Raw genomic sequence first — 51,004 nt, forward strand, 5'->3', positions numbered from 1 at the left:
ATCGGGGTTCATCCACCCAATGCAGTGTTTTCCCGTGGCCAGTCACCTCTGAGGATAAAACCACTTCTGCTGCCAGATCGATCGGGTGGAGCGATCGCGCATGACCTGCCTGGGCAGATTCAATCCATTGGGCTAATCCTTCGACCGTGGGGTTGGCGTAGAACTGAGCGACGGGAACCTCGACTTGAAAGGCATCGGTAATCTGAGTCAGCAACGTGACCGTGAGCAGCGAATTCCCACCCAGTTCAAAGAAATGGTCGCTGACCCCGATCGCCCTCATACCCAAAACCCTTGACCAGAGTTCGACCAGTTGCGCTTCCATGCGAGTACGGGGTGCCCGGTGGACAGCAGTATCAATGCGGTAGTGAGGTTGAGGAAGCTGGCGGCGATCGACTTTACCGGAGGGGGTGAGGGGCAGTTTGTCTAATACAACCAGGGCCGACGGGATCATGTAGTGGGGCAGTTTGGGCTTGAGAAATTCCCGCAGTTTCTGTTCCAAACGGGATGGATTGGAGGCTGCCAGGTGTACTTCAGTCGAATGCAGCACCACATAGGCAATTAACTGTTTGCTGATTCCTTCAGTCACCACAACAACCGCATCCTGAACCGTGGGTTCCTGCATCAAAGCCGCTTCAATTTCAAACAGTTCCACCCGAAAGCCGCGAATTTTGACCTGATGATCCACCCGCCCCACAAATTCTAACTGGCCATCAGACCGTTGCCGCACCCGATCGCCCGTCCGGTAGAACCGATCGCCCGGTGCATCAGGAAGCTGAATAAACCGCTCTGCCGTCAACGCTGGACGATTCATATATCCCCTGGCCACACAAACTCCTCCCAGGTACAATTCCCCGACCTCACCCACGTCTACAGGTTGGAGCAATTCATTGAGCACACGGATTGTCGTTGCTCCGAGGGGATAACCGATCGGTAACTCACCCTGCTTGGTCAGTTCGAGGCTGGATAAATCGCTGACGGTTGCAACCACCGTCGTTTCGGTCGGGCCATAGGTGTTGAACAATTGCACCTGTCCGGCTCGTTGCTGCCAAAGGGCAAACCGTTCTGGCATAGCCCGCTCTCCGCCAATAATCACCAGGCGCAGGGAGTTGGGTAAGACCAGTTTTGCCAGTTCATCGGTCAAACAATGCCAGAAGGCAGTCGGCAAAGACAAAACGGTGATTCCTAAAGCCTCACATTGGGATAAAAACGTTTGAATGGTACTGAGCATGGCATCGGTACGCAATACCAGCGTTGTTCCCCGAATCAACGAACAGAAAATTTCTTCGATCGCCGCATCAAATCCAATGGAGCAAAATTGCAACATTCGATCGGTTTCACAGAGTTGATACTGGGTCGCCGCCGCCTGGGCATAGCTCACCAGCGATCGATGCTCAATCATCACCCCCTTGGGAGTTCCCGTGGAGCCAGAGGTGTAAATTACGTAGGCAAGATGGTGGGCGTTTGTATCGGTAACAGGATTACTTTGGGACTGCGCTGCGATCGTTTCCTGAATTTCGTCCAGACAAACCACTGCATTGACCAGGGAAGCAGAAAATGAAGTGTTTAAATCTTCAGTGCTGTATTCTTCAAATAACCACTGTTGCAGCCCCTGCATGGTCAGAACGACAGTGATTTGAGCATCATTCAAAATACCAACTAATCTTTCTCTGGGATAGGTCGGATCAAGGGGTACATAAGCTCCTCCAGCTTTTAAGACAGCCAAAATCCCGACAATCAGGTCGATCGATCGATCGAGGCAAATGCCCACCAACACCTCCGAACCCACCCCCAGACATTTTAAATAATGGGCGAGCTGGTTGGCGCGGATATTGAGTTCGTCATAAGTCAAAGCCTCTTGCTGATCAGCCACAGCCAGTTTTGCTGGAGTTTTCCGCACCTGGGCTTCAAACAAATGATGAATGCAGACCGCATTGTTGCAGGATCGCTGATGATCCGGGCGGGTCGTCAAAGCGAGGGCTGGTTGAATCTGTTTACTATCGCCGATCGCTGCTTCCGTACTCATAATCAGGCTCCCTCGCTAATATAAATCCTTGGAATTACGGAACGAGTCAGTATTCGTTCCCTGGAATTGCAGTCTGTATCGCAAAAGTAAGTAGTCTTACTTAAGAGAAATCAACAAATCCTAAACCTTGTGCAACAGTAACTTTACTCACCTCGGTACTCCAGCGTAGATTCACTAGAGTTTGCGAATCCGTAAAATTACTGTACTGCGCAGTCAATATTGAATTTATAGAAATCAGCAACCGTAGAACCTCTCAAACTTAGAAGCTCATAGATTTTTTACAATGTTTTATTTTTTACATATACCGAGCCGCTTGATGGTGCAATTTGACCGTAATAATGCTGAGAAGAGCGAAATAGGAAGCAGGGAAAAGGGAAGGGAAAGGGAACCAGCAAACACCATTTGCCGAAATTTTGTATTGGAATGCGCTGATTCTCGACTCTACGCGATATAGATCATGTAGACCCTTCAGGGCAGTTAGCTGCCGAATTGCTGGTATAACAGGTGCGAGGTTGGATCATGAAAAAGAATCGGTTCTTCTCAATGCTGGGGGTGGGGCTAACGATCGCTACCCTCGGATGGGTGCAGGAAGCCAGTGGGATGATGCAGCTCGAATCGGAGTGGCATAACTGCTTGACTCGTGAGGTCTTTACGCCAGAACAGCAAGCCTGGTGCGATCGCCTAAGTGAACTGGCTCAACTGCCAGAACCTGAGCCTGCCAATGACTCATTTCCTCTGAAAGATACTCTGTGGTATCTGACGAGCTACATCAACGAAGCGGGGGAAACGGTCGCCGCTCAAACCTACATCGAGCCTCCTTCCCTGCTGTTTCGGGATGGGCAGGTGGGGGGCAGTAACGGCTGCAACCGTTTCTTTGGTAGCTATGCGCTGGATGAAAATGGGCTGGATGAAAATGGGCTGGATGAAAATGCGCTATCCATTCAAGTCGGCGGTTCAACCTTAATCGCTTGCCCTGAAGAATTTGCCGCCCAGGAAACTGCCTTTTTAACGGGTCTGACTCAGGTGACCCGGTTTACGATCGCCAACGATGAATTACAACTGCTCAATGCCGAGGGAGAGGCTTTGTTGACCTTTAGCCCCGCTGATCAGCCAAGTCTCACGGGCACCCTCTGGCAGTTGATTGGCTACAACAATGGTCAGGGGGGAGTCGTTTCTCTGATTACAGATACTCGGATCACGGCCACCTTTGACGACGAGGGGGGAATCACTGGCTTTGCGGGATGTAATCACTACATTGCTCCCTATCAGGTGACTGAAACCGCGATCGACATTAGTCCTGCCATCAGTACCCGCAAACTCTGTAGCGAACCCGAAGGGGTAATGGCGCAGGAGACAGCCTACCTGCAAGCCCTGGAAACGGCCATTGTTTTCACGATCGAAGGCAATACTCTGACCTTAAGAACTGATACTGGCGCAACCGCAGCCCGCTTTAGAGCTGAAACGGAAGACTAAACCAGGCAGAATGATTAACAGGTCATTGAATTCCCGATCCTCAGTCAACCGCAGCTTCTAATTCCTGATTTCCTCATTCCTCAGCTTCCCCCTCATGGGCGAACCGAAATTCCCGCCCCGATCGATCGGTGTGAAAGACGTATTCCTGGGTCAACGTCGTCAGGGCAATGCGATAGCCCGGAGTAATCACCTGGGCGCAAACTTCATCCTCGGTAGAAACGCCCAGACAGGCATCTGGCCAATCGACCGCTTCCGCCGAAACAAATAGCACTTCATGGCTGGGAATCCCCGTTTTGCTAGAGACCACGGATTTAAGGTCTTCAATCAGTTCAGCCGGAGGACTGTCTTCCGCTGCTTCTGGGGCAAGGCTGCCATTTTCGGGGGGAACCGTTCCCGGAGAGGCGATCGTTTCCGGGACAGGAGGTGCAGCAGAACCATTGGAGCCTGGTCTACCCAATAGGAGAGTCGAACTACAGGCAATCACCAAACACAGCAGGGCGATCGTCAACCCCACAGATACAGATCGATTCATAAGCCAATGCTACGTCCATCATCGTCATAGCTCCACTTTACTCGGACTATTCCATCTCAGAGTGAGCCATTGCCGGGTTCTCGACTACCAACGGTTCTGGCTCAGTCACAAAGCGTCATGAATTTTAAAGATTTAGTGTGATGCTACGAACACGGTATGATTCAACAGGGATGCTTAAACCACCGTAAACCCCTATCGGTTCGCGTTGTTTTGGTGGTTTTGTGCAGCGTCCTGATGGTCTTCAGCGTTTGAATCCCAAATTCCCATGACGATCGAACCTGCACCCTATGCTAAGTCATCGGTTTCCGCCGGACAAAAGAAACTCTGGATGGCTGCAATTAAGCCACCGATGTACAGCGTCGCCATTATGCCGATCGCCCTGGGAACGGCCGTCGCATATTGGGATACGGGAATGGTGGATCTGAATACTTTCTTCACCTTTCTGGTGTCTGCGGTTCTGATTCTAGCCTGGGAAAATCTGAGCAACGATGTATTTGACTCGGAAACCGGAATCGATCGCAACAAACCCCATTCCCTGGTTAACCTGACCCAAAATAAATCGCTGGTATTCTGGTTGGGCAATCTGTGTCTGGCAGCGGGAATTTCCGGCATCTTGTCGATCGCCTGGAATCAGCAGGATTTCATGATTTTGGCTCTGATCGCCCTGTGCTGCCTGCTAGGGTATGCCTATCAGGGACCGCCCTTCCGTCTGGGCTATCAGGGGCTTGGGGAAATTCTCTGCTTCTGGAGTTTGGCCCCCTGGCGGTATCTGCTGCCTACTACAGCCAAACCCAATCGGCATCGCTGACCAACCTGGCTGCATCGGTGATTCTGGGCATCAGCACAAGCCTGGTATTATTTTGCTCCCACTTCCATCAAGTAGCAGATGACATTGCAGCGGGCAAACGATCGCCGATCGTCCGTCTGGGAACCCAGCGAGGGGCTGCTCTTTTACCCTGGACTTGCGGCAGCGTTTTTGGCTTGACAACCCTGTTTGTCCTGCTGGGCATTTTTCCAATTCCAGTGCTATTGGTTCTATTCGGGCTTTCTCCCGCGCTCCAACTCTGTCGCCATGTCCGTGCTTACCACGATCAGCCGGAACAGGTCAGCAATAGTAAATTTATTGCCATATCGTTTCACTTTTGGAGTGGTTTATTGTTGTGTCTGGGTTTTCTAGCTTAATGGCTTGAGATTGGCTTGATGGCTTGATGGCTTGATGGCTTGATGGCTTGATGGCTTGAAAGACGCAGCAAACCGAAAAATTCCTTGGCACAAAGTGAATTCATCAGTACAATTCAATACTATAAGGAGACAGATGTACAAAGTTGCAGGGTGCAGTGCCGACCGCGTTTTAGCTTGCGCTTTGCTATCTTAGAAACTATCCAGCACCCCTGGTAAGTTTTCGGATAGGGTCTTAGTACTTTTTGATGTGCATACTTCGCATGGAATCGAGGATGAGCCAGCGAAAGACCAGTCTAACCGCCTTTAGACGATCGCCCTTAAATCGATCGCTCTTTCTGTGCAGTCGTTTTACCCCCCCTATGCCCATGACGGAGGCTCTTGTCCGTTAGCCCTCACCGACCGAACGTGCCGGAGGCTGAGGGAAATCACCCAGCCCCCTTGATTCTGCTGCCTAACCATCCGCAAACTGGTGCATCGGTTGTGCCCTCCCCTACACCAGGGTACGAGTCCGAACCCCTCTGGATTACAGATGAACTGTTGTTTAACTATCAACGCTGTCGGCGGCGATCGTATCTAGATGCTTATGGTGACCAGCAGCACTGTGCTTCTCCCAGCGACTATCTGATGAAGTTGCGGCAGGATAGTCTGGCCCATCAAATGGAGATTTTTTCAGAATCGCCAGCCCATCGCCCCGAATATCCCCGGCAGGATTGGGCGGCGGGAGCCAGGGCCACCCTGGAACTGATGGCACAAGGGGTCGATCGAATTGTTAAGGGGGTTCTGCATGTATCGCTGGATAATGGCGTGCATTTGGTGAGCTGTCCCGACTTGCTAATTCGCCAGCCTGGATATTCCCTGTTCGGGGATTGGGTCTATGTGCCGATGGACATTCGGTTGGGCAAACGCCCCAAGGTCGATTATCAGGTGGCCGCTGCGTTCCATGCCTACGTGCTGGCTGAGGTACAGGGAGCCTGGGCTGAAACAAGCTGGTTGATGCTGCGTCAACGAGGTGCCTACGCCGTCAATCTGGTGGATATGCTGCCCAGAATGCAGGAGATTTTGCAGGACTGTATTCATACCCTCCGGCAGGATGAAGCCCCGGAGGTTTTTATTGCCCATAATCGCTGTGATTTATGTCAATGGCTGGGGCACTGTTATGGCATTGCCCAATCGGAACAGCACCTCTCCCTGCTGCCGGGTGTGACACCGAGTCGATACGCTCACCTGAAAGAACTCGGCTTGCTCACCCTGGAAGATTTACACCAGGCTAATCCTAAACTGCTGGAACCCTTACCGGGTTTTGGTTGGCAAGTGACCCATCGCTTGATTCGCCAGGCCCGAGCGACGCTCCACAACCAAGCTCTACCGGATATTCTATTTGCTAATTCCCTGACGGAACCCCTCCTATCCGTAGAAGAGTTACCCACTGCGCCGATCGAGCTTTATTTTGATATCGAAGCAGCCCCCGAACAGAATTTAGTGTATCTGCACGGCATACTGGTGGTCGATCGTCAGTCCGGCACTGAAACGTTTCATGCGTTACTGGCAGAAACCCAGGCGGAAGAGCAACTGATCTGGGAACAGTTATTGGAACTGATGTGGCAGTATCCCTATGCTCCGGTTTTTCATTTTTGTCCCTATGAAGTGCAGACGATGAAGCGGTTGGCGGAACAATACAACACCGATTACAGCTTGATAGAACCCTTGCTCGATCGCTTTGTGGACTTGCATGAACGGGTAACACGGGTAGCCATTCTGCCAGTAGAAAGTTACGCCCTGAAGCCGATCGCCCGCTGGATCGGGTTTGACTGGCGCAACCCGGAGGCAAATGGGGCACAATCCATCTGCTGGTATGCTCAGTGGGTCGGGACAGGCGATCGATCGTTCCTGGAGGCGATTTTGCATTACAACGAGGATGACTGCCGGGCAACCTATTGGGTCAAAAATTGGCTGGTGGAATTCTGTCAGGGCCGCAATGGTTGATCAGGACAGTAGGTAAAGCTTGATCGAGGAAAGGGCGGGCAAGAGGCCCACTTCACAAGATAAAGAGCAGGCGAGATGCTCACTTCACAAGAACAAAGAAAGGGCAGGCAAGAGGCCCACCCCACAAGAGCTATAGTGTGTGATGCAAGGAGATCTTTAAGCTAGTTCAGGGACTTTAGGGATCTTCAGTCCGGCATCCGATTGAGAGTAGGTGCCTAGTTCGATCGAAACGGGTTCCACGTTCCAGATTTCGCGGCAGTACTCAGCGATCGTCCGGTCAGAGGAGAATTTGCCCATGCGCGCGACGTTGAGAATTGACATCCGCGTCCAGTTCTCATAATCCCGGAAGGCCTGGCTCACCTGCTCCTGACAGTCTACATAGGACTGATAATCTGCCAGCAGCATATATTCATCGTGGTTGAGCAAGGAATCGATAATCGACATGAACAACGTCGGTTCCTTGGGTGAGAAGAAGCCCGATGCCAGTTGATCGATCACCTGCTTGAGGGCGGGATTGGAGTTGTAGTAGTCGATCGGTCGGTAGCCCTGCATTTTCAGATCTGTGACTTCCTGAGCCGTTAAGCCAAACAGGAAGAAATTCTCTGCTCCGACTTCCTCGCGGATTTCGACGTTTGCTCCATCCAGCGTCCCAATGGTCAAGGCGCCATTCAGGGAGAACTTCATGTTACCCGTGCCAGAGGCTTCCTTTCCAGCCGTCGAAATTTGCTCCGATAGATCGGCAGCTGGGTAGGCAAACTGTCCCAGCGAGACGCTGTAATTGGAGACAAAGACCACCTTCAGCCGACCGCGCATATCCGGGTCGTTGTTCACCACATCCGCCACGGAGGTGATCAGCTTGATGGCCATCTTGGCCATGAAGTAGCCTGGAGCGGCTTTCCCACCGAAGATCACCGTGCGGGGCACTATCTCCAGATCGGGATTCGCCTTGATCCGGTTGTAAAGGGTGATCACATGCAGGGCGTTGAGGATTTGCCGCTTGTATTCGTGAATCCGCTTGATCTGGATATCGAAAATGGAATTGACATCTACCTCAATGCCGTTGTGCCGCTGGATGTACTGGGCAAAGCTGAATTTGCGATCGTGCTTAATTTGCCGCCACCGGGCGCGGAACTGTGGATCATCCACAAAGGCCTCTAGCTTGCGTAACTCATCCAGATCCTTCAGCCAGCGATCGCCAATTTTCTCAGTGATCAGTTCCGCCAGGGGTGGGTTACTCATCAGCAGCCAGCGGCGGGGCGTGATGCCGTTCGTTTTGCTCTGGAACTTCTGGGGCCACAGTTCGTAAAAGTCCCGCATCAGTTCCTTTTTCACCAGTTCCGTATGCAGCGCTGCCACCCCGTTTACCGTATGGCTACCGACACAGGCCAGGTGGGCCATCCGCACCTGCTTCTCTTCCCCTTCTTCAATCAACGACATCCGCATCAGCTTACCCGCATCCGACGGATAGCGTTGCCGCACTTCCATCAAAAACTCATGGTTGATGGCGTAAATAATTTCCAGGTGACGGGGCAACAGGCGACCAAAGAGGCTAACAGGCCAGCGTTCCAGAGCTTCTGACAGTAGGGTGTGGTTGGTGTAGGCAAAGGTACGCCGAGTAATATCCCAGGCATAATCCCATTCAAGCTGATGTTCATCTAACAGCAGGCGCATTAACTCTGCTACGCCGATCGCTGGATGGGTGTCGTTCAACTGAATCGCGGCTTTATCCGGGAAGGCATCAAAGTTATTGTGCTTGCGCAGGTAGAGGCGAATGATGTCCTGAAGGGAGCAGGAAACAAAGAAGTATTGCTGCTGAAGCCGCAGTTCCCGTCCCTGGGGGGTATGGTCGTTTGGATAGAGAACCTTAGAGATGTTCTCCGAGAAAGTCTTGGCGGCAACGGCCTGAGTGTAGTCTCCAGCGTTAAACACATGGAAATCGAAATCCTGACCGGCCCTGGCCGCCCACAGCCGCAGGGTATTCACCGTATTGCAACCGTAACCCGGTATGGGAATGTCGTAGGGCGTGCCGTAAACCGTAATTCGGGGCATCCAGCGAACGCGGTACTGTCCAGACGCATCGGTGTAGGACTCGGTGTGCCCGCCAAACTTGACTTCCACCATGTAGTCTGGGCGAGGAATTTCCCAGGGATTGCCAAACCGTAACCAGTTATCCGGGCGTTCCACCTGCCAGCCATCCCGAATTTCCTGGTCAAAAATCCCAAATTCGTAGCGGATGCCATACCCGATCGCCGGAATTTCCAGCGTCGCCAGGGAATCCAGGAAACAGGCTGCCAACCGTCCTAGACCACCATTTCCCAACCCCGGTTCTTCTTCTCCCTCAATCAGACTATCTAAAGAAAGCCCAGATTCCTGTAGAGCCTGGTTGATCGGTTCGTACAGCCCCAGGTTGATCAAGTTATTAATTAACAGACGACCAATCAAAAATTCCGCCGACAGATAATAGACCACTTTAGTGTCTTTTTCATAGTAAGCCTGGGCAGTCTTAATCCGACGATGCACCAACCGATCGCGCACGGTATAGGCTAGCGCCATGTAGTAATCGTAGAGGTTTGCGAAGCTTTCATCCTTGCCCTGAATGTAGTAAAGATTATCGGCCAGGGCCCGTTTCAACGCTTCAACCGTTGTTCCGGTGCGATCGTCTTCCACATAAACCCGAAGATCATTTGGCTGAGTGTTCATAAGCTCGGCTCGTTAACAACACTATTTATCTACTGTTCGTTTACTGACCCATCTACTCACCTGTTCAAAGCGAGCCTCATGCATTTCAGGAGCATTGATTTCAGGAGCACTTTTAGGGACACTGCTCATGAATGGTTCACTGTCCGCTGGTTCGATTGGTGCAGATCACCCTAAGCAGGTTTTCAGTATAACGACTGAATGGCTTCTCCCTGGCCAAGCTACATCCTTCCTTAAGATTAGGGGTCTTCAGATCAGGGGTTCGCTCTCGCTGAGTGCGCAGGAGAAATCGTTTGCCCCATCTTATCTAAGAGGTTAGGGGAGTTTTTCCAGAACCGCATAGCATGATGCTGGAGTTACTTTTGTTACCTGTCCCCTTACTGAACCCGTTACTGCTCCCACGGGTGAATGAACGCTTACCTCTAGACGAATCATTACCTGAGATGGTTGCCTCACAGCCATTCTGACCGCAATCTGTTCTGGCACCAATCACGAAGCCGGGGCCTGTTCTGCTGAACTTTCCGGCGCAGCAATCAGCACCACATCCACCCGATCGTCTGCCAATTGACGCACCTCTGCCCGCAGACCTGGGCCAAAAAACCGCTCAATTTTCTCCCGTTTCTGCTGCCAGGTATCAAAACTAATCAAGGGCGAGTCAAACTCCAGCACCAGCCCATAGGCTCCCTCCACTGACTCCTCATGGATACCTTCCAGGACTGGACGCTCCTCATCCGTAGGATCCAACCCCAGGTAATCCAACGAGCTATCCAGATGGGCTTCCTGTCCGTAGCGGTAACGGGTGACATCTTTACGAATCTGATTTTGGGTAGAAGTGGCTTGCGCCTCTCGCAGAGCCAGGACTTCTGGGGTTGTGGGGTTAGAAAAAGGAACGGGCTTCAATTCAGCCGCTTTCAGGGCTAATCCACCCAGGAGGATGGGAATGCCGTAGAAAAAACCCACCAGGTTCAAGGTGGGATTATTCATGGCATAGGCGACAAACCCGACGATCGAGAGCACCCCTCCCACCACTAAACCCAGTGTTCCTAAAGAAATTTGACGTAACATAGTCCATGTGCCCCGCAACTCACTTAGAACCTATCCGAGAACCCCGTCAGGGGTTTTGGATGCCAAAAACTCTAGCGAGTTTTCGGATAGGCACTTAATAATTATTCATCATCTTGTGGAGTTTTACCCATGTCTGATGCCCAAGTAGACCTGAATCAGTTGCGCGATCGGTTCAAATTTATCGAAGGCAAACGGGAAGTGCTCCTGCGCCTCCTGGAACAACCTGATTTAGGAACCTTGAGAATTGATGTCAATCAAGCGATCGAAGAAATTGATGAACTGATCGATGATTTCAAGCGTACCTTCCCAGACTGAAGCCAGTCGCTCAAAATCATCAGAAAAAGTAACGAAATATCACATCATTTCAGTCTCGACTCCCGATGCCCCCTTCTTCCCCTGCCAATCTGCTATAGGTAGAGATTGGGAAATTAACCGCCTGGGAGGAGATCCCCAGTCTTCATCATCAACTATGTCGAACACCTACACTGTCGAAATTCAGCACCAGGGTACAACCCACACCCTCACCGTTCCTGAAACCGAAACGATCCTATCGGCAGCCCTAGCGGCCGGACTGGACTTACCCTTCTCTTGCAGTGCTGGAGTTTGCACCACCTGTGCCGCTCAAATTCTGGAGGGTTCCGTCGATCAAACCGATGGGATGGGAGTTAGCCCGGAACTTCAGGCACAAGGATACGCCCTTCTCTGTGTTGCCTATCCACGATCGGATTTAAAAGTTGAAACTGAGAAGGAAGAAACGGTTTATCAGCTTCAATTTGGGCAATTTCAGGAGTCAAAGGGCAAGCGTCGGTGATGCACACCCACTTCATCACCCTGGAAGTTGAACTGCAAGACTCTCTGGCTCGCCTGCATCAAGGGATTTTGACCGAGCTACAGCGGCAAGGTGAACCGTTGCGGTGGGCAATCACTCATGTGAACCCAGAGCGGCGAATGGTTTCTGTAGAAGCAGTGATTACTACGCCAACCGAGTTTTTGCTTCCAGACAAAGCAGTCAAGCGAGTTTGAAGGTCATGCAGCAGGTTCAACGCCCCTACACCGTTATGCTGATCGTCCCGACGGGAATTGGGGCAGCGATCGGGGGGTATGCGGGAGATGCCCTGCCCGTGGCGCGCAGTCTGGCTCAGGTGGCCGATCGGTTAATTACCCATCCGAATGTGCTCAATGGGGCGCAGCTTTACTGGCCCTTACCCAACGCATTGTACGTGGAGGGATATGGGCTGGATCAGTTTGCGGCAGGAGAATGGGGGTTACGGTCAGTGCACCAGAATCGAGTGGGGCTGGTGTTTGATCAGGGAATTGAGCCTGACTTACGATTACGCCATCTCCAGGCAGCCGATGCGGCGCGGGCAACGCTAGGATTGAACTTAACGGACTATGTAGTGACAGATGCTCCTCTGGGGGTGGAATTAAGAACTGCTGCGTCTGGAGCGACCTGGGGCACAATTCAGCAGCCCGATAGTCTGCTCCGAGCGGTGGACAAGTTAATGACTCAGGCAAAGGCAGAAGCGATCGCCATTGTCGCCCGATTCTCCGACGATCTGGGCAGTGAAGCCCTCCAACTTTATCGCCAGGGACAGGGGGTCGATCCCCTGGCTGGAGCCGAAGCGGTCATCAGCCACCTCGTGGTTCGCACCTTCAAAATTCCCTGCGCCCATGCCCCCGCCTTGCTGCCCCTTCCCCTGGATTCCTCCCTCTCGCCGCGATCGGCTGCCGAAGAGATCGGCTACACGTTTTTACCCTGCGTTCTGGTGGGGTTGAGTCGTGCCCCTCAGTTTGTCGTAGCGAACCCGGCGCAACCATTTTCTGAAAAGGATCGCTCTGAAAAGGGTCAATCGAATTCAGATACCATCTGGGCCGATCAAGTCGATAGTCTGGTCATTCCAGCCACCGCCTGTGGAGGCAGTGCCGTTCTGAGCTTGAGTCAAACCTCGACCCAAATCATCGCCGTATCCGACAACAAAACTCGCCTGGATGTCACCGCCCATCACCTGGGACTCACCGTTACCCCTGCCCACTCCTACCTGGAAGCGATCGGACTGCTCGTCGCCCATAAAGCCGGCATTAGCCCCCACTCCCTCCACCCCAGCCTCACCCATCTTCAACCCCTGCCCAATTGAGAAGTCCAGATTCAAAAGACTATTTCTCCCCCACTCCCCACTCCCCATGTTCCAACTCTCCGATCGCCTCAATCCCCTCCGCTCCAACGTCTTTGCTGACATGGATCACGCCAAGGCTAAGGCAAAAGCCAGCGGTCAACCCCTGATTGATTTGTCCCTGGGCTCATCCGATCTGCCGACTCCTCCTCCTGTCCTGGAGACGATCGCCCAGTCCCTCTCAGACCCGAAAACGCATGGATATCTGCTATTTCACGGGACGCTTCCCTTTCGGCGGGCGGCTGCCCAGTGGTACACCCAAAAGTTTGGCGTTACCGTCGATCCAGAAACGGAAGTTTTACCTTTAATTGGTTCCCAGGAAGGAACGGCCCATTTACCTCTGGCGATTTTAAATCCAGGAGATTTTGCTTTACTTCAAGATCCGGGCTATCCCTCCCATGCTGGAGGGGTTTACCTGGCAAATGGTCAAATTTACACCATGCCGTTACTGGCAGAGAATCATTTTTTGCCCGTGCTGGAGGATATTCCCCTGCCGGTTCTGAACCAGTCCCGCATGATGGTCTTGAGCTATCCCCACAATCCCACCACTGCCGTTGCCTCGCTCTCCTTTTTTCGATCGGCCGTAGCCTTTTGCCAGCAGCACAATCTGGTTTTAGTCCATGACTTTCCCTATGGTGATTTATTTTTTGAGGGCGATCCGCCGCCTTCGGTGCTGCAAGCTGATCCAGACAAGAGCGTATCCATTGAGTTTTTCACGATGTCCAAGTCCTACAACATGGGGGGCTTTCGGATTGGCTATGCGATCGGCAACAGGGAACTCATTCGAGCTTTGCGTCAGGTGAAGGCAACGGTGGACTTTAACCAGTACCTGGGGATTCTAAATGGGGCAAGCACTGCCCTGACTGGATCTCAGGCTGTTGTCCAGCAGGTGATTGATACCTTTCGTCAGCGACGGGATGCCTTTGTTCAGGCAATGCATCAGATTGGCTGGCCCGTTCCAACCCCGACTGCCACAATGTACATCTGGGCCAGGCTCCCGGAACCCTGGACAACAAATTCCATTGGCTTCTGTACCCAATTAGTGCAGGCAACGGGGGTGGCTGTCGCTCCGGGGGCGGGCTTTGGTAAGTCTGGCGAGGGTTATGTCCGGTTCGCGCTGGTGCATGATCCCCAAGTTTTGCAGCAGGCAGTCGATCGCATTGCTCAGTTTCTCTCATCCTAAGATTCTCTTAATTGTGTTTTTCTGGAGCTACGGTATTCTGGTGACGGTCGTAGTTGTGATGGGAGGGCAGCCAGGAGTGGAGCAACGATCGCATCTGATGGGGTTGGCGGTATGGTTAGGCATTGTTGGCATACCCGTTGTTCCAACCATTGCCCAGGAAGCTGCCCCCCTGGAGAACTGGACAGAGATCCAGGCAGAGATCCAGGCAGAGATCCAGACAGAGATCCAGGCAGAGATCCGGCTAGAAGCTCAAACCCCACAAACTGCCCTTTGTCCAGCGGATTTAGAAGATGCGATCGAGGCTATTACTACCCGTGAGGAGTTCCGACGAGGGCACTGGGGAATTCTGGTACAAACTGAAGATCAGCAAACCCTGTATGCTCAGAACGCGGAACGGCTGTTTATTCCGGCTTCTAATGCTAAATTGCTGACCTCTGCCGCCATTTTAGAAACCCTGGGAGCAGACTTTCGGATTCGAACCTCCGTGTATCAGCTAGGCTCTCAATCTGGAGAAACGGTGTTACGAATTGCCGGACGAGGTGATCCCAGCCTGACGGATCAGGATTTGCGAGATCTGGCTCAACAGCTCCGCGATCGGGGGATTACCCGGATTGATTTATTAATGGGTGATGACTCCTACTTTCAGGGGGATGCTACGAATCCGACCTGGGAATGGGAAGATGTGCAGGCGGGTTACGGTACGCCCGTCAATAGCCTGATCCTGAACGAAAATGCGATCGGGTTAACCCTGACTCCTCAAGCGGTGGGACAACCCTTGCGGGTGGATTGGATGGATGCAGCAGAAACAGCGCAGTGGCAGGTCGTCAACCGTTCTGTTACCGTCGATCCGGAAGCTCCAGAGTTTGTTCGCGTTGGGCGCGATTTGAATCAAAACGTGCTGTATGTGGAGGGGCAACTGCGGGCAGGGGCGGAGCTGGAGCGGGCCTGGGTATCGGTTCCGCAACCCGCGCAACGGTTTATGCAGCGATTTGGAGAAATTTTGGCGATTCAGGGTATTCAAGTCCAGCAAAGCCTGATTACCAACAGCCCAGTGACTAACGGTGGAGCGGAAATTGCTGCCGTTGAATCTCCACCTCTGGCGGAATTGTTGATGGAGGCAAATCAAGAGAGCGTCAATCTTTACGCAGAGTCCCTATTGCGTATTCTCGGGGTACAGGCATCCGCCAGCGATCCAACCTGGGAGGATAAAACCGCATTAGCAGCAGGGATCGAGGCGGTAGAAACGGTTCTGACTCAGTTAGGGGTCAATTCAGAAGGCTACGCGCTGGCCGATGGTTCAGGGCTGTCTCGGCGAAATTTGATCAGTCCTGAGGCAACCGTACAAACCCTCCAGGCAATGATTCGCTCCGTCCATGCGCCCCTCTATCGCAGTTCCCTTCCGGTGGCTGGCGTAAGCGGTACACTGCAAAATCGATTTCAAAATACCCCCATTCAAGGCAGGCTTCAGGCGAAAACAGGGGCACTAACTAATGCGATCGCCCTATCAGGATACCTTGAGCCAATCAACTATCCAGCTTTGGTCTTCAGCATCACAGTGAATCAGTACAACCAACCCTTGGGCCGAGTCCAGCAGAGCATGGATGAAATCGTAGAAACCCTGGGTCAACTGACATCATGTGATTGACTGCAAGTGATTGACTGCAAGGATTGAACTGTAACAATCTCCACGAGTTGGGTACAGGCATTTGAGATTGCCAGAAGACAGAAACTGCCAGAGCAGAGGCAATGCATTGAGGAGGTGAATGAAGTGCGCCTATGAAGCGCGGGATGCAACCAGCCGAGATTCAGAAGGACGAATCTGATATTTGACTAGATTTGCCAATTCTTGAAGCTGGCTGATGGCTTCTGCCCCTTCCAATTTCATCAGTTCACGATCGTCACGCATCTCCGTCCAGGTGATGCCATAGTCAGACACCAGAAAACGAATCAGGTGATTTTCACCCAAACTGACCATAAATGAAGCACTACTCATCTGACCACCACAGGTGTAGCATGACGCTAGATATCCTCGCTGCTCTAAGACGGTCGCCAGAGCTTGAAGATTCATAACGAGATCATGTACAAATTGGCGGTGTTGTTCTGCAAGTCTAAGAAACATAACTTGACCTCCTGTCACCACACTTATCACACAATTCTAGATCTTTTTATAATCTCTTAAGCATTTAAAACCTAAACGTGCGATGCAGAGGATGATCCGGACAAATAATTAGGAACACGAAACCAAAGCAATCAACTGAGCTGGTCAGTAAACCAGGCAGTCGTATAAAAGCAATCGGAAAATAACCTGAAGTTAGTTGATTAAAACAATCGTTTCGCCTAGAGTAGCGAACTACTGGCAGCGATACGGTATCAACTACAACAGTCAAGCTTGCTAAACCTGGCTGAGTGACCTCAGCTTAATGAATGTATGCTTTCAGCGTAGCCTGTGCATCTACCAAGCCACCGAATTGTTAAGTATCTCAATTTCTCTCAGCATTCCGATAACTTTTTTTAAACTTTTTAGTCTGGCAAAAAAACACCCATCCGAGGAACGGACGTTCAGATAACATTCGAGAGGGCATTCAGAGGGCATTCAGAGGGCATTCAGAACCATTGGGGGAACGGTTGAGGCATTACAGGGGACTGCTATTTATGCCCAGCTTGATTGGCTTCCCCGAACCTTGCGGTCAGCCCAGGGCTACAAGGACGGGGAATCGAACTCGATCGCACGCAGCTCAAATTAATTGACTTGCCACCAGCCCAGTCCTGGCCCGATGAAGCGTACAATGACCCAGTATGCGACCAGGGCACCAATTCCAATCCAGGCACCGCGGGTACTCCACTCGACAAACTGCTGGGCCTGACTCTTTTTGATTGGCAACCAGGGAAAGATATTTGCTTCTTGCCCGTACTGATCCCCTAAGGTTTCTTTGCGTCGTTTTGAATCACCCATAACTCAAGTCCGCATGTTAATTAAACATTGAATGCTATAGCGTTTCGATCATACCCCGCGCCGAGACGAGATTGCCGCCATTCCAGTGATCTCCGCTCGTGATCCCCGCCCGTGATCCCCGCCCGTGATCCCTGCCCGTGATCCCCACTCGATCGCCTTTCGAGAATCTATTCCCCGATTCCCAACTCCTCCAGAGAGGTAAATAAACAGGCATCCACATAGTTAATTCGGGCAAAGGGACTGAGGGCTGCAAGAACCTGTTTGCCATAGCTGCGGTGATTGACTCGATTATCCAGCAACGCTACCACGCCCTGGGATTCCCGAACTGGAGCGATCGCCCGCTGTAACTCGCTTAAGGCTTCTGGCAGTAAATAGAGCCGGAACCAGTCCTGACGATTGCGCTTGTAATGGGCGACCCGGCCAGCCACCAAAGGTTCTTCCAGGGAAGGCAGCGGTAAGGTTGCAACCACCAGCAAGAATGGGGCGGGCAACACGGCCTGATGCTGTCGCCAGAATTCCCAGCCGGTCACCAGAATGCCATGATCATCCAGACAGGTTTTTTCCACCTGCACCCGCGAACCAAATTCTGCGGCTAAGACTGAGCCAATCTGGGCTTTCAGGGGCACATCTCCCACCAGGATTACCGTTAACCCTTGATTGGCTGTGTTGGTGGCCGATAGAAGAGAGCGGAGTTCCTGCATCAGGACGGGCTGAAACTGAGGGGTATTGGGCATGGGTAGCCCATCAGGCAGGTAAAGTTGAACCAATTCTTGCTGGCGATCAAGGGAAAATTTCAGGCTGGTTAAGTCTTCCAACAGTCCAAGGCGTTGGCGATAGATTTTAGCTTCTGGATCCAGATCTAACGCACCACCAATCAGGACGACAGGCTGCTGGGGCCAAACCGGGGTCAACGGTTTAGACACATCTGCCGGACAGCAAGATAGGGAAAATTGCCCCTGGGATCGGTTCACCTCTGCCCACAGTAATTGACCAGCTTGTTGAAATACCTGGTTGAACTGCTGCCAGGAGTCCGATAGGGGACAGGCGATTTCTGCTCTACCTGATTCCCCTGATTCCCCTGATTCCCCTGATTCTCCTGGCTCCCTTCCCTCCCCTAATTCCACCAACTCTGGCTGCGGACGGGAGGTGGGCAGAATATCAAACAAATGCTCTAAAATTTCTCGTTCCTGTGGCTCCACCAAATAGCAATCGTAGGGATTAGCAGGATGTTGAAACAGCGATCGGGTAAGTTGAACCCGCACATCTCGAATAGTGTTGGCGTGGGCTGGGCAGGCTGCCATCAATTCATCCCAATCCTGGGGGCGAATCGAGTAAGTTAATACGTCACGAGTCCAGGATTCCAGATCATCCACTCCGTCAATCACCGTGGGAATATGGGCGGGAAATCGACCTTCTCCCTTAAGGCGATCGGACAACCAGGATTCAGGAGTGGTGAGCAAAAGTCCCTCAAAATCTTTTAACCAGCGATCGCCTGTACGGATGGCCCGCCATTAGGAATCCACTGACGCAGCCGCGGAATTTCGACCATCAGCAACCGCTGCTGCACCGCCTCCGTTGTCACTAGAATGGCTGACCCTTCCCAAATTAGCAACGGCATCAGATAGCTTAAGCGATACCGCCCGTGATACCCAGAGGGGGATCCGGCTTGGAGTAAGGCACTCCGCCCCAAGCGCAGAGCGCGGGCAACCAGGCGGGCCATCGTCAGATGATGATGCCAGTAGGGTTCCCCTTGCTCCCGCAGGAAGGCTCGGAGTTGTTGATGGACTTCTACCTCAATCACGAGCGTTATCTCTCGATCACTAGATGAACTTCATTGTGACACAAACATCAGAGGGGGTCAGGGATCATCAAGGATCTAGTAAAAGATCTAGAAATCAAGATGGGATTGGCTCCAAAAGCCCCCCGTTCAATGGTTAGATTTAAAGTCTAAAATCCAACATCTGAAATGCAAAATCAATGAATATTGGCATTGTGGGCTTGGGGCTGATTGGCGGCTCATTGGCGATCGACTTACGAGCTAGCGGTCATACGATTCTGGGAGTCAGTCGGCGGCAGGAAACCTGTCAACAGGCAGTCGCACGGGGCATTGTGGATGCAGCCAGCATTGATTTAGCCACGATGGCAGCGGCAGATGTGGTATTTCTCTGTACCCCCCTAGGGGCGATCCATGCCACCGTCCAGCAACTGCTTCCCCTGCTCCCCTCTACAACGGTCGTCACCGATGTGGGTTCAGCAAAAACAGAAATTGTTCGATCGATCGCACCACAATGGCCTAACTTTGTTGGCGGGCATCCTATGGCTGGAACGGCAGAAAGTGGCTTAGATGCAGCTTTATCAGGCTTATTTATCGATCGCCCCTATGTCCTGACTCCTATTGACTCTACCCCAGAGGCAGCCGTCAAGCTTGTGACGGATATCGTTGCGCAATTGAGATGCCGGATCTATCGCTGTACACCGGAAGATCATGATCGAGCCGTTGCCTGGATTTCCCATTTGCCTGTGATGGTGAGTGCGGGGTTGATTGCTGCCTGCATGGAAGAACCCAATCCAGTGGTACTGGAATTAGCTCAAAGGCTTGCCAGCTCTGGTTTTCGAGATACAAGCCGTGTGGGGGGTGGCAATCCAGAATTGGGGGTGATGATGGCAACCTATAACCAGCAAGCGTTAGTCCAGTCCCTCTACGCTTACCGGGATCAAGTTGATCGATTGATTTTGCAGATCGAGCAAGGAGAATGGGAAGCTTTGGCCCAGTACCTCGATCGTACCCAGCAGTCCCGGACTCAATATCTTTAGAGCCTGGTTTGTTGATACAGTCCTTTAGAACTGGCTCTGGTCAAACTGGTGCTGGTAATTGCGATCGAATAGATGGTTAATTGGCAGGCAAGAGGCCTGCGCTACGGATTTCTTTACTACAATACCTGGTCTTCACTCAATCGCACCTTCTCTACCCAAAGATAGAGTTTTTGAGAAATCTTTGGCAGATGTCTAATAATCACATTAAGTTATTCCACGATCGCCCAATTCATCGATTAGGGTGGTAAAGATGACTGGACTCATGGATCGCAGCATGAGTCCTCAGTAAACCCAAATACAGGGGGAAATGTTATGACAACACAGGCAAAGCAAGGTGACACCGTTGCAGTGCATTACACTGGCAAATTGGACGATGGCACTGTGTTTGACTCGTCTGAAGGACGGGAACCATTGCAGTTTTCCATTGGCGGTGGCAATTTGATTCCTGGATTTGAGCAAGCGGTAGTCGGAATGGCTCCTGGAGAATCCAAAACAGCCACGATTAACGCTGATGAAGCCTATGGGCCATACTATGAAGAGAAAGTGTTGGTCGTCGATCGCCAGCAAATGCCAGATAACATTCCAATGAATGTTGGGCTAAGACTTCAGATTCAGCAGCCTTCTGGGCCAGCGATTCCGGTTGTGGTAACGGATGTCAACGATGCGCAGGTGACGTTAGATGCGAATCACCCGTTGGCTGGTGAGGATCTCGTGTTTGAGATCCAGCTTGTTTCGATTACTTAAAGTTATCAAACTATCCTTAAATAGCGAAGTGTAGAGAGGGCGAGAGGTTGAGAAGTGGAGAAGTTGCTCCAGATTCTCATCTCCCCCTCTTTTTGAGTACTGTTCTTTTTGAGTACTGTAGAGGTATTCCGAAAAGGGCATAGTTGACATGAGCGATGATCAATAATCCCAGTCAATCAACCATTCACACTGATCTAGTTCTCATTGGTGGCGGCCATAGCCATGCGATCGTCCTCAAGCAATTTGGCATGAATCCGATTCCCGGTGTGCGAATCACCCTGGTAACAGACGTGGCCCATACGCCCTATTCAGGAATGCTGCCAGGGTATGTAGCAGGACTATACAGCTTTGACGAGTGCCATATTGATCTACGTCCCCTCTGCCAGTTTACCCAGGCGCAGATGGTTCAAAGCCGCGCCGTTGGGTTAGATCTGGAAAAAAAACAGGTTCTGTTCGCCGATCGCCCACCCCTGGGATTTGACTGGTTGTCAATCGACATTGGCAGTACACCCGCCGCAACAACGATTCCTGGAGCTGCCGAATATACCATTCCCGTTAAGCCCATCTCCAAATTTCTCACCACCTGGGATCGGTTGGCTCAAACCGTAACAGACAACCCCACCCATCCCCTTAAGCTGGCGATCGTCGGTGGTGGAGCCGGAGGTGTAGAACTCACCCTTGCGATTCAGTCCCATCTCCAGCGGATTTATCAACAGGCCAACCAACCCGCATCCAATCTAGAACTCCACCTATTTCAACGTAGCGATCGACTGATCCCAGAACGCAGCCATTGGGTGGGCGATCGACTGTTGCGAATTTTGCAAAAGCGGGGCGTGCAGGTACATTTGGAAGAAACAGTGCGGACGGTAGAGAGTAAAAATCAAAAATCGGGCAGCCAAACCCACGATCGACAATCTCCCCGCTCCCCCCTCCCCACTCCTTGTAGGGGCGAATTGCAATTCGCCCCTACCCGACCTCCCGACTCCCGACTCCCGACTCCCCCCTCCTCCCCCCTCACCCTCCACTGCGAATCCAACTTCAGCACCACTTTTGACCACATCTTTTGGGTGACTCAAGCATCGGCAGCTTCCTGGCTGAAGGAATCCGGTTTAGCCACAGACGATCGCGGCTTTATTCAAATTACCGACACGCTCCAGTCGGTATCCCACCCTCAAGTCTTTGCCGCTGGCGATGTAGCCACAATGGTGAATCATCCCCGTCCCAAGGCTGGAGTGTTTGCCGTCCGTCAAGGAAAACCGCTGTACCAAAACCTGCGTCGGGCCCTGCTCTCCCAACCGCTGCAACCCTTTTCACCCCAAAAGCAATTTTTGATCCTGATTGGCACCGGCGATCGATCGGCCTGGCCTCTCGCGGCTGGTTAGGCTTGGGGCCGTACTCCTGGATCTGGATCTGGAAAGACCGCATCGATCGCGCCTTCATGGAAAAATTCAGCGATCTCCAACCAATGGGAACCCCACCCCCCTCAAAAACCCCTCACTCCTCACTCCTTGGAAGGGCGAATCGCATTCGCGCAGCGACTCCGAAGGAGTTATCGCCCCTACCCGACTTCCCCACTCCCCACTCCCCACTCCCCACTCCCCACCCCATGCCCTGCGCTGGCTGCGGCTCCAAGATTGGCAGTTCGGTTCTGGAACAAGTGCTGGAGCGAATTCGGCAGGAACAACCCAGTCGATCGCCCCGTTCCGATATTCTGGTGGGCTTAGATTCAGCCGATGATGCGGCGGTGGTCACAGTTCCGGCGGGACGGGTGATGGTGCAGACGATCGATCAGTTTCGATCGTTAATCAATGATCCCTATGGGTTTGGGCAAATCTGCGCCAATCATTGCCTGAGTGATATTTATGCAATGGGAGCCATTCCCCACAGTGCCCTGGCGCTGGCCACCATTCCCTACAGCACGGAGTCCAGGCAGGCAGAAACCCTGTATCAACTGATGTCTGGAGCCATGTCGGTACTGGCTCAGGCGGGGGCTGAACTAATTGGCGGGCATACGACGGCAGGAGCTGAACTCGCCTTTGGGTTGTCCTGTAACGGACTGGCGGAACCCGATCGACTGTGGCGGAAAGGGGGAATGCAGGCAGGACAGGTGTTGATTCTGACGAAACCCCTGGGGACGGGAACCCTGTTTGCAGCGAATATGCAACTGCGGGCCAAGGGTCGCTGGATTGAGGCAGCCGTGCGATCGATGGTGCAGTCCAATCAAGCTGCTGCTTTTTGCTTAAAAGAGTACGGCACAACGGCTTGTACCGACATCACTGGGTTTGGCTTGTTGGGACATCTGCTGGAAATGGTGCGGGCGGATGGGGCGGCGATCGAACTGGATTTGAATCAATTACCCATCCTCGAAGGCGCGAAGGAAACCACCCAGCAAGGGATTTACAGCTCTCTCTATCCCCAAAACCTCAAGGCTGCTCGCTTGATTACCAATGTCCACGAAGTACAGCATCATCCGTTGTACCCTCTCCTGTTTGACCCCCAAACCTCCGGTGGTTTGCTGGCTGCGGTTCCAGGCGATCGAGCTTCAGACTGTCTCACGGCGTTGCAAGCCGCAGGCTATCCCTACAGCAGAATCATCGGCACAGTTCGCCAGGTCAATACAGAGCCAACGGTTCGGCTCAAAGCCTAGTCACCAAACCCTCCTGCCCCTGGAGCTACCCTATAATTAGGACACAATGAGAAGCACCCGCCCCAGGAAAATTGCCTGTGGGTGAAGGGGGACGTTCAATCCAATTGGCGTTTGAAAGGCAGATTGCGATGGTTCTCTCGACGACTCAAATTCAGACTGATACCTGGGTCAAGTCCACCTGGGAAGCCTTTGCCGCAGCGATGGCAGACCCTCAGTATGAGGAAGGCAGCGGCTACTTCGATCAAGACCACATGAGGATTGAGATGGCTCCCTTAGGTGCAGGGCATGGGCGACAAAATTCTGTGATTTCCAAGGCGGTTAGCCTGTTTGCGATGGTGAACGGACTCCGCATTGCCGAGTTCATTAATTGCAGCTTTCACAAAACGGGAGAGCGCGGTTGTCAACCCGATCTGGCTTTTTACATCGGCGCAGACTTTCAACTCCCACCCCAGGATAATTCCCCGATTGATGTGAATCGGTTTGGGCCACCTACCCTGGCGATCGAAGTTGGAGCCAGTTCCTTTAAGGATGACCTAGGGGCAAAGCGACTACTCTATGAGCGGTTGGGGGTGGCGGAATATTGGGTGGTGAATGTAGCGGAACAGGATGTAATTGCTTTTGCGGTGGCGGATCAGCGCAGTGGCGAAGTCCAGTCTTCCGGGGTATTGCCGGGGCTGGATATCACTCTGGTGGAGGAGGCACTGATCCGATCGCAGCAGGAGGATGATAGCGTTTTGATGCGGTGGCTGATGGAAAGGCTGAATATCAACTAAATCAACTCAACTAAATCAACTAATCCGTCTGGACTTGATCAACCATTCCGTACCCTGATCAACTTCATCTTTGGGTTTCATGCGTTCTCTCAGTTTCAAATGGTTCCGCCACCTGCGAATTGCAATCGCAGTCCGGACGATCGGCGAGAGATAACCACTGGGCATTTCTTCCTCCGCCGATAGGGGACGCGGTTGGGACACCAGACAGTCAGCCAGATTATCTAGATAAGGTTCTAGCTCCAGAACCCGCAGCACTTCTCCCGCCGATTGATACCGATCCCTGGGGGAGATTCGCAGCATCTTTTCCAGAATTTTGCTGAAATACTCGCTAATGTCCACGTATTCCTGCCAGCGCACCTCGCCCGTCGTCACGTCGTAGTCAAACTCCATCGGCGGTTTGCCCGTCAGCAGGTAAAGACAGGTGACTCCTAGGGCAAAAATATCGCTGGCGTAGGACGGTCGCAGGGCCAGTTGCTCAGGGGGGGCAAAGCCAAGGGTGCCAACAAAGTGAGTGGTTGCACCGCGCTGGGTATTGGTGGTTTCTCGAATAAATTGTTCCTTAACCGCGCCAAAGTCAATCAACACCAACCGGCCATCGTCCTGGCAGCGAATAATATTGGGCGGCTTGATATCTCGATGGATCACCTGATTTTGGTGGATGTATTCTAAAACGGGCAAAATTTCCAGCAAAAACCGTTTAACCTGCCCCTCACTCATCACACCATGTCGCTTAATTTCACGGGCCAACGTTCCGCCCCGAACGTATTCCTGTACCAGATAGAACTCATCTTCTACCTGAAAGTAGTCCAGCAGGCGAGGAATCTGGGCATGGCTCCCTAACTGGCTTAAAATTTTGGCCTCTCGCTCGAACCGCTGGCAGGCGCGCTTCAGCACCACAGGGTTGTTCACCTTGGGACAGAGTTGCTTGATGACGCAGAGGGGATGACTGGGTAAAGCCATATCCTCAGCCAGGAAGGTCACGCCGAATCCGCCGCGTCCCAGGGTGCGCATAATTTTGTATCGATCGCGGAATAGAACCTCAGAGCCACACATTTGGGTCAGGTGCGGCTGGCGTTGAGGCTCAAGGCGCGGGGTATCTGCTTTGTCAACCGATAAATCCATTGGTGATTAAAGGAGTTGGACAAGGAACGTCAGGGAATGAGTGACGGATGAGAGCAGGAACGGGTAGAATGCGCGGCCTCAGGGCAAGAGATAGGGAGGCAAATGTGAAGATTGATAAAAACAGAGTATTAAGCCTAAGTTGTTGCGTTCCCTCTGATGCAATTCTGCGGTCTTGACAGGCAATATAGCATCCGTAATTACTTTGACTCTGTAAAGACAGGATAAAGAGTTTGTGTAAATAATCCTGTAGCCCTTGCCACGCTTGATGCTGGATGTCTCAGTAAATCTACATGGAACGGATACCGCATCCGGATACTTTAGGATGATGGATTCAATAACTTGTAGAGTACAGTGTTCTACCTTCCTAACTGGGCGGGCAAGATGCCCACCCCACAAGAATTTTAGATTATTCAATTTGCATTCCTTATTGCCAGAATGCAGTGGCATCGTAACCTAAATCAGACAACATCTGACGGAGCAGGGGCAAACTCAGCCCGATCACATTACTGTGACATCCTTCAATTTTTTCAACAAATAATCCGCCCCGTCCCTCCAGGGCAAAGCTTCCGGCACAGTTCAGGGGTTCTCCGGTTTTGGCGTAGGCGGTAATTTGTTGGTCGCTAATCCAGGCGAAATAAACGCGCGTGATCTGATTGCGCACCAGGGTCAAGTTCTGCACCTGATCGATCAGAACGTGCCCGGTATATAGCTCGCCGACCTTCCCCCGCATTTGCTGCCACCGCTCGATCGCCTCTGCTTCATGATCGGGTTTGCCGTAAATCTGTCCCTCCAGAGCCAGAACTGAATCACAGCCCAAGATCAGGGAGTTGTCGAACTGAGGGGCGATCGTTTCTGCCTTGCCCTGGGCCAGGGTTTCCACAAGCAGTTTGGGGTCAGTCAGCTGGATCTGATCCTCATCAAAGCGGCTGGGACAAACGATCGGTTCAATCCCCACCATCTGAAGCAAACGCCGACGGGCTGGAGAGGCAGAAGCCAGAACAAAAGGCGGTAAACCCATAACAAAATCAGGTTGGTGACTCCAAGTTTGTTATATCACTTGAGGGAGTGGGGAGTGGGGAGTAAGGAGTGGGGAGTGGGGAGTGGTAGGGGCGAATCGCGATTCGCCCTTACAAGGAGAAAGGTAGGGGCGCACAGCCGTGCGCCCTCATGAGTGAGGAGTCGGGAGTGAGTCAGCACCAGAGCCAGTCCAGGTTGAGGGTGAATTCGGGGAGGATGGTTTCTCCAGAGAGGGTTCCGGGGGATTGCAGTACTTCGATCGCTTGTCCGGGTCGATAGATTTCTGCTTGATTGTCTTCAGGGTTAAGTAGCCAGCCCAGTTTTGCACCACTGCGGAGGTATTCCTGCATCTTTGCCTGAAGCAAAATCAGGTTATCACTGGGCGATCGCAGTTCCAGCACAAAGTCAGGGCAGATGGGGGGAAACTTGCGCTGTTGTTCTGGGGTAAGGGCTTCCCAGCGAGACTTTTCTACCCAGGCCACATCTGGCGATCGTTCTCCTCCGTTCGGCAGCCTAAAACAGGTGGAGGAATCAAAAACAACTCCCAATTTGCTGCGTCGATTCCAAATCACAAAGTCAGCGGCGATTTCAACGTTATTCTTTCCAGTTTCTCCGCCTGGGGGCGACATGACCACCAGTTCTCCGGTAGAGGTACGTTCAAATTTGATGTCCGGGTTGGCCGCACAAAGTTGCTCAAACTGATCGGTGGAGATACTGGTAATGGGGCTGAAGTTGATGGTGAAGGCTGTCAATGAGCTTACCTCCTAGGCGACTAGATTTGGCTTGAGGTTAGATCGTGATGAGTGTCAAGCTTGTATGTCTAAACCACCGCAGTTTTTTAGGAGCTGATAAAAAGTGATGAACTGGGCAGGCAAGATGCCCACCCCACAAGACAAGCCCACAAAAAGTAATTGAATACGCTTGATCTTTCCCAGGCGTATCCTTTATGCTGTTGCGATGCTGGTTTTTTCTCCCAGAACGAGCCAGTTTGCTAAACCGCGCTTAAGGTGAGGTGTGACGCTGATTAGGGAAGCCGAAATCAACCCTAACCAGCTAACCTAGCTCTCTGACAGTACCAGAGTGCAAGGCTGTTTGATTGTAGATCATTCCTGTTTGTGATGGGTCTGCGATCGGCAGTCTCGCTGATGCATGACGGAGCTTGGGGGCTGTTCTTGGACAACTCTTCACGCCTTAAGCCTTTCTTCCTACATTTATCAGCGAGGAATAGAATATGTCTTCAGAGTTCAATGAACTGCTGCCCGTGGCGCAAGATGAGCGGGTACAAGTTTGGATTGTCGGTACGCGGGATCAGGTGATTTTCACCATGAATGAATTCTACGTCCGGCGGATCGCAACCGATCGAGTCCAATTCACCCCGATCATTCCCGCTCCCTTTGCCACCGGAAAATACATGACGGTTTTGGTGAGGTAGAAGGCAAGAGGAAGGCAGAATCCTGGATTGCGCTCCTAAGGAATGCAAATTTAATAATCTGAAATTCTTGTGGGGTGGGCATCTTGCCCGCCCAGTCAACAAAGAAAACCGTTGCAGGTTATTTAACCCATGATCCTAAGAAGGGAACCCACCCCTAAGTCCTCCCAAGAACCCACCCCTAACCCCTCCCAGGAGGGGAAACTCCGGAGAACCTTTGCTCAAAAAGGAGATACTCCCACAAATCCCCTCTTGGGAGGGACAGGAGTGGGTTGGCTGCACGATGCGACAACAGTGGGATGCGATCGAGGCGGTTGACTAAACCAATCCCCTGGATAAAAAAGGGTTCTACTGGAAAAGGGTCATGGTTTCTTGCTCCTTTTCCTGACCCTTTCCCTTCTTTCTGCTTTCGCGTTCCCTTGCTTTTTTCCCTCTTCCTTCTTCCCTATTTCCTAAACAGGTTCTCTCACTCGCTCACCGGTTGTGGTGACAGGAGGAACAGCGAATACCGAACTATACACCCAGCCCGCCAGAATTGCCCCGACGATCGGAGCTAACCAGAATAACCAGAGTTGACCAAAAAGGGCCAGGTTATTGCCAAAAATACCCACGATTAGGGCAGGGCCAGTACTCCGAGCCGGATTAACAGAAGTGTTTGTGACTGGAATACTAATCAGGTGAATCAGAGTCAGGCACATCCCAATTGCCGCTGGAGCAAAACCCACCGGAGCACGACCGTCTGTGGCTCCCAAAATCACAAACAGGAAGATAAAGGTGAGCAATATTTCAATCAAAAAGGCAGAGAACACTCCGTAGCCGCCGGGTGAATGGTCGCCAAAGCCATTAGTCGCCAGAGGATTGGAGCCAGAAAAGTCTACCGGGCCGTTACCGCTGGCAATAATATAGATGACTAAAGCCGCGACGATCGCCCCAATTACCTGTGCCAAAATGTAGGGCAGCAATTCAGAGCCAGGAAATTTCTTGCCCGCCCATAACCCAAAGGAAACAGCTGGATTCAGGTGACAGCCCGAAATATGGCCGATCGCGTAGGCCATGGTCATCACCGTCAAACCGAAGGCCAGGGATACGCCCAAAAAGCCTAAACCAAAAATGTTGGATGTATCGGGAAATTCTCCGCCGTAGGGGAATTGGGCAGCCAGAACCGCACTGCCGCAGCCGCCAAATACTAACCAGAATGTACCGATAAATTCGGCAATACAACGTTTTCCAAGTGGCATATTACTAAAACTCCTTGCAAGTTTTGAGATGAAATCAACAAGCTCAAACCAAAACACCCTGTCGAGCCATTGGTTTCAACCCAATCTCGATCACATGGTGAAATGTGGCTTTGAAATTAATGAGCTTGCAAAGTCGCGGACGTAGAGCAGAACGACACTCAAAATTTGCTTAAAAAGCGCGAACGAATCAGATAACTAAACGGAACGTCTTACTAATGTAGATCGATTTCCAGAGCGCAGGCAGCTTGCCTACGAAAGTGAGTCAACCCCACCACCACAAAAAACAGGATGCACCTTAACTAACCTGAAATCCAACGCATTTCATTTTACGTGAAGCATCATAACTGAAAACTCAATTATTTTGAACCATTGGGCCGCCAGGATGAGGTTGTTCACCCGAAAGGGAAGTCTGGTATGTCAATTGCCCATCGATTGAACTTTGAAGAATATTTAAACCATGCCCGGTCTATGAAGTTGCCCTGTGAGCTAGTAGATGGGAAGTTGGTCGATATGGGTTTGGGGACAGTCCGACATGGGGCAATCGCCAAGTTTCTGGAGCAAGTTTTTGAGGGGGAAAGCGATCGAACGCTTTATTAGGAGAGAGCTTGACCTGATTGACTGACAAACGTTGTGTGCCCTCACCCCCAACCCCTCTCCCTTTGGGAGAGGGGAGCGATTCACTTTTTCAGTTCCCTCTCCCCTCGGGAGAGGGCTAGGGTGAGGGCTTTCAGGGTCTTGACTGAGAAGTTTTGTCAGTCAACAAGGAGCTTGACACGCTGTGACCTGGCATTGAAGCGTTTGGACTGGCAGAAGTAAAGCTTAAATCATTGTTAAGGAGCTACCCAGATGAAAGGAGGGGATAAATGGGTAGATCACCCCTTCTGCTCAATTCAGCATTAAGGGACAATAAAATTACTTTCAAAACCGCTGGCACCTTTATTAGGCTGGTGTTTAATAATAAGCAAGCCTGAGGCAAACGCCTCGGGCTAATTTTGTTTTTGCCTATGTTCATTCTGGTGAGCCTGTCTGTCCTTACTTGAGTGATCGAAGCGCACCCAACAGTTAGCCCCCTGTCCAAGAAGGTCAAGGGGGCAAGAGAAGATAAATATAACTTGAGTTCGTTATCAGCGATTAATGTAATGTGATTACGCCGTCATTGCTCCAGGGGCAGGGAAGAAACTGGCTTCAGGTTCTCCAATGACAACACCTCGATATTTCAAAGCTTTAGTGGGAAGGGTAGCAACCGCATTCGATTTCATGACAGAATAGTTGACTCCACGATAGGTCGCAGTCATGCCACTATCCACTGTGGTCGTGAACGCTGGAGCGATGTTGTATTGAGTTCCGCGATAAGTGAGTTGCATAGTTATTTTCTCTAAATATGGGGGATTGGAGCAGGGAAAGGACTGGGGGCTTGGTTCATCCCGTTTCCTTCAATGCTCTGACTCTACCTACACAGCCCTTGCTGCACATTCCATAAAGATGCTCTGTTTTCAAGATGCTCTGTTTTCTCTTGGAGGGAAACGCGACGGCATTGAGCCATTCTCAGTAGATCACAAACCCTGTTGAGATCCCCCCTAGCCCCCCTTAAAAAAGGGGGAACCGAGCCGAAAAAGGTTTGAAGTCCCCCTTTTCAAGGGGGATTTAGGGGGATCGAACGCAGGCATTGCCGTGAACGCAATTCATTTTCGATCTACTGATTCTCATCGTTTAGATGTTGAACCCATAACATTTAAAGTCCTCCCTGGTAGGCTACTTAACAGTTCCAGGGGTGCATTACCCACTACATAAGTTCTCAAGCCTTGAATTGGTAGGAGAACACGCATGGTTGGGACTGCTGTTGAGAGAACTGCTGAAAAGACCGCTGAGAAGACCGTAGTGTATGGGGCTTGTCCCCATGACTGCCCTGACACCTGTGCCATGCTCGTGACCGTTGAAGAGGGTCGAGCCGTTAAAGTGGAAGGCAATCCCGATCATCCTTTCACCCGAGGAACCCTGTGCGGCAAAGTCAGCGACTACCTCGATCGCGTTTATAGTCCCGATCGCATTCTGTATCCCATGCGGCGGGTGGGGGCAAAAGGCAGTGGTCAATTTGAGCGCATCAGTTGGGATGAAGCTCTGGACGAAATCCGCGATCGGTTTCAGCAGATCATTACCGAATACGGGGCAGAGGCGATTATGCCCTGTAGCTATTTGGGGCATGAGGGCTTACTGAATGGTTTAACGGTGGGGGATGCCTTTTTTAACCGTTTGGGTTCAACCATCACAGAGCGCACCTTCTGCATCTCCTGCACCAGCACCGCTTACCTGATGACCTACGGCCCCACCCACGGCACTGACCCTGACACCTTCAATCACTCCAAATACATCATTCTCTGGGGCTGCAACGCGCTCAGTACCAACGTCCATCTGTGGCCCTTCATCAAAGAAGCAAGGCAGCAGGGATCCAAACTGGTGGTGATTGATCCAGTCCGGACTCGCACCGCCCAGCAAGCAGACTGGCATATTCCCGTGCGTCCCGGCACCGATGGGGCCCTGGCTCTGGGCATGATGCACGTCATCATCAACGAGAATTTGGTCGATACAGACTACGTGGAACAGTACACCGTTGGCTATGAAGCCCTGAAGGAACGAGTTAGCCAGTATCCGCCAGAACGAGTGGCAGAGATTACCGGGCTTGCCGCTGAAGACATTATTACCCTGGCGCGCGAGTACGCCACCACTCAGCCCTCTGTAATTCGTTTAGGTGTGGCTCTAGAAAAGCAAGCAGGCGGTGGACAAGGAGTACGGGCGATTAGCTGCTTGCCAGCCCTGGTGGGAGCGTGGCGGCATTTGGGGGGTGGAATGCTCCAGGCTCCGATGTGGCCATTTCCGATTCGAGGAGAAGCCGTTCACCATCCAGAGTTCATCAAGCCTGGAACGCGAGTGGTGAATCAGTGGCAACTGGGACGAGTCCTCACGGGCGAATTGAATCTTGATCCTCCTGTGAAGGCACTATTTGTTTACAACTGCAATCCCGTCACCCAAGCCGCAGAACAGGACAAGATTGTGGCAGGACTGATGCGGGAAGACTTGTTTACCGTTGTGAGTGAACATTTTCTCACCGATACAGCAGACTATGCGGATATTGTTTTACCTGCCACCACGCAGGTGGAAAACCTGGATCTGATGTTTTCCTGGGGGCATACCTATGTGACGCTGAATCTACCGGCGATCGCCCCACCGGGAGAAGCCATTTCCAATACTGAGCTATTCCGTCGTCTGGCCGCCAGGATGGGCTTTACAGAGGAGTGCTTTCAGCTCAGTGATGAAGAGTTGGCAATGGAAGTGCTGGACTATTCTGCACCGACGATGCAGGGCATCACGATGGATTTGTTGAAGCAGCAAGGATACGCCAAGCTGAAGATTGATCTCATTCCCCACAAAGAAGGCAATTTCCCCACGCCATCAGGCAAGTGTGAGTTTGTGTCCTCCATGCATGTGGATAGCAACTATGTATTGCCAGTGTTCCGGCAAGGCTGCGAAGAATACCAACCGGGAGAACCGATCGATCCTCTGCCCACCTACACACCGCAGCGGGAATCGGTTCACAGCAATCCCGAACTGGCTCAACGTTATCCCTTGAGTCTGCTGTCTGCCAAACCGCATCAATTTATCAACTCCTGCTTTGCCAACCTGCCCAAACACCTGAAACTCCAGGGCGCACCACGGGTCATCCTTCATCCCGATGATGCAACGCAGCGGGGAATAACCGAAGGGCAAGTGGTCAAGGTGTTTAATGATCGCGGTGCTTTTGAAGTTCCAGCCCAAATTAGCGACATGACCCGACCGGGAGTAGTAGTGGCTCCTTTGGGATACTGGCGCAAACTCAGTCATGCAGGCAATACGATTAATGCGGCTACGGCGGCTCAGTTTACGGATATGGGACATACCGCAGCGGTTGGAGATGCCCTAGTTGAGGTTGCTCTTGCCAGCTAGAGGCGATCGACGCTGATTTACCCATCAAAGCCCATCCCGCTTTTAGATCTACTGAAGTTGATTGACTACAGTTCTCCAGCAGGGCATTTCTGATTTGTCAGTCACTTCTTCAATTGTCCAAAATGATTGCAATCCTATCCCAGCGTAAGAGGATGAGGAACTGGTATTTCCCGTGTACTCACTCGATCGGACTAACCCAGCTAGATTAATCACTTCATGACTATATTTCGATCAAACTGGATCTAAATTCGACAAAAAATTATCCTATACTATGTTTTAAAAAAATTATGACACTAAGATAAGTCCCACTTTACAAATGCAATGAGACATTGTACGGGGTTAGCCTTATATCAGTTCAGAGGAAAACAAATTACATCACTCAAGAACAGCTAATTTAACTCAGTGTGTATGTAGTCTTACTTTCCTCATTGAACAATTCACCTCAATCATGTGTACCTATTTCAATGAAACCTTGATGTAGGAATTACACATAAAAAGGAGACTTCCATGAAATCATCAGATGCTCCCCCACCTTGCTCTAACTGGCCATCTTACCGTACCCCATCAGTACTGGTAATTTCTCAAAACTCAAAGCCCTCTTGAAGGGGTGAATCTGCCGATCGCCAGCCTGTTCCGCTTACGAGGGGGAACAGGAACAAGCCCCTGCCCTAATTCCTGCTTTCTCTCAATCGCCATACAAGTCTCACTCGATCAAGCAGATTCGCTTATTCACCAACTGATTCACCTTTTATTTAACCATTTCTGCATTTAGCAGAGGAGTCCATTATGTTTGAAATTTATGCAACTCAACCCACAGTCATTAAGCGGAATACCAAACCAAGCCACTTACTGTCGGATAATGAGAAATTTGACCTCATTCCCGGTGCCAATCAATTAAAAGCCACTTGGCAACGCCGCGAAGGAAGCCACTACAAGTTTGAGCTGCTAGAACCCTTTAAGGGAGCTTATAACTGGTATGCCTTTGTTGATCATGTTCGCATTATCAACAAATCCACTGATGATTTGGCGGAGAAAGTAGTCCGTTGCTGTAAGGAACGAGGCTACCCACTGCATAGTAGAACAGGCGATATCAATCTAATTGGGATTGAAGGCATGAATCTCAATGGAACTTTGAACGATGATCAGCCTGATCAATGGAATGACCTGGTCGGCATTCTCTCATTCAGTTCTGATGGTTCGCCCCATTTTGATATCCTCTGTCAGGGGACAACTGAACCCAGCATTGAGCATACTGTGCAAAGACAGCAGGGAGTTGCACGTCTGGATACTGGCTATCATAAGGGGCTGTGGCAAGTGGGAATTCATCGAGGATACGAAGCTCTAGCTCAAAATGGAAATACAGCTCGGTTAGTGCGGGATAGAAATAGGAATCATCGGAGAGATGATGCTATAACATACGAGTCGTCTAGAGGAATTAATCTGCATACCACTAAAACAACGGGTTGGCGTGGTTCTGCCTCTCCTGATTCGATTGGGCCATGGTCAGCAGGATGTGTTGTCATTTACAAACCTGATGAATTCCTAAGCTTCATGAAGATCATCAAACAAAGCCGCCAGTATCAAGAGAACCGAGCCTATGCGTTTGACTTTGTCCTGCTCTGGTCTAGATGGCTAGTCGCCGAGAATCAACCTGTTACTCATGCAATGCGCCCTACCCTGGCAACCGCAGCAATGTCTCACACAACAGAGGACATTGATATCATGGCGAGAACGATCTGGGGAGAAGCGCGGGGTGAAAGTCGGGAAGGGAAGGTTGCTGTGGCTTGGGTGATTCGGAATCGTGCCGCTCGATCGCCTGCCTACAACTGGCCATCCATGATCAAAGCGGTCTGTCGGCAAGCATACCAGTTTAGTTGCTGGAATCATGGTGATCCTAATCGGGCATCTCTCCAATCAGTATCACCCGGCGATTCATCCTTTAGAGAATGCCTGGATGTTGCCAAAAAAGTTACTGCTGGGGAACTGTCTGATAACACCAATGGTGCTGACCATTACTACAACCCTGCTGGTGTAACTCAAACGCCGGATTGGGCAAGAGGAAGAACGCCAGTTGCTCGAATTGGTCGCCATCTGTTCTTTAGGCTCGTAGGTCGTTAGGACATTTGTTGGCAAGGGCAGTTCAACCAATTGCTCCCTTTGTTCCGACATTCTGATGGATGGGATGTCCTTACAGTGAAGGCGAAACTACAAATCAAATTTAACTGCCCCGATCTGGTGATGACTGGATGTGGGGCTTTTCATGGACGAGCGGCTAACGATCTGGCAGTGAAAGAGCCAGAACCTGGAAACCGATCGTTGTTGTCAGCAAAGACGTGGTTTGGGTCATGACCACCTGAAAGCCCAAAGATTCGTACACTGGGCTTAGATGACGGGTATTGAAAAGAACTAGGGCAGGATAGCTATCAATTTAACCCCCTGAAAAAGCAAAATTCGATCGCATCCGGGCATCTACTGTGCCTCACGATCGATCGAAAACCTGCACATACCTGATTCCTCAAGGGTGAGTTGCCCCAAAGGACAATTCTGAACGGCAGTTAACGGCCATTGTTGGAAGTAGTACGTAACCGTATAGCTTTTGACATAGTAAATCCACTATAGAAAAGGGAAGCGCGAACTGTCACCTAACAACCGTTAGGAATTTCAACCATTCTCGAGCAATTTTGCCTATGTAAAACAACAGCCTACTGGCATAGTGCCAGTCCATCGGGTATAGAAAATCCAGTCCTCAAAAGAATAAAAAATAGTTCAAACCAATCCCCGATCGCTCCAGAATGGATTAGAATTTAGAACAAATGTACTATCAAGATAACGCCCTATGAACCTGGAATATTTAATTGCCCAACAAAACACCATGCTGCAGCAGATCGTGGACTTGTTGAAGCAGCAGCCTCCCGCCTCAGTCTTAAACCAACGTAAGTACTCCTTAGGGTTTTGCGAATCTCCCCGTCCTAAGTATATTTACTGCAACCGATCGCAGGGCGGACTCTGGTACTTTCTGGCAGACGATGCCAATCGGACTCCCCTTCCCATTGAGCAGCCTGCCCTCACCTGTATCGTCGATCGCTTGGAATTTAAGCAAGTTGAACGTCGCGGCCGGGAAACCTGGAAAACCCATCTCCATGTCAAGTCCGATCGCCCCTACATTCTGGAAGCAGGGTATGATTCCAACTTCAGTCGCTCCTTGATCAGTGCTCTGGCAGTCATGACCTCTTTGCAACTCCAGCAACCCATCACCATCGAAGTACAAGCCGCCGAGTCTGAAGAGGTGCTATTTTGCCGGGTTTACACGAACAACGAGTTAGTCTTTGCTCCCTGGGACGAGCAAACCGACTGGCGCAAAGTAGCAAGACGAGCGATCGCCAATATTGATGGAGCAATGGGGCGCGATCGATCCACCGGACGGGATCGATCCGCTGCCTAGTGTGACTTCACCGAAGCTATTGTGCAATTGGTGAGAGCAGAAGTTACGCTAGGATTAACAACTTTTAATTTGCTGATTGTCCTGATGCTTCCCCCCCTATACGTGCGTCCCTTGAGTGAGACTGAGCAAACAGCCCTCGAACAGGGATTGCGATCTAAAAATGCCTTTACCCTACGCCGTTGCCAAATTCTGCTTGCCAGTGCCCGAGGAACTCAAGCCAGAGAAATTGCTGCTGCGGTCGGTTGCAGTGTTCAGACTGTTCGCAATACCATACGTGCCTTCCATCAGCAGGGATTAGCTTGTTTGCAAGCCCAATCGAGTCGCCCTAAAACGGTCAAACCCATCTTTGATCAGGACAAGCGTGCTCAGTTACATCAGTTGCTGCATGCCAATCCTCGGCACTATGGCAAATCTCGTTCCACCTGGACGTTGGACTTGCTAGCAGAGGTGGCTCATGAGCAAGGTCTCACCGAGCATCAGGTGAGCCGTACCACGATTGAGGAAGCACTCAAAGCAATGGGGATTAGCTGGCGTCGAGCTAAAGCCTGGATTGTTTCTCCCGATGAGCAGTATGAGCTAAAAAAGCGGCAACGCGACCGCTTGATCCAGATGAGTGAGCAAAACCCAGATTGGGTGGTAGGATTTCTCGACGAGGTGTGGTGGAGTCGGCTGCGTGATCCAATGATGCACAGTTGGAGTGAGGAGGGTCAGCCATTGCAGTTGGTGGAGAAGACAGCTGACAAAGCTGAAACTGAGCCGAAGGCAATTGCTTGTTATGGCATTTACTTGAGAGCAGAGGCACAAATGTTATTGCGTTTTGTCGAGCAGCGCCCGGTCAGTGAGATCACCTGTCAATTTTTAGAGTGGGTCACGGCTCAAGTGAGCGAGATGGGAAAACGAGTCATGCCGTTGGTCTGGGACAATGCGAGCTGGCATGTCTCTAAACAAGTCCAGCAATGGATTAAACAACATAATGCACAAGTCAAACAAACTGGAAAGGGAGTGCGATTGATCGTGTGTCAGTTACCAGTAAAGAGTCCCTGGTTGAATGCGATTGAACCGAAGTGGATACATGCAAAACGAGCAATTGTAGAACCGCAACAGAAATTGAGTGTACAGGAATTAAAGACCAGAGTGTGTGACTGGTTTGAATGTCCCTTGCTAGAACCCCTTGCAAAAAAGGTCTCCTGAAGTTGCACTAGGTTGATGCCAACGAGAAACTTTTGATTTAGGAAGCTGTCTCATGGATAGTCGGCCCCGCTTACCATCCCCTTCAGGCAAACGATACCATTTGCCATTGTCATCGCGGGCATAATGTTCGTTACGTTCGATGGTTTGCCAGGCAACTTGTCGAGCGGACTCTTCATTGCCACTATCAATGATGCTGTTATAGGCTGCAATATACAAGGATTGAGCCTCTTCTGGTAAAGATTCTTTTACATCGTTGGGAAGGTTGTCGATCGTCAATCGATTCATGTTTGAACCCTGCTCTGATGAATTGTTTTCGGACAAATTATTCTCAGGTGCATTGTTTTCCATGTTTTCGGAACGATTTTGCGTTTCCGAATGTTGTGCAGAATTTTCTTCGTAAGCCATGAGAGATAACCTTTTACCTTTAAAGATAACTACTGTTCCCACGTTAAGGTGAATCAAATTGGATTGCATCTATCCGATGAAGGAAGGCTTAATCTACCTATTTTTCAATTAAAATTGACCAGAGTAATACCCAGAGAATACATAGCTAATTGAATTAGATGCCTCATTGCTCGATTCATGAAGCAAAAAATGTTTGCGAAGAAACACTGCATCCAGCGGATGGAATATTATAATTTCTCCAACCTTTCCGATCTTTTCCAGGTGGAACGATCGCCCGCTTTGCCCATCCCTGATTTTTCCCATGACTCCGTTCGATGATGCCCACTTCCCCACCCCTGATCAGACCAAAAATCCAAATCTCAGTCATTCCCCTCCCCTGACCGACACCATGCAGGTAGTCATGCGGATTGGGATATTAATGTTGCGAAGTGGGACAGTGAGCTTTCGAGTTGAACAAGCCATGCAACGGGCTACGATCGCCCTGGGAGCAGACCATCTAGATAGCTACGTTACCCTTTCCGGGATTACGGCCTCCATTCACAAGAACAACGAGCATTACACTCAAATTGCCCGCATTCAGTCGATCGGGGTAGATATGAATCGGTTGAGCAATGTCGAACGGCTCTCCCAGACGATTTCACCCAGCACCAGTCCGGTTGAACTGGCCACCACTCTGGATCAGATCGAGCAACTGCCGCCCGTCTATCCCTTACGCTTTAGAGTGATAGCGGTTGCTTTGGCCTGTGGTGCATTTGCCCTGTTGAACGGTGGCGGACTGATTGAGTTTGGAGCCGCAGCGTTTGGGGCTGGGATAGGTCAGATGGTGCAAATTTACCTGAAAGGCATTCAACTGCACTCGATCGCCATCACCATTCTCTGTGCCACCACCGCCACCCTCATGTGTCATGTTGCGCTGAGTGGACTGGCGGCGATCGGTATCCTATCCCAATCGATTCAGCCGGCCTTCCTATCTGCTGTAATCTTTTTAGTACCTGGCATGGCCCTTGTCACCGCCAGTTTAGATTTGATTCGCTTCGATATCCTGTCTGGCATCGTCCGCGCTAGCTATGCCCTGATGCAAATGTTTGGCGTTGCGATCGGCATCCTACTGGCAACCCCGTTGATCGATCGGTCTATCTTCTGATTTCCCATTTTCTTACTTCCCTACTCACTCCCCCACCCATTCCCCCATTCCCCCATTCCCCCACCCATTCCTGATAAGGGCGAACGCAATTCGCCCCTACCCCACTCCCCACTCCCTACTCCCCCCAATGCTCACCCCCACGTCCTTCCTCCTCAGTGCCCTCTTCAGCTTCACCGCTACCTTTGGCTTTGCAGTGCTCTATAATGTCCCGCGCAAAGCTTTACTTCCCTGTTCAGCGATCGGTATGGGTGCATACTTAGTGAGAACTTGCCTGCAAGCATGGGGGGCATCACCATCCGTAGCGATTTTCTTTGGAGCATTGTTTTTGGGAACCGTGGGGGCAATTCCCGCTAAATGGATGCAGTTGCCGATCGTGTTATTTGTAATTACGGGTATTATCCCGATCGTGCCTGGCACGGCGGTTTATCGAACCATCGTGTTTTTTTATGAAGGAGATGTGCTGGGGGGGCTGACGAATGGGATTGAAGCAGGTTTTGGGATTGGGGCGATCGCCGCTGGAATCGGAGCCGGACGAATCTTAACCGATCCGGAATGGGGATTTGAGCGCAATTAGGAGCCGTTTGCTAAGGTGGAATGGGTCTGTCCATCATTCTTTCTCACCTAACCTGTCAGTGCTATGGGTGCAGCTTTTCTCAGTGCCGCGAACCAGGGTAAAAACAACTGGTGGCGCTATGGTTTAGGAATTTTACTCACTGCGTTTTTTTGGATCATTTTGGGTTCAATTCCGTTGATTATATGGGGACTCTATCATCCTGAAGCGATTCTGACCCCATCCTCCACACCTATCACTCAGGTTTGGCAATACGCCGTCGTTTCCCTATCCTTCGTTTTCTTTCTGCTGGGTTTATTCATCACCGTTCGGAAAATCCATCAACGCCGATTTCTGACCCTGATTCAGGCAAATGCTGCTGTGAGTATCAAGCGCATTCTTCAGGGTGCAGGGGTTTGGGCTGTTTTAATGGGACTGTCCTATGGCATCGAAGCTATCTTTTTCCCAGGTCACTTTGTCTTCACCTTCAATGCCGCCTGGTTTATCCTGGTGCCGATCGCCCTGGTTTTGACTCCCATTCAGTCAGCAACAGAAGAACTATTTTTTCGAGGATACTTGTTGCAAGGGCTGGGCTTACTCAGCCGCAATCGCTGGATTTTAATTGGACTAACGAGCATCATTTTTGCCGTACTTCACTTTGGCAATCCAGAAGTCGCCGCCAGTAATAGTTTCATCTGGATCGCTCTACACTATTTTGCCTTTGGTGCATTCTTCGCTCTGACAACGTTAAAGGATAATACGCTGGAATTGGCGATCGGCTCCCACATTGCCAACAATTTCTTTTTAGCGACCCTTATCAGTCCAAGTGTCTCTGTTTTAAATACCCCTGCCCTGATCACTCATACCGTGATCGCAGATGCCCAAATCGATTTCTTCCTGTTTCTCCTGCAGGCCACCCTGTTTTACCTCATCGTTTTCCACCGAAAGCCACATAAAAATAAAACCGGCAGACGCCAACGCCTGCCTTAGCAAATCACCCTCCCCAGCAGCAGATTTCTCGACTGGATCGGTGAAATTGGGTAAGGGCGAGAAAATCTCGCCCCACGCAGAATCTTTTGTCAGTCAACCAGGTTCCCTTAGACCGTCCTGACCTGTTCATCCGTTGCCGCATTAGTAAGGAAACGGATAAGCACTTCCCGACGAACCTGCATCATTAAACAAATCAGACTCGGTCAGCCCGTAGGTTCGTTGAGCTTCAAGAATCGCTGCTTGGGTGTCGGTCGTAAAAACACCATTCACATTGCCAGGATCGAAGCCATTATTGCGCAATTGACGCTGTAGGGACGCAACGCTGTATCGTCCTTCATCCATATTCTGGAACAGAACCATCCGAGCCTGTTCTGCCTCCAACCGGGCCCGTTCTGCTTCCAGGCGAGCCTGCTCTGCTTCTGTTTGAGCTTGCTCTAACTGCTGTAAGGTTTGGGGAGAAATGGTTCCAGACTCAGCCGCTGGAGGGGCTGATTCGGGTGGAACACCGGTTTGAGAACCAGTGGGTTGCGGATTGGCTGATGGAGTTCCGTCGATGGGAGGAACGCTAACCGCAGGGGTGGAAGCTTCCGTTGGGCCGGTACTGGCAGTTCCTGCTGCGTTTTCAGGGTTGTTCGCTTCCGAAACATCGCTACTCGTTCCGCCTACATTACTGGAATAACTCCCTGGCGAACCTTCTGGTGTGGAATGGTTGAAGCTAAACAGAGACGAGTTAACCTGGGGCCCAGCAACACCATCAGTAGTTAATCCCTGGGACTGCTGAAATGCCAAAACGGAGGCTTCCGTTTCTGGGCCATAAACCCCTGATACTTCCCCCTGGTAAAACCCAAGCTCTTTCAGCCGCAGTTGGAGATCGGACACGGCCGTTCCCGTGTCTCCGAGCCGGAGTACACCATTCGATCGATCGGCTTCTCTTGAACTGGAGGAAGGTGAGGACTCCGATGGACGCACTAACTCTGAATTGGGGCGACGAAGGGCCTCCTCGGTACTGGGACCAACAACGCCGTCGGGAAACAGCCCATTGTCCCGCTGAAATTGCATCACCGCTGCTTCAGTCGGGTAATCGAATACGCCTGAAACGCTGGTGTTATACCCTAAATCAGATAGCCGTCTTTGTAGTTCAGCAACCTGCTCTCCGCCATCGTTCAGTTGAATACTGGGCAACCGATCGGCTGATTGAGACTCTCCTCCCCTTCCCGATGCACCCCCGCCAGACTGAGAAAGGGCTTGAGCCGTTGCTGGCCCCACAATGCCATCGGGAACCAGCCCCCGGTCTTGCTGAAACCGAATCACCGCTTCCTGAGTCTGAGGGCCGAAGTAGCCCGTAATCTCGCCATTGTAATAACCCAGGTTTGCTAACTGCCGTTGCAGAGCTGCCGTGGACTCACTGCGACCGTCTGCCTGTGCTCGGTATCCATCCTGAACCGAGGTCGGCGGTACCTGAGCTACAGCGACATCCACCAGGGTTACACTGGCCAGTCCAGAAAGCGCGATCGAGGCAGACAACCAGGCAACCTGTCGATGGCCAGCACCATAGGTCTTGACGGACAGGCTGTTTTCAATGGATCCCGGACGATGTTTTTGCTGATGATGTTTTTGCTGACGTAGACACGCAAGTATTCTCATCATTTGCTGTACTACTCCTTAGAATCGGCTAATGTATTTAACAATTGAGACCTGATCAGGACTGATTCAAAAGCTTTGGAGGGCTTTGTGTTCCCCATTCCCTGCTCAAATACTTGGGGCGGCACGAAAAACATCAAAAAACAACTTCCCAACGTAATTCCCTACCCACAATCAATTCACTATACATATAGAGTTTAGGTTAAATAAAAAAGTTCCATTTACGCTAAATGTAATGATCTCATCCCAGTTATACAACCAAACTTATTTTTTGAGCAGGTGTTTTAGCTTTGGACGCAAATTTTAGAAAATCTTTGAGGATCTGGCACACTGCTTCCAGCAAACCGCTCCAAAATTGATTCAAATAGGTAATGTTGGGCACTCTTTGAGTGTTGCGATCGTCCTTTGAGAGGGGCAGGAGAGCAGTCGCCCCGTTGCAATACTGCGCCCAATTTGTTGTAAAGATTGATAACGTATTAGTTGGTCTACTTCACAGGAGTACAGCCTTATGTCCCATCGCAAGCTTGCCAGTCTCTCGATCGCCTCAGCCTTAGCGATTGCTGGCGGTTTAGTCAGCAGCCTGCATTTACCGGGTGTGGCTCAGTCTGGCTTGACCATCTTCAGTGGCGTTGAATCAGGGTATGAACTGGGCTACACCATGGACTTCTTTGGTCGTCCTGGGGCCCGCGATCGATATCGATTGAATATTCCTCGTGACAAGATGGAAGTTGCAGCCTCTGAGCTGTTCATCAGCTACCCCGACACCTACCAGGGTCGCTTTGATGCCGACTCTATTCGTCTGGAAGTTAATGGCAACGCCGTTGATTTAGACGAAGTGGTTTGGGATCAAGACAATCGCGTCATCAGCATTTTCCCATCAGAACCTATTCCTGCTAACACGCGCGTTCAGATTGTGCTGTCCAATGTCCGCAATCCCAACCGGGTTGGAACCCATTATTTCAACGCATCCATCATTTCCCCAGGAGATATTCCCCTACGGCGTTATGTTGGAACCTGGATCTTAGCCATCAGGCGCAATTAATTTAATGCTTTGTAGAGCTTTTGTAGCTGCGGCTTTCGCGGCTTCACGCTTGCGCTATCTCGCCAACTAAAGGGCAAAATAGGGTATCATAGTAGACTGTAATTTTTTAAGATTTCAAAACCGGAGCAGACAGCCATGACAAAACGTACTTTGGGAGGCACCAGCCGTAAGCGCAAACGGGTATCTGGATTTCGGGTTCGGATGCGAACTCACACTGGACGGCGCGTGATCAAAGCCCGGCGCAATAAAGGACGGGCACGGCTAGCTGTTTAGGTAGGTTCTTCAACTTACATCGACTCAGAATCTATACAGATTCTTCCACTGGTTTACTGAGATGAATGCATTCCATCGGATTGCCTTTAATTGTCGATCGCCTTTCATGATTTGCCTTTACCGTGTCTCTGCCTAAGCTGCATCGACTTAGACGACGGCAGAGCTTTAATGCTGTTTACCATTTGGGGATCAAACGTGCCACACCCCATCTCATCCTTAGAGCACTAGCCCCCAGTCTGCCTGAGCTGGGTGATGCCTGTTCGCGCACCCGCCTACCGCCAACCCGCCTGGGGGTTTCAGTCAGCCAGAAGGTGAGTAAACGGGCAGTGGTTCGCAATCGGATTAAGCGGCAGATCAAAGCAGCTTTCCGCTGTCTTCTGCCGAAGCTGTCTCCAGGTTGGCAGCTTGTAGTTGTGGTGAAGCCAAACGCGATCGAGTGCGATTATGAAGAATTTCTGCGAGAATTAAAGCAGTTGCTAGTGAACGCTGAGGTATTGAATGGGCATTAAAGAAGAGGTTTATTACGAGGGTGGCCCTCACATCGGCGATTTAATTATTAATTTATTGCTGGGATTTACGGTGATTGCTCTACCGCTGACGGTTGGTGCGATCGTGCGGGCATTTTGGTTACGCTACCGCATTACCGATCGTCGGATTTCAGTCAGTAGTGGTTGGATGGGTCGTAATCGGACGGATATTATTTATCCAGAAGTTGCCAAAGTGGTAACGGTTCCTCGGGGATTGGGGCTTTGGGGAGACATGGTTGTCACTCTAAAGGACGGCAGTCGTCTGGAACTGCGGGCCATCCCGAAATTCCGCGACATTTATGACTATATCAACGGAAAACTGTCGAATCGGGCCCAGAAGGCTAGCGGTTCTATTGGCAACTAGTTCCGTCCGCAGTGAACCTTTGCTGAAGCTTCTCAGTTTCAGGTTCTAAGATCGAAATTTAGGCAAACTTTCAGAGTACTTAGGTAGACACAGCGCATGGATTTTGGTGTCGGATTTCTCTCTAATAACGTCATGCTGCCAATCCTGGACTTTTTCTACGGGATTGTGCCTAGCTATGGTTTGGCGATCGTTGCGCTGACCCTGGTGATTCGCTTTGCTCTCTATCCACTGAGTGCTGGCTCAATCCGCAATATGCGACGGATGAAGGTGGCGCAGCCGGTCATGCAGAAACGGATGAAGCAAGTCCAGGAACAGTATAAGGATGACGCAGCCAAGCAACAGGAGGAAATCAGCAAGCTCTACAAAGAATTTGGTAATCCTCTCGCCGGATGCTTCCCAGTTCTACTTCAGATGCCAATTCTGTTTGCGCTGTTTGCTACCTTACGGGGATCGCCATTTGCAGATGTCAGCTACAACGTAAACCTGCAAATTCTTCCCGGAGAACAGATTGAGCAAATTCAACCGCAGGCTTTTGTCAGTAAGCCGCAGAACATTTACATTTCCGATGGGATTCATGCTCCAGTGGCGGCCGTGCTTCCAGCCGGGAACCGTTTGGCGGTGGGAGAGAAAACGCCTGTTTTGTTCCAGTCTGTTGATGGGCAACCGTTGCCGGAACTGTTGAGTGAATATCCAGACACTAACATTGTTCCCAATTGGAGTGTTACCAAGGGAGAAGACCTGATCCGGTTTGACGAAAATGGCAACATTGAAGCCTTAGCTCCTGGCGATGTGACGCTCCAGGGTAAGGTTCCAGGTCTAGCTGCTAATAAAGGATTTTTATTCATCAAAGCATTAGGACGGGTTGGAGCATTTGGTGATGACGGTGGCATCAACTGGGACATCTTAGGAATGGTGTTGTTCTTCGGTGTCAGCCTTTATATCAACCAACTGCTTTCCGGGCAGGGGTCAAGCGGTGCGAACCCCCAGCAGGCGGCTGTCAACCGTTACACCCCCATTTTGTTCTCTGGGATGTTCTTGTTTTTCCCTCTACCAGCAGGCGTGCTGATGTACATGGTGATTGCGAACATCTTCCAGACCCTCCAGACCTATATTCTTTCTAGAGAGCCGCTGCCTGAAAACCTTCAGAAGATTGTGGAAGAGACGGAGAAATCAGGTGAGGGGCGAGAAGCTTTACCCTTCGAGCCAGGTCGCAAGAAAGAGGCAGATGAGCCGAGTAAGAAGGCTACGACTAGCTCGAAACCTGCGTCTACCAAATCCTCGACTGCAAAGTCCTCGACTACAAAACCTACGCCTAATTCAAAAACCACTTCCACTGCATCTAAGCGAGAGGCGAAAAAGGATTCTGGACGGGCCAAGAAGAAGGGTTAGGTTAATGTCATGGATCAGCAGCAAATTCAGTATGGTCAGCAGTGGTTAGAGGAGTTGCTCCACCTCTCGGGTTTATCTACTCAGGTGGCTGCGGATCCCGAAAAGCTCTCCACCGAGGGTAGCTGTTGGCTAACCATCGACGACGCTCCGCTTTCATCAGGGCAGATTGAGGCACTAATCGGTGCCAATGGTTCCGCTCTTGATGCAGTCCAGTACCTGGCCAACACAACCCTCAACCTGGGTCGGGTGGAAGAACAGCAAGTGGCCTATACGATTGAGTTGGCGGGGTATCGGGTGCGGCGGCAGGCAGAGTTACAGAATCTGGCAGAGGAAGCGGTTCAACGGGTTCGAGATACGGGGGTGGAATACGAAATGGCGGCTCTGTCTGCAGCAGAGCGTCGGCAGGTTCATACCTACCTGAAGGATTACGAAGATTTAGAAACCTATAGCCGGGGGAAAGAACCCGATCGCCGTCTGGTGGTTCGCCTGGCTCAGTCTCAGGATTAATAGGCTGTCGTTTTTTATTTGCTGAAGTAACGGGGATGGATGATGCACACAATTTATATTCCCCAACTGGCTAAAGCTCCTGAACAAACTGAGGAAATCACAGTGCGGGAGTATTTACCAGCTCTAGATACATTGACTCCGGTACAGGGCTTAATTCGCGTCACGCATCGAGGTAACTACCTGGAGGTGGCTGCAAGCGCAGAAGCAATCATGACCCTGACCTGCGATCGCTGCCTGAAACAGTACAATCACCGGGTTACGGTGGATACTTCTGAACTTATTTGGCTTCAGGAACCGCCCAGTTACAGCAGTACTGATCTGGAGCAGGAAGTGGCGTTGGAAGATTTGGTGGAAACGCTGACCCCTAATGGCTATTTCCAACCTGCTGATTGGCTATATGAACAGCTCTGTTTGGCAATGCCCCAGCGTCAACTTTGTGACCAGAAGTGCCAGGGGATTCAGGTGCAGGGGCAAGGAGAGGGCGATTCTGCGGTGGATGAACGCTGGGCTTCTTTAAAGAACCTGCGAAACCAATTGAACTAGTATGCTGAGATTAGATTAATTCGTGTCATCTTCCTGCCCCCAATATCCTGAAGACCATGAGCTTTAACGACGACTTTGAACTCCTCCTCCGCGCTCGCTATCCGTTAATCTACATTCCAACCCGTGAAGAAGAGCGGCTGGAAGCAGCAATTACCCAGTCAGCTAAACGGCAGGGCAATCGAGGAGTTTATGTCTGGGACTTTGTAGATGGCTATCAGGGCAATCCTAACGATGAGGGATTTGGGCGACGAAATCCGCTCCAGGCATTGGAGTTCGTTGAAAAAATTCCGGCGACTGTCGCAACTGTTTTTGTGCTGCGCGACTTTCATCGGTTTCTGGAAGATGTCTCGATCGCCCGTAAGTTGCGAAATTTAGCACGATTGTTGAAATCCCAACCCAAGAACATTGTCATGATCGCACCGCAGGTGGCGATTCCCGATGACTTGAGTGATGTGCTGACGGTGATTGAGTTTCCCTTGCCTCATCTACCGGAAATTCAGGCTGAGTTGGAGCGGTTAACGGCGGCAACCGGGCAAACACTAGAATCTCGTGATTTGGATGAACTGGTGCGATCGTGCCAGGGGCTATCGATGGAACGAATTCGGCGAGTTCTGGCGAAGGCGATCGCTACCCACGGCATCCTTCAGGCAGATGATGTGGAGCTTATCCTGGAGGAAAAACGCCAGAGCATTCGCCAAACCCAAATTTTAGATTTTTATCCAGCAACCGAAAGAATCTCAGACATTGGCGGGTTAGACAACCTCAAGGATTGGTTATTGCGTCGGGGCGGGGCCTTTTCGGAACGGGCCCGACAGTATGGTTTACCCCATCCTCGAGGACTGTTGTTAGTTGGAATTCAGGGAACTGGCAAATCTCTGACAGCAAAAGCGATCGCCCATCACTGGCATTTACCCTTGCTGCGATTAGATGTGGGACGACTGTTTGCTGGACTAGTGGGCGAGTCAGAATCCCGAACTCGCCAGATGATTCAATTGGCAGAAGCCCTGGCCCCCTGCGTGTTGTGGATTGATGAAATCGACAAAGCCTTTGCTGGTTTAGATGGCCGTGGTGATTCTGGTACCACCAGTCGCGTATTTGGCACGTTTGTCACCTGGATGGCAGAAAAGACCTCTCCGGTTTTCGTGGTGGCTACAGCCAACAATATTCAAGCTCTGCCACCTGAAATGTTGCGTCGGGGCAGATTTGATGAGATTTTCTTTGTGGGTTTGCCGAACCAGGATGAACGCCGCGCTATCTTTGCGGTTCACCTGTCTCGGTTGCGCCCCCACAATTTGCAGAATTACGATCTCGATCGGTTAGCCTACGAAACCCCTGATTTTTCTGGGGCAGAGATTGAGCAAATCATTGTTGAAGCGATGCATATTGGCTTTAGTCAGAATCGAGATTTTACAACGGATGATATTTTGGAGTCTGCGAGCCAGATTGTTCCCCTGGCTCGGACGGCGCAAGATCAGATTCGGTTACTGCAGGACTGGGCAGCGGCAGGTCGGGTTAGAATGGCTTCTCGTCAGAGTGAATTGGGTAGCCGAATTCAGCAACAGTCCTTACAATAAGTAGTCTCAAGCCGAGTAGTGCAGGGTTGTCCTATGACTTTGTCTGGCGTTAGTAAATTCTTTTTAGGAATAGTTTTAGCAGCTGCGATTTTATTTGGTGCAGGAGTAACGTTAACTCGTTACCTATTAGCGCGTTTGTCAACACCGCCGCCGCGTCCGGTTTTTGCCAATGATCCATCTCCCGCTTCGGCCGTACCCGAAGCTGAAGCTGAAGTAGCGGTAGAAGTTCCCCCCGAAGAAGCTCCCGTTGAACCGGAACCGGAAGCATCTCCTGTTACGGAAGGTTATCCAGCTCGAGTGATTCAGCCGATCGGTTTAATTCTCCGTGAAGAACCGAGCACAGAAGCAGCTCAGGTTGGCGGCATTGAGTTTAACCAGGATGTTGTTGTGTTAGAAAGCAGCGAAGACGGTGGCTGGCAGCGCGTTCGGTTAAGCAATGGTGCAGAGGGTTGGGTCAGAGGAGGAAATACAGAGCGGCGGAACTAGATGATGTTAAACGAAATGATGTTGAACAAGATGATTACAATCAGGATGGTTTGAACTAGAAGCCTATTCATCAATTTGCCAGAGTTCTTTGTTATAGTCTTCATCCAGCACTCGCTTCGGCCGCAGCACCAAAACGACCTTTCCCAGCAGTGCCTGTTCCGGTTCCGTTTCAAACCAGCTTATTTGTAGCTGCCCCGCTTGATCGAAGACGAAATAACTCTCATCATCCCAATTGCGCTGGGATCGATCGATCATAATCATTACTTCTTCCATGCCAGTAGTCGCCTCGGATGGTAAATGATCCGGTTCTGCTAACACCATGACAGGATCTTCAGCCTTCAATACCACTTGCCAGCTTGGCAAGGCGACCCAGGCTCCAGTGCCAGAAAATTTGACCATTTGGAATCGTCCTTCAGAATCAGTGAACGGAACGGCTTTAAGCTCGTCCGCATTAAGGGGAAGTTTGCCTGCAACAGGAATAATACGCGGCTGTTCTTCGGCTGACTCAATCCGGTAAAACGGTAAGCGGGGAGCCAGGCGACTGCGCGTGACGGTGAAATCTGTAAGTAACTTCTCCACCTGCTGGCGGGACTCTGGACTATGGGCAAATCGAAGAGCTTGCGCAATCAAGCGCGATCGAAGTTGCAGATCATCCTGTTGGCGGGCCAGCTTCCAGTAGTAATAGGCAATAGCATCACTGGGATGACTAGCAAATGCTTCAGGGGGATGGGTGATCCGGCTAAATTCTTTAAGTGCCTTAGCCATTTCACGCGCCCCTTCAGAATCAATTTTTTTTTCTACAAAAATCGTTGCCGCAGCAACACGCTGCGGTTGAGACAAAATCCGAAACTCATAAAGAATGTCGCTACCAGTAGGATTAAACCGCTCTATTATTTCCGGAGCGGCCTCACCACTTACCAGGGACTCATATACCTGTGCTGCAACAATGACTTGATTCTGCTGCACAGCTTCAAACCCAGTTTCTTCAAAGATCTGCTGAGGGGAATATTTCGCCTTCTGGAGAATTTGACAGGCTTGTCCCCACGCGACCCAGTTTCCCTCCTTGCGCCGCAGCGATTGAAACAAAGCTTGAGCTTCTTCTTGAGTTAGCGTCGGAGCAGAGGGCTGAGGGTTAGTCTCATCAGATGGCATGATCATAAAAATTCTAGTTCAACAGATTTAAGGCACATCCAATTTTAGATTTGGAGCTCTAGAATTTGGATTAAATTCTCTTGCATTTCGCTCAAACCATAAGCTACTTCATGAAATTGCTAAAAAAATTCTCCCAACACTACTAGTTGAGAGAATTTTGATTAACACCCTGGCATCGAGCTATTTTTGCGGGAGGCGACCCTCCGACTATCTTCGCCGCGGGAGCGTTTCACAACTCAGTTCGAGATGGATGAGCGTGGTTCCACCCCGCCATAGACACCAGGAATACGGTTTGGGTTAGTAAAACCCAGAAGGCTGCATAGCTTGTCAGATAGATAAAACAGAAATGATTCACCTTGAGGTCAAGCCCTCGGTCTGTTAGTACGCCTCAGCTTCACATGTTGCCACGCTTCCACTTAACGCCTATCAACGGGTCGTCTTCCCGTGACCTTACTGGCTTAACGCCATGAGAGCACTCATCTTGAGGTGGGCTTCCCACTTAGATGCTTTCAGCGGTTATCCGCTCCGCACTTGGCTACCCTGCGTTTACCGTTGGCACGATAACAGGTACACCAGCGGTGCGTTCCTCCCGGTCCTCTCGTACTAAGGAGGACTCCTCTCAATGCTCTTACGCCTGCACCGGATATGGACCGAACTGTCTCACGACGTTCTGAACCCAGCTCACGTACCGCTTTAATGGGCGAACAGCCCAACCCTTGGGACGTACTACCGCCCCAGGTTGCGATGAGCCGACATCGAG

The 51,004-nt window shown here is 51.0% G+C and carries 45 protein-coding genes, 2 rRNA genes and 2 pseudogenes (2 of these 49 cut by a window edge); 32 read left to right on the top strand and 17 right to left on the bottom strand.

The genetic code is table 11. From position 1 onward, the window contains the following. Positions 1-2,023, bottom strand: the 5' portion of a protein-coding gene (locus tag ACM1PF_RS08495; protein WP_416673991.1) for a non-ribosomal peptide synthetase family protein. Its footprint begins 1,205 nt before the window's first position; only the first 2,023 of its 3,228 coding nucleotides appear in the window; it begins with the start codon at positions 2,021-2,023; the stop codon falls past the left edge of the window. Positions 2,024-2,542: 519 nt separating this feature from the next. Between ACM1PF_RS08495 and ACM1PF_RS08500 the strand changes: the two genes are divergently transcribed. Then, positions 2,543-3,496, top strand: coding sequence for an META domain-containing protein (locus ACM1PF_RS08500; protein ID WP_416673993.1), 954 nt, complete (start codon positions 2,543-2,545; stop codon positions 3,494-3,496). 73 nt (positions 3,497-3,569) lie between these two features. On the opposite strand, the gene ACM1PF_RS08505 is transcribed toward ACM1PF_RS08500, so the two are convergent. After that, positions 3,570-4,028 (bottom strand): hypothetical protein, encoded by a 459-nt coding sequence (locus ACM1PF_RS08505; protein WP_416673995.1) that lies wholly within the window; start codon positions 4,026-4,028, stop codon positions 3,570-3,572. A 328-nt stretch (positions 4,029-4,356) separates the two neighbouring features. Between ACM1PF_RS08505 and menA the strand changes: the two are divergent. Beyond that, a pseudogene (menA, locus tag ACM1PF_RS08510) lies at positions 4,357-5,210 on the top strand (2-carboxy-1,4-naphthoquinone phytyltransferase). Between the two features lie 378 nt (positions 5,211-5,588). Further along, positions 5,589-7,193 carry a TM0106 family RecB-like putative nuclease gene (locus tag ACM1PF_RS08515; RefSeq protein WP_416673997.1) on the top strand — a complete coding sequence of 535 codons (1,605 nt, stop codon included), beginning with the start codon at positions 5,589-5,591 and terminating at the stop codon, positions 7,191-7,193. Between the two features lie 156 nt (positions 7,194-7,349). On the opposite strand, the gene ACM1PF_RS08520 is transcribed toward ACM1PF_RS08515, so the two are convergent. Together ACM1PF_RS08520 and ACM1PF_RS08525 are read right to left on the bottom strand one after the other, a co-directional pair. Beyond that, positions 7,350-9,893 carry a glycogen/starch/alpha-glucan phosphorylase gene (locus ACM1PF_RS08520; RefSeq protein ID WP_416673998.1) on the bottom strand — a complete coding sequence of 848 codons (2,544 nt, stop codon included), beginning with the start codon at positions 9,891-9,893 and terminating at the stop codon, positions 7,350-7,352. A 486-nt stretch (positions 9,894-10,379) separates the two neighbouring features. Further along, entirely contained in the window at positions 10,380-10,955 is a 576-nt protein-coding gene (locus ACM1PF_RS08525; RefSeq protein ID WP_416673999.1) for a DUF2854 domain-containing protein, read from the bottom strand. A 129-nt stretch (positions 10,956-11,084) separates the two neighbouring features. Here ACM1PF_RS08525 and ACM1PF_RS08530 point away from each other — a divergent pair, with 129 nt between their 5' ends. The 6 genes from ACM1PF_RS08530 (at position 11,085) to dacB (ending at position 15,954) form a co-directional block, all read left to right on the top strand. Beyond that, positions 11,085-11,270: a hypothetical protein gene (locus ACM1PF_RS08530; protein WP_416674000.1), complete on the top strand. Its 186-nt coding sequence runs from the start codon at positions 11,085-11,087 to the stop codon at positions 11,268-11,270. 154 nt (positions 11,271-11,424) lie between these two features. After that, the gene (locus tag ACM1PF_RS08535) at positions 11,425-11,766 is read left to right on the top strand and encodes a 2Fe-2S iron-sulfur cluster-binding protein (RefSeq protein ID WP_416674001.1); all 342 of its coding nucleotides are present in this window, start codon (positions 11,425-11,427) and stop codon (positions 11,764-11,766) included. Next, positions 11,766-11,978, top strand: coding sequence for a hypothetical protein (locus tag ACM1PF_RS08540; RefSeq protein ID WP_416674003.1), 213 nt, complete (start codon positions 11,766-11,768; stop codon positions 11,976-11,978). The genes ACM1PF_RS08535 and ACM1PF_RS08540 overlap by 1 nt, the downstream gene beginning before the upstream one ends. Positions 11,979-11,983: 5 nt before the next feature. Next, on the top strand, positions 11,984-13,090 hold the full coding sequence (locus tag ACM1PF_RS08545; RefSeq protein WP_416674005.1) for a DUF3326 domain-containing protein: 1,107 nt from the start codon (positions 11,984-11,986) through the stop codon (positions 13,088-13,090). Between the two features lie 46 nt (positions 13,091-13,136). Continuing rightward, positions 13,137-14,309: an LL-diaminopimelate aminotransferase gene (locus tag ACM1PF_RS08550; RefSeq protein ID WP_416674006.1), complete on the top strand. Its 1,173-nt coding sequence runs from the start codon at positions 13,137-13,139 to the stop codon at positions 14,307-14,309. Continuing rightward, positions 14,287-15,954, top strand: coding sequence for a D-alanyl-D-alanine carboxypeptidase/D-alanyl-D-alanine endopeptidase (gene dacB / locus ACM1PF_RS08555; protein WP_416674008.1), 1,668 nt, complete (start codon positions 14,287-14,289; stop codon positions 15,952-15,954). The genes ACM1PF_RS08550 and dacB overlap by 23 nt, the downstream gene beginning before the upstream one ends. Before the next feature lie 129 nt (positions 15,955-16,083). Here dacB and ACM1PF_RS08560 read toward each other — a convergent pair whose 3' ends face one another. From ACM1PF_RS08560 to ACM1PF_RS08570, 3 genes and pseudogenes are all read right to left on the bottom strand, one after another. After that, complete coding sequence (locus tag ACM1PF_RS08560; RefSeq protein WP_416674009.1) at positions 16,084-16,428, bottom strand: DUF1815 family protein; 345 nt, start codon at positions 16,426-16,428, stop codon at positions 16,084-16,086. Between the two features lie 621 nt (positions 16,429-17,049). Then, on the bottom strand, positions 17,050-17,262 hold the full coding sequence (locus tag ACM1PF_RS08565) for a DUF2839 domain-containing protein (protein WP_416674011.1): 213 nt from the start codon (positions 17,260-17,262) through the stop codon (positions 17,050-17,052). A 167-nt stretch (positions 17,263-17,429) separates the two neighbouring features. Beyond that, a pseudogene (locus ACM1PF_RS08570) lies at positions 17,430-19,063 on the bottom strand (helicase C-terminal domain-containing protein). A gap of 176 nt (positions 19,064-19,239) precedes the next feature. Here ACM1PF_RS08570 and ACM1PF_RS08575 point away from each other — a divergent pair. The 5 genes from ACM1PF_RS08575 (at position 19,240) to ACM1PF_RS08595 (ending at position 24,240) form a co-directional block, all read left to right on the top strand. Next, positions 19,240-20,076 (top strand): prephenate/arogenate dehydrogenase, encoded by an 837-nt coding sequence (locus ACM1PF_RS08575; protein ID WP_416674012.1) that lies wholly within the window; start codon positions 19,240-19,242, stop codon positions 20,074-20,076. Positions 20,077-20,388: 312 nt separating this feature from the next. Continuing rightward, complete coding sequence (locus tag ACM1PF_RS08580) at positions 20,389-20,820, top strand: FKBP-type peptidyl-prolyl cis-trans isomerase (protein ID WP_416674014.1); 432 nt, start codon at positions 20,389-20,391, stop codon at positions 20,818-20,820. Between the two features lie 155 nt (positions 20,821-20,975). Then, the gene (locus ACM1PF_RS08585) at positions 20,976-22,202 is read left to right on the top strand and encodes an FAD-dependent oxidoreductase (protein ID WP_416674015.1); all 1,227 of its coding nucleotides are present in this window, start codon (positions 20,976-20,978) and stop codon (positions 22,200-22,202) included. Between the two features lie 2 nt (positions 22,203-22,204). After that, on the top strand, positions 22,205-23,467 hold the full coding sequence (selD, locus tag ACM1PF_RS08590; RefSeq protein WP_416674017.1) for a selenide, water dikinase SelD: 1,263 nt from the start codon (positions 22,205-22,207) through the stop codon (positions 23,465-23,467). 128 nt (positions 23,468-23,595) lie between these two features. Further along, entirely contained in the window at positions 23,596-24,240 is a 645-nt protein-coding gene (locus tag ACM1PF_RS08595; RefSeq protein ID WP_416674018.1) for a Uma2 family endonuclease, read from the top strand. Positions 24,241-24,255: 15 nt separating this feature from the next. On the opposite strand, the gene ACM1PF_RS08600 is transcribed toward ACM1PF_RS08595, so the two are convergent. The 3 genes from ACM1PF_RS08600 to ACM1PF_RS08610 all read right to left on the bottom strand — a co-directional run bounded on the left by ACM1PF_RS08600 (position 24,256) and on the right by ACM1PF_RS08610 (position 27,131). Beyond that, positions 24,256-25,362 (bottom strand): protein kinase domain-containing protein, encoded by a 1,107-nt coding sequence (locus tag ACM1PF_RS08600; RefSeq protein ID WP_416674020.1) that lies wholly within the window; start codon positions 25,360-25,362, stop codon positions 24,256-24,258. A gap of 424 nt (positions 25,363-25,786) precedes the next feature. Beyond that, positions 25,787-26,380 (bottom strand): Maf family protein, encoded by a 594-nt coding sequence (locus ACM1PF_RS08605; protein WP_416674021.1) that lies wholly within the window; start codon positions 26,378-26,380, stop codon positions 25,787-25,789. Between the two features lie 172 nt (positions 26,381-26,552). After that, positions 26,553-27,131: a Uma2 family endonuclease gene (locus tag ACM1PF_RS08610; RefSeq protein WP_416674023.1), complete on the bottom strand. Its 579-nt coding sequence runs from the start codon at positions 27,129-27,131 to the stop codon at positions 26,553-26,555. A gap of 479 nt (positions 27,132-27,610) precedes the next feature. Here ACM1PF_RS08610 and ACM1PF_RS08615 point away from each other — a divergent pair, with 479 nt between their 5' ends. Beyond that, positions 27,611-27,811 (top strand): hypothetical protein, encoded by a 201-nt coding sequence (locus ACM1PF_RS08615; RefSeq protein WP_416674025.1) that lies wholly within the window; start codon positions 27,611-27,613, stop codon positions 27,809-27,811. Positions 27,812-28,260: 449 nt separating this feature from the next. Here ACM1PF_RS08615 and aqpZ read toward each other — a convergent pair whose 3' ends face one another. Continuing rightward, entirely contained in the window at positions 28,261-29,046 is a 786-nt protein-coding gene (aqpZ, locus tag ACM1PF_RS08620) for an aquaporin Z (RefSeq protein ID WP_416674026.1), read from the bottom strand. Positions 29,047-29,460: 414 nt separating this feature from the next. Here aqpZ and ACM1PF_RS08625 point away from each other — a divergent pair, with 414 nt between their 5' ends. Continuing rightward, on the top strand, positions 29,461-29,643 hold the full coding sequence (locus ACM1PF_RS08625; protein WP_416674028.1) for a hypothetical protein: 183 nt from the start codon (positions 29,461-29,463) through the stop codon (positions 29,641-29,643). Between the two features lie 548 nt (positions 29,644-30,191). Here ACM1PF_RS08625 and ACM1PF_RS08630 read toward each other — a convergent pair. After that, positions 30,192-30,410, bottom strand: a complete 219-nt coding sequence (locus ACM1PF_RS08630; protein ID WP_416674029.1) for a DUF4278 domain-containing protein — start codon at positions 30,408-30,410, stop codon at positions 30,192-30,194. A gap of 460 nt (positions 30,411-30,870) precedes the next feature. Between ACM1PF_RS08630 and ACM1PF_RS08635 the strand changes: the two genes are divergently transcribed. The 4 genes from ACM1PF_RS08635 to ACM1PF_RS08650 all read left to right on the top strand — a co-directional run bounded on the left by ACM1PF_RS08635 (position 30,871) and on the right by ACM1PF_RS08650 (position 37,657). Beyond that, a complete protein-coding gene (locus ACM1PF_RS08635; RefSeq protein WP_416674031.1) occupies positions 30,871-33,024 on the top strand; it encodes a molybdopterin-containing oxidoreductase family protein in 2,154 nt (717 codons plus the stop codon). Between the two features lie 786 nt (positions 33,025-33,810). Continuing rightward, complete coding sequence (locus ACM1PF_RS08640) at positions 33,811-35,142, top strand: cell wall hydrolase (protein WP_416674033.1); 1,332 nt, start codon at positions 33,811-33,813, stop codon at positions 35,140-35,142. Positions 35,143-35,860: 718 nt separating this feature from the next. Continuing rightward, the gene (locus tag ACM1PF_RS08645) at positions 35,861-36,466 is read left to right on the top strand and encodes a hypothetical protein (protein WP_416674034.1); all 606 of its coding nucleotides are present in this window, start codon (positions 35,861-35,863) and stop codon (positions 36,464-36,466) included. Positions 36,467-36,487: 21 nt separating this feature from the next. Next, entirely contained in the window at positions 36,488-37,657 is a 1,170-nt protein-coding gene (locus ACM1PF_RS08650) for an IS630 family transposase (protein WP_416669750.1), read from the top strand. On the opposite strand, the gene ACM1PF_RS08655 is transcribed toward ACM1PF_RS08650, so the two are convergent. After that, entirely contained in the window at positions 37,628-38,062 is a 435-nt protein-coding gene (locus ACM1PF_RS08655) for a ChaB family protein (protein ID WP_416674035.1), read from the bottom strand. The genes ACM1PF_RS08650 and ACM1PF_RS08655 overlap by 30 nt on opposite strands. A 301-nt stretch (positions 38,063-38,363) precedes the next feature. On the opposite strand from ACM1PF_RS08655, the gene ACM1PF_RS08660 reads away from it, so the two are divergent. The 3 genes from ACM1PF_RS08660 (at position 38,364) to ACM1PF_RS08670 (ending at position 40,746) form a co-directional block, all read left to right on the top strand. Then, positions 38,364-39,206 carry a threonine/serine exporter family protein gene (locus ACM1PF_RS08660; RefSeq protein WP_416674037.1) on the top strand — a complete coding sequence of 281 codons (843 nt, stop codon included), beginning with the start codon at positions 38,364-38,366 and terminating at the stop codon, positions 39,204-39,206. A 127-nt stretch (positions 39,207-39,333) separates the two neighbouring features. Then, positions 39,334-39,780 carry a threonine/serine exporter family protein gene (locus ACM1PF_RS08665; protein WP_416674038.1) on the top strand — a complete coding sequence of 149 codons (447 nt, stop codon included), beginning with the start codon at positions 39,334-39,336 and terminating at the stop codon, positions 39,778-39,780. 63 nt (positions 39,781-39,843) lie between these two features. Then, entirely contained in the window at positions 39,844-40,746 is a 903-nt protein-coding gene (locus ACM1PF_RS08670) for a CPBP family intramembrane glutamic endopeptidase (protein ID WP_416674039.1), read from the top strand. Between the two features lie 141 nt (positions 40,747-40,887). Here the strand turns inward: ACM1PF_RS08670 and ACM1PF_RS08675 are convergent, their stop codons facing one another. Continuing rightward, positions 40,888-42,393 (bottom strand): peptidoglycan-binding domain-containing protein, encoded by a 1,506-nt coding sequence (locus tag ACM1PF_RS08675; protein WP_416674040.1) that lies wholly within the window; start codon positions 42,391-42,393, stop codon positions 40,888-40,890. A gap of 502 nt (positions 42,394-42,895) precedes the next feature. Between ACM1PF_RS08675 and ACM1PF_RS08680 the strand changes: the two genes are divergently transcribed. The 9 genes from ACM1PF_RS08680 to ACM1PF_RS08720 all read left to right on the top strand — a co-directional run bounded on the left by ACM1PF_RS08680 (position 42,896) and on the right by ACM1PF_RS08720 (position 49,092). Further along, on the top strand, positions 42,896-43,429 hold the full coding sequence (locus tag ACM1PF_RS08680; protein ID WP_416674041.1) for a DUF2808 domain-containing protein: 534 nt from the start codon (positions 42,896-42,898) through the stop codon (positions 43,427-43,429). Between the two features lie 135 nt (positions 43,430-43,564). Then, positions 43,565-43,702 carry a 50S ribosomal protein L34 gene (gene rpmH, locus ACM1PF_RS08685; protein WP_416674043.1) on the top strand — a complete coding sequence of 46 codons (138 nt, stop codon included), beginning with the start codon at positions 43,565-43,567 and terminating at the stop codon, positions 43,700-43,702. Positions 43,703-43,824: 122 nt separating this feature from the next. Then, a complete protein-coding gene (gene rnpA / locus ACM1PF_RS08690) occupies positions 43,825-44,211 on the top strand; it encodes a ribonuclease P protein component (protein WP_416674045.1) in 387 nt (128 codons plus the stop codon). Further along, the gene (locus tag ACM1PF_RS08695; protein ID WP_416674046.1) at positions 44,201-44,593 is read left to right on the top strand and encodes a PH domain-containing protein; all 393 of its coding nucleotides are present in this window, start codon (positions 44,201-44,203) and stop codon (positions 44,591-44,593) included. Before rnpA ends, ACM1PF_RS08695 begins: the two co-directional genes overlap by 11 nt. 96 nt (positions 44,594-44,689) lie before the next feature. Then, positions 44,690-45,982, top strand: coding sequence for a membrane protein insertase YidC (gene yidC, locus ACM1PF_RS08700; RefSeq protein WP_416674047.1), 1,293 nt, complete (start codon positions 44,690-44,692; stop codon positions 45,980-45,982). 9 nt (positions 45,983-45,991) lie between these two features. Continuing rightward, positions 45,992-46,489 carry a Jag family protein gene (locus ACM1PF_RS08705; RefSeq protein ID WP_416674049.1) on the top strand — a complete coding sequence of 166 codons (498 nt, stop codon included), beginning with the start codon at positions 45,992-45,994 and terminating at the stop codon, positions 46,487-46,489. Between the two features lie 42 nt (positions 46,490-46,531). Beyond that, the gene (locus ACM1PF_RS08710; protein ID WP_416676597.1) at positions 46,532-47,032 is read left to right on the top strand and encodes a YceD family protein; all 501 of its coding nucleotides are present in this window, start codon (positions 46,532-46,534) and stop codon (positions 47,030-47,032) included. 56 nt (positions 47,033-47,088) lie between these two features. Further along, complete coding sequence (locus ACM1PF_RS08715; RefSeq protein WP_416674051.1) at positions 47,089-48,606, top strand: AAA family ATPase; 1,518 nt, start codon at positions 47,089-47,091, stop codon at positions 48,604-48,606. Between the two features lie 33 nt (positions 48,607-48,639). Next, the gene (locus ACM1PF_RS08720; RefSeq protein ID WP_416674052.1) at positions 48,640-49,092 is read left to right on the top strand and encodes an SH3 domain-containing protein; all 453 of its coding nucleotides are present in this window, start codon (positions 48,640-48,642) and stop codon (positions 49,090-49,092) included. A gap of 63 nt (positions 49,093-49,155) precedes the next feature. On the opposite strand, the gene ACM1PF_RS08725 is transcribed toward ACM1PF_RS08720, so the two are convergent. From ACM1PF_RS08725 to ACM1PF_RS08735, 3 genes are all read right to left on the bottom strand, one after another. Then, on the bottom strand, positions 49,156-50,244 hold the full coding sequence (locus ACM1PF_RS08725) for a RuBisCO accumulation factor 1 (protein WP_416674053.1): 1,089 nt from the start codon (positions 50,242-50,244) through the stop codon (positions 49,156-49,158). A 167-nt stretch (positions 50,245-50,411) separates the two neighbouring features. Continuing rightward, positions 50,412-50,528: ribosomal RNA gene (gene rrf, locus ACM1PF_RS08730) — 5S ribosomal RNA — on the bottom strand. Positions 50,529-50,602: 74 nt separating this feature from the next. Further along, positions 50,603-51,004: ribosomal RNA gene (locus ACM1PF_RS08735) — 23S ribosomal RNA — on the bottom strand; it runs 2,481 nt beyond the window's last position.

Origin of the sequence: Egbenema bharatensis FJBBOT/2019, from assembly GCF_048077055.1 — a bacterium.
In the GTDB taxonomy this organism is placed as follows: Bacteria; Cyanobacteriota; Cyanobacteriia; order Elainellales; family Elainellaceae; genus Egbenema; species Egbenema bharatensis.

Bases quoted from the DNA above. Each gene is read 5' to 3' on its own strand.
- ACM1PF_RS08500 (WP_416673993.1), top strand. From the start codon at position 2,543: ATGAAAAAGAATCGGTTCTTCTCAATGCTGGGGGTGGGGCTAACGATC.
- ACM1PF_RS08505 (WP_416673995.1), bottom strand. From the start codon at position 4,028: ATGAATCGATCTGTATCTGTGGGGTTGACGATCGCCCTGCTGTGTTTG.
- ACM1PF_RS08520 (WP_416673998.1), bottom strand. From the start codon at position 9,893: ATGAACACTCAGCCAAATGATCTTCGGGTTTATGTGGAAGACGATCGC.
- ACM1PF_RS08525 (WP_416673999.1), bottom strand. From the start codon at position 10,955: ATGTTACGTCAAATTTCTTTAGGAACACTGGGTTTAGTGGTGGGAGGG.
- ACM1PF_RS08530 (WP_416674000.1), top strand. From the start codon at position 11,085: ATGTCTGATGCCCAAGTAGACCTGAATCAGTTGCGCGATCGGTTCAAA.
- ACM1PF_RS08535 (WP_416674001.1), top strand. From the start codon at position 11,425: ATGTCGAACACCTACACTGTCGAAATTCAGCACCAGGGTACAACCCAC.
- ACM1PF_RS08540 (WP_416674003.1), top strand. From the start codon at position 11,766: ATGCACACCCACTTCATCACCCTGGAAGTTGAACTGCAAGACTCTCTG.
- ACM1PF_RS08545 (WP_416674005.1), top strand. From the start codon at position 11,984: ATGCAGCAGGTTCAACGCCCCTACACCGTTATGCTGATCGTCCCGACG.
- ACM1PF_RS08550 (WP_416674006.1), top strand. From the start codon at position 13,137: ATGTTCCAACTCTCCGATCGCCTCAATCCCCTCCGCTCCAACGTCTTT.
- ACM1PF_RS08560 (WP_416674009.1), bottom strand. From the start codon at position 16,428: ATGTTTCTTAGACTTGCAGAACAACACCGCCAATTTGTACATGATCTC.
- ACM1PF_RS08565 (WP_416674011.1), bottom strand. From the start codon at position 17,262: ATGGGTGATTCAAAACGACGCAAAGAAACCTTAGGGGATCAGTACGGG.
- ACM1PF_RS08575 (WP_416674012.1), top strand. From the start codon at position 19,240: ATGAATATTGGCATTGTGGGCTTGGGGCTGATTGGCGGCTCATTGGCG.
- ACM1PF_RS08580 (WP_416674014.1), top strand. From the start codon at position 20,389: ATGACAACACAGGCAAAGCAAGGTGACACCGTTGCAGTGCATTACACT.
- ACM1PF_RS08585 (WP_416674015.1), top strand. From the start codon at position 20,976: ATGATCAATAATCCCAGTCAATCAACCATTCACACTGATCTAGTTCTC.
- ACM1PF_RS08595 (WP_416674018.1), top strand. From the start codon at position 23,596: ATGGTTCTCTCGACGACTCAAATTCAGACTGATACCTGGGTCAAGTCC.
- ACM1PF_RS08600 (WP_416674020.1), bottom strand. From the start codon at position 25,362: ATGGATTTATCGGTTGACAAAGCAGATACCCCGCGCCTTGAGCCTCAA.
- ACM1PF_RS08605 (WP_416674021.1), bottom strand. From the start codon at position 26,380: ATGGGTTTACCGCCTTTTGTTCTGGCTTCTGCCTCTCCAGCCCGTCGG.
- ACM1PF_RS08615 (WP_416674025.1), top strand. From the start codon at position 27,611: ATGTCTTCAGAGTTCAATGAACTGCTGCCCGTGGCGCAAGATGAGCGG.
- aqpZ (WP_416674026.1), bottom strand. From the start codon at position 29,046: ATGCCACTTGGAAAACGTTGTATTGCCGAATTTATCGGTACATTCTGG.
- ACM1PF_RS08625 (WP_416674028.1), top strand. From the start codon at position 29,461: ATGTCAATTGCCCATCGATTGAACTTTGAAGAATATTTAAACCATGCC.
- ACM1PF_RS08630 (WP_416674029.1), bottom strand. From the start codon at position 30,410: ATGCAACTCACTTATCGCGGAACTCAATACAACATCGCTCCAGCGTTC.
- ACM1PF_RS08635 (WP_416674031.1), top strand. From the start codon at position 30,871: ATGGTTGGGACTGCTGTTGAGAGAACTGCTGAAAAGACCGCTGAGAAG.
- ACM1PF_RS08640 (WP_416674033.1), top strand. From the start codon at position 33,811: ATGTTTGAAATTTATGCAACTCAACCCACAGTCATTAAGCGGAATACC.
- ACM1PF_RS08645 (WP_416674034.1), top strand. From the start codon at position 35,861: ATGAACCTGGAATATTTAATTGCCCAACAAAACACCATGCTGCAGCAG.
- ACM1PF_RS08655 (WP_416674035.1), bottom strand. From the start codon at position 38,062: ATGGCTTACGAAGAAAATTCTGCACAACATTCGGAAACGCAAAATCGT.
- ACM1PF_RS08660 (WP_416674037.1), top strand. From the start codon at position 38,364: ATGACTCCGTTCGATGATGCCCACTTCCCCACCCCTGATCAGACCAAA.
- ACM1PF_RS08665 (WP_416674038.1), top strand. From the start codon at position 39,334: ATGCTCACCCCCACGTCCTTCCTCCTCAGTGCCCTCTTCAGCTTCACC.
- ACM1PF_RS08670 (WP_416674039.1), top strand. From the start codon at position 39,844: ATGGGTGCAGCTTTTCTCAGTGCCGCGAACCAGGGTAAAAACAACTGG.
- ACM1PF_RS08675 (WP_416674040.1), bottom strand. From the start codon at position 42,393: ATGATGAGAATACTTGCGTGTCTACGTCAGCAAAAACATCATCAGCAA.
- ACM1PF_RS08680 (WP_416674041.1), top strand. From the start codon at position 42,896: ATGTCCCATCGCAAGCTTGCCAGTCTCTCGATCGCCTCAGCCTTAGCG.
- rpmH (WP_416674043.1), top strand. From the start codon at position 43,565: ATGACAAAACGTACTTTGGGAGGCACCAGCCGTAAGCGCAAACGGGTA.
- ACM1PF_RS08695 (WP_416674046.1), top strand. From the start codon at position 44,201: ATGGGCATTAAAGAAGAGGTTTATTACGAGGGTGGCCCTCACATCGGC.
- yidC (WP_416674047.1), top strand. From the start codon at position 44,690: ATGGATTTTGGTGTCGGATTTCTCTCTAATAACGTCATGCTGCCAATC.
- ACM1PF_RS08705 (WP_416674049.1), top strand. From the start codon at position 45,992: ATGGATCAGCAGCAAATTCAGTATGGTCAGCAGTGGTTAGAGGAGTTG.
- ACM1PF_RS08710 (WP_416676597.1), top strand. From the start codon at position 46,532: ATGCACACAATTTATATTCCCCAACTGGCTAAAGCTCCTGAACAAACT.
- ACM1PF_RS08715 (WP_416674051.1), top strand. From the start codon at position 47,089: ATGAGCTTTAACGACGACTTTGAACTCCTCCTCCGCGCTCGCTATCCG.
- ACM1PF_RS08720 (WP_416674052.1), top strand. From the start codon at position 48,640: ATGACTTTGTCTGGCGTTAGTAAATTCTTTTTAGGAATAGTTTTAGCA.
- ACM1PF_RS08725 (WP_416674053.1), bottom strand. From the start codon at position 50,244: ATGCCATCTGATGAGACTAACCCTCAGCCCTCTGCTCCGACGCTAACT.